Here is a 49,764-nt window from a genome sequence, read left to right on the forward strand (position 1 = left end):
CAGAACTGCCGCAGCGCCAGGCCGGTGCCGACATTGCCGATCTGTTGCCGTTCAACTTTACTGCTGTTTAACAGCCGCTTGCCCGTCGATTAGGGCAACGTCAAGGTGCGGTAGAAATCGCGCTTACGTTATAGACATCCGCGTAAATCTCAAATATTTTCTCCGGCGGCACAGAGATTGTGACTCGACTTTCCACTTGCATTTCGGTTACTCCTTTGTAGTCTATAAATTATGTAACGCACTCTACGAGTGCAGCATCACATCGATATCCTGAGTCGCCATGGCTTGACCTTTCTGTGCCTAACGTCGTGGTGTGCGAATGGCCGCCCGGGAATTAGTATTGAACTGTGCCGTATCCGGCCAGTCCGCTCATCCTCGAAAGACTCGATATGCCGGTTATTTGTAAGCGATCCAGTAACCCCCATTGAGCAGTCCGCTAGCGCGATGCAACGTGCAGCGGAACATGCGCGAGGCAATTGACGATATTCATGGCAGCTAGCAACACGTACTTGTCGCTCTCCTCGGGCCGCACCTTGGCTAGCCACTGCGTCAGCTCGGCTGTCACACAGGCAAGCAAATGTGGCTCTGGGTAGCTGGCGATGAATTTGGCCTGCGACTGGCTCGCGAGTGCCGGTCCCAGACCGTTGGCGAAGTTGACTGTCCCGCTTAAGCGCGCGGCTTGCTTATCCAGTTCGTCCTCTGTGATGCGCGGCCATTGGATACCGGACTCTCGCATCGCCAAAAAGCAAACGAACAGACGCTCCAGCAGGAATTCCATTTTCTCGAAGGAGACGCCGAATCTCGTCAAGACGAGGAAGGAGCCAAACAGCGTGGGCTGCTGTTGAAACACCTCGTCTGCCAATGCCGTTTTGCGCTCCATGGTCATGGTGCGCAGCGCTTCGATGGCCCGGGCAAGGTGTTGTGCTGTAATGCGTGGCATTGGAGGCTTTCAGGTTACAGCAGTATTCGGTTGACCGCCAACGCGGTAGTGCCACGGCAGCAGTGCCTCGACTTGCTCGACCGTTTTGGCTGCGGGCAGTTCGCGCAGTACGTGGCACAGCCACGCGTAGGGCTCGACGCCATTCGCCTTGGCGGTCTGCATCAGCGATGCAAACCACGGCACTGGCATGGGCGCCAGCCGGCGTGTCGGCGAACAACCAGCCTTTGCGCTCGACGTAATGTACCAGCTTAGGCCAGTACTTGTGCATGTAGCTCAACGCTTCGCCCAGCTTGTTCTTGTCTTTGGGCTGCACCCGTGGCGCCTCCACGAAACGCCGGCGCACATGCGCCCAACAGACGAGATGCTCGACGTATTCGGTGCGCGCCACCGCGTTGCAGGCTTCGTAGCCGTCGGTCATCAGGTAGCCGCGAAAGCCTTCCAGCAGGCGTGACGGCACCTGGGCGCTGCGGCCCGGATCGTGGTCGTACAGGACCACAGGTCGCGTCGGCGGACCGCCCGTCTGCACCCACATGTAACTGTTGCTGGTGGGCGTCTTGCCCGGCTCCTTGAGCACCTGTACCACGGTCTCGTCCATGTGGACGAGGGCACCGTCGAGCAATACGTCGCGTAGCAGATTGTGCAGCGGCTGCAGCACGCCGGCGGCGCCGATCACCCAGCGCGCAAGGACATGCTCGAAGCGGGCCAGCGGCAACCCGTCGAGAACCTTGGCGACCAGCAGCAGGGCCAGGAAATTGACGCTGGCATTGCTCTTTGGCAGAGGCTGTGGCGGCAGCGGCGCCAGCCATTCCGGGGTGGGCAGCAGGCCAAGCTCCATACGCACAGCGCCAATCGTCAGCACGCACGATGGCGCCGTGCCCTGCACCGGCGTGACATTCAGGGTGACGAACTTGCTCTGTGTGTCGGCCGCCGCTGCCATCGACCTGAACTTGGCCCGCCAGTAATACAGCGACGTCACCGACAAATCGTGGGCTCGGGCGTACTCGCTGCTCACCCAGCCATCCCGCTCGATTGCCATCACATGCTCACGCCAAAAATCCATGCCGCCTGCCATATCCACGCCCGATGAAAACGATATGGCAAGGATGCCGCTATTTGAATCACCTGAACAGCTTGGGGTTCATGGACCGCTTACCTTGAAAGGCTTGTCGCTCCAGTGAAATTTTGCGAGTCCCGCCGCCAAACGCCCCTGACGCCTCAAAACTTCAGTTCAGCGATCGCCCGCAGCACCATGTAGGTCGGCGCCGTCACCGTCTTGGTCTGCCACAGCGCCTCGCCGGCATAGCTTGCTCGCTTGAGATCATCCTCATGCAGCAAATTGGACGCGCTCAGGCGCAAGTGCATCTTGGGCGTAAACTTCCACAGCACATAGCCTTCGAGCCCGCGCTTGTTCGATTCGCTCGATGTTTCATAGCCCGACAGGCGCACCGTCCCGTTCCTCGCATAAGCCAGCGTCGCCCCCGCCGACACCGGCACCGAGCTGAAAGTATAGTCGGCCCCGACATTGACCGACAGCGGCGCCTGGTTGCCAATGCGGTTGTCCGGCCCCGGCACCGCGTCGAGCGCCGACCAGGTGCGCGCGAGCGAGGCGCGCACGTCCAGCGCCGGGGCGCCGGCGAGCAACTGCGGCAGCTTGAATTTGGTCTCGAGCGTGATGCCGCGCGCCAGCGCCCGCCCGCTGTTGAACGGGCGCGCCACCCAGCGCTCGCCTTCGCGCACGGTGCGGGTCAAGGTCACATCGTCGATGCGGCGCGTGAACAGGCCCACGCCGACCATGCCATCCTGGCTCAGATAATGTTCGTAGGCCAGGTCGAGCCCCAGCGCGCGCTCGGGCCGCACATCGGGATTGCCGCTGGTATCGGGCCGCGTCACCGTGTTGGCCACCGACATGCGGCGTCCGGCGATCAGGCTCTCGCTCGCCGGCACGCGCCAGGTGCGCGCCAGCCCCAGGCGCACCTGGTCCGACTTGGTGCCGGGCAGGCGCCACACGCTCTGCAGCACCGGACTGAACATGCCCCTGGCAAAATCCACCCGCTGCCCGAGATTGTTGGCACTGTCCAGTTCCACCCGCTCCCAGCGCAGGCCGAGATACACCGCCACGCGCGCCGTGACGTCCCATTCGTCCTGGGCGTACAGCGCATAGCGGCGGCTGTCGACCCGAAAAGCGGTGCCGGCCTGGTCGAGCCGCGAGCGCGCATCGATCACGTCGCTGCGATGGTACTGGTCGCGGTCGCGCTGGAGCTCGACGCCGCTCACAAAAGCGTGCTTGTCGGTATACGCCGTGCGCAGCTTGGCCGAGGCCGTCAGGCTGCGGTTGTGCTGGTCGTTCGCGGTATCCTGGCGGTTGCGCAAGCGCTGCCCGCGGTCGACGAAATCGATGCCGCTCGACGCTTCCGAGCGTCCATAGGTCGCTCCCGCTTTCGCCTCCAGCTTGCTGCTCGCGCCCAGCGTCTTGATCCAGGTCAGGTTGTTGCGGATGGTCAGCGACGAACCCGCGCTGGTGTAGTTCTCGTTGGCGTAGTCGGTCTCCGGTCCGCGCAAAAAATCGGTGCGCCCGAAGCCTGCGCTGTCGTAGCGCAGGCCGGACAGATAGCTTTGCAGCGCCAGCGACTCGTCGGCGCCGAATTTTTTGCTGATGCGCGGTGCCAGGCTCCAGTTCCAGCCGCGATCCTCGTTGAACTGCTTCATCTCGCGCAGGATCGCCCCCTCCTCGCCCGCGCCTTCGGTCCGGGTCAGGTAAGTTTCGTCGCCGCTCAGCTGGCGCGTGGCGGCCGTCACCAGCCAGCTGAGCGTGTCGTCCTGGCCGCTCCAGGTGCTTGACAACTGCGGCTTGGTGCGGTCGTTGTCGTGATAGATACCGGCGCGCAACTGCCGCTGCTGCTTGCCGTTGCTGCGCTTGAGGATGAGGTTGATGGTGCCGGCAATCGCCTGCGTCCCCATCTCGACCGTGGGGACGGCGAGGATCTCGATGCGTTCGACCACATCCGGCGCGAGGTTGTCGAGCATGAAATGGGGCGGGGCCGGCTCGCCGTTGAGCAGGATGCGCACGTAGCCGCTGCCCAGGCCACGCATGCTGACTTCGCCGCCTTTGCGTCCCGGAACGCCATTGACGACAATGCCGGGCTGGCGCCGCAGCACGTCGAGCACGCTACCATCGCCATAGCGCACCAGCTCGGCCGCACCGACAGTCTGGCGGAACGTGCCCGATGCGCGCCGCTCGTCGCCGCGGCTGGCGCCGATCTCGACTTGCGGCAGCGCTGCCGGCACGGCTGACACGGGCGCTGGTGTTGCCGGCGGCGCGGCAGGCGGCGCGTCCTGCGCATGGGCCTGGCCGCACAGCGCCATGGCGGCGATCACGGATGGGCTGAAAAACGGGGACAGCTTGGTCAACGTCATGGCAAGGTCGAATCAAAGAGTGAGCGCGGACCGCGCCGGGATCATCATTCATTTTGCCAACAATGTCAATTTCAAAATTTTGCATGCAATGCAAGTTTGCCAGCCTTGCGGCCGGTGCGCGCGTGGTGGCTGCGGCGCGGTAGAATGCGGCAACAGACACGGCCCTTGCCGCCCCGGCGCGGACCGACGATGTCACTACGCTCCACGCGGAAAGACGAGCGCCATGCACATCAGCCAGCATCCCACCCATACCCTCGACTTGCGCGTGCGCGAGCTGCGCCAGTTGTTCAACTCGCTGGACCCGACGCCGTTCCTGAACAAGGATCTCGACCGCGCCTGCGAGGCCTTCATCGAGAACTGGGCGCTGTCGCTGCCGCACGATTGCCACCTGCACCTGACCATCCATGTCGAGGAGCCGGCGGCGGCCAAGGAAGCCGGCGAGTTGGTGGCCGACGCCATCCACAATTATTATGGCTACAAGATCGGCCTGGTACGCGGCGAACTCGGCCAACTGATGCGCGTGGGCCGGCTCAGCCTGTGCATCGGCCTGCTCTTCGTCGCCGCCTGCCTGCTGCTGGCCGAAGCCATCACCAGCCTGATCCCCGGCCCGACCGCCAAGATCGCCCGCGAAAGCCTGACCATCATCGGCTGGGTGGCGATGTGGCGCCCGGTGCAGATCTTCCTGTACGACTGGTGGCCCTTGAAGGGACGCATCAAGGTCTACGACAACCTCAGATTCGCCCGTGTCAGCGTCGTACCCGCCTGATTGAACAAGCATGTTGCAAATGAGCATCACGACACGGTGCGCACGCAACAAGACTGCCTGCATCGCAGGCAATTTGATCCATAATCGACGCTCCAGTGTCCGGCGGCCGCGACAGCCGTGCGGACGCGCGTCCCGGTGGCCGTGCCACCCACGACTTTCGGGGTGTTATGCCATTTTCCTCTCGCCTGTTGCTGTGCCTCGCTCTCGGCGCCTGCCTGCCGGGCCCGGCCTTGCTCGCCGCGGCGCCAGCGGGCGCGCCGGCCGCCGCCGAACTGGAGGCGATCCGCACCCTGTCGCATAGCTCGACCGTGGACGCCCTGGGACGGCTGGAAGCGTTGCAGGCGCGCACCGGGAAGGAGGCGCCCTACCCGCTGCGGCGCGACCTGCTGCGCACCGAAGTGGCGCTGCGCGAAGACGCCGGCCAGCTGGAGCGCGCGTATGCAGTCGAGCGCCAGGCGCTGCTGCTGGCGATCGACAACAACGATCCGGTGTTCGCGGCGCTGGCCAGGCTGGGTGCGGTGCACCAGTTGCTCGACCAGAACCGCACGCACGAAGCCCAGGATGCGCTGGCGGAAGTCCGGGCCGGCTTGCCGGACCATCCGCCGCGCATGCTGCGCGTTGCCCTGGGCCGCGCCGAGGGCGATACCTTCAATGCCAAAGCCCAGTTCGACAAAGCACTGGCGGCCTATTTGCAGGCGCTCACGCTGGAGCAGGACGACCCGCACGCCGGCGAAAGCCGCGCCAAGCTGCTGGCGCAGATCGCGCGCGTGTACATCAACGTCGACAATCCGGCCAAGGCGATCGAGACCACCCGCCAGGCGCTGCGCGAGCGCGCGGTGCCGGCGCGCACCGTGGGGCGGCTCCAGTTCACCGAGGGCATCGCCCTGCTCAAGCTACAGCGCGACAAGGAAGGCATCGCCGCCTTCAAGCACGCCCTCGACAGCGCCACGCGCGGCGGACTGAGCAGGCTGGAAGCGGAAGTGCGCGGCAACATCGCCGACTATTTCCTGCGCCAGCACGACTACCCGCGCGCCGAACAGGAGGCGCGGCTGGCCCTGGACGCCTCGGAGCGGGTCAAGGACGAGAACATGGTCCTCATGGCCAAAGCCAATCTCGGCTTCGCGCTGATGGGTCAAAAGCGCTTTGCCGACGGGCTTCCCTACGTCGATGCCGTCATCGCCAGCCTGGAGCAGGCCGGCGCCACCACCGACCTGGCCGCCATGCTCGACGAAAAGGGCCGGATGCAGGAACAAGCCGGCCTGTACAAGGAAGCGCTGGCGACGCTGCGCAAGCATCAGGCCGCGCAGCAAAGCGGCGAGCGCGCCGCCCGCGACCGCGCCGTGGCCGCCTTGCAGGAAGAATACGAGGCCGGCCAGCGCACCCGCCAGATCGACCTGCTGCGCCGCGAAAACCAGGTCAAGGACGCCGACCTGCGCAGCCGCCGCCTGCTGCAACTGCTGACCACGGTCGGGGCCTTGCTGATCGTCGCCGCCGGCGCCGTGGTGCTGGTGCTGTACCGGCGCTCGGCCGGCACCAACGTGCGCCTGAACCAGCTCAACACCCAGCTGACTTATCACTCGCAGCACGACGCCCTGACGGGCTTGTACAACCGGCGCTGGTTCCTGGAAAAGATGGCCGCGCGCGGCACCCAAGCGCAGCGCAAGGACGAGCCGCACAGCGTCGACTGCATCATGCTGATGGACATCGACCACTTCAAGCACATCAACGACCGCTGGGGCCACGGCGTGGGCGACGCGGTGCTGGTCGAGGTGGCGCGGCGCCTGTGCGCGGCGGTGCGCGAATCGGACATGGTGATGCGCTGGGGCGGCGAGGAATTCCTGATTTACGCGCCGGGGGCCGACCCGGCGCACGTGGCCGACATCGTCGCCCGCGTGCTGGACGGCACCGGCGCCACGCCGCTCGAGGCCGGCGCGGGCAAGGTTCCGGTGACCCTGACCGCCGGCGTGGTCACCCTGCCCCTGCCCGGCGCCGGGCCAGATGGCGGCGACTGGGAACGCGCCATCCGCCTGGCCGACTGGGCGCTGTACCACGGCAAGGAGAACGGCCGCAACCAGGCGCGCATCGTCACCGGCCTGCTGGCCCCGCTCGAGTCGGTGCTGGCGGCGGCAGGCGGCGCGCAGGCCGGCGCGCCAGGCTTGATCGAGATGAGCTGTTTGCACGGGCCGGCGCAAGGCACGGCGTAGCGGCGGCATCCTGTATCATCGTGGACAATCCGACAACACCACGATGATCAATGACAAGGATAGTGCAGCATGAGCGCAGCAAGTACCCCTGAAGACAAGGCGTGGGAGTTGCTGCGCGCAGCGAACGACCAGCAGCAAGAACAGCGTTTCGAGCAAGCCCTGGCGCTGGCCGGCACGGCGCGCACGACGCTGAGCCGCATCACTGCCGGGCAGGCGAAAAGCGCACATTACCCCGTCTGGGGCAGCTTGTTCGAGGTGGAACTGACGGCGCTGGAAGCGCTCGGCAGGCCGGCTGACATGATTACCGTGGCGACCGAGCTGACCGACAAGTTCCGTTTGCGCGCCGGCACCCTGTTCGACAACGATCTGGTCACGTTTCGCCGCGTGCTGCGCCAGGCGTACGGGATCCGGGCGCGCGATTGCCTGGCGCGCCAGGACACTGCCGGCGCCATCAAACAGATCGAAGCCGCCTTCAAGGTCAAGGCGGGCGCCGGCGACTATCTCGATCCGTTCGAAACCCTGTACGACATCCGCGCCCAGGTGTATTGCCAGGCGGTCGACACCGATCCGAAAAAATACCGCAAGCGCCTGTTCAGCGCCTTGCACACCCTGCAAAAGAAAGAAGTCGAGCATTACAGCACGGTGGCGTCGGCCCGGCCGAAGGCGCTGTTTGCCGACCCTGACTTCGTGGCCTACCAGCAAAACACGCCGCTGCAAAAACTTATGAAAGGCAAAGCTGGCGACACTTGGAAGGACGCCATCAAGCGCTTCGCCAAGGTGGTCAAGCTGCTCAAGTTCGATGACTACCAGGCCAGCTTCAACGAGCTCGCGACCGCGCCGCCGGAAACGGAAGCGGCGCTGCGCCAGCTGGAACTCACGCTTGCCTGCACCATCCCCGCCGCCTTGCGCCAGTTGTACCTGGAACACGGGGCCTTGGAGATGCGCGAAGACGGCATGTGGGGCACCCTGGCCGTGTACGGCAGCGAGCACGCGTCCTGCATGCCGCCGCTGTCGGGCCTGATGGACGGCATCGATTCGCTGTGGGGCGGGCGGCCGGAATTCGACGACAGCTTTTCAGCCGAAGAGCTGGACTATTTGAATGCGCAGTATGTCGTGTTCGGCCATATTCACCATGACGACAATTCGTACACGCATTTGTACTTCAGCAAAGCCGGCGGCTGCGGCGCCGTGTACTACCACCAGGATCTTTGGGATGACGCCTCCCCCTCGTTCGAGGCGCTGCTCACGCCCCCGCACGCCGATGGCGAGCGCTTCGAGATCCTGTTTTCCCGGGCTGTCGACGACGTCATCGGGAGCATGGTCAGCTGGAAAGAAGACAAGGACAACGAGGCGTAAGCCGCCTCGTCCCGGCCCCGTCAGGACACGAAGCGCGACAGCAGCCGGATATACGCACTCTGGTAACCGTTCGAGTTCTCGGTCACCTCCCACGAGTTCAGCGGCCAGGAGTCGTTGAAGTCCACATACGACTTCTGCGGCGGCTGCCCGGTCGGCGGCGTGGGCGACTGCGTGCCGCACAGCGGATGCACCGCGGGGCAACCATTTTCCCAGTGATAGCCCGGGTTGGGGCCGCCCACCAGGAAGCCCGGCGGCGGGCCGTAGGTCGAGTCCTTGACGCTGTCCCACTTGACCGAGCCGTGCGCGAACCAGGTGTGATAGAACTGGTCGACCGAATTGGCGGCGCCGAGCGCGCCCATATTCGACAGATACACCTTGCCGAGCGGATTGACCCCGTGCAGGTAATGAAGATAGTGCGAGGCCGCGTTCAGGTTGGCGGCGGCGCCGCGCGTTCCCAGGCCGTACTGCGCCAGCGCCGCGAAATTATTGCCCTCGTGCGACTTGATGGCATTGCTGCCCCAGGTGTACACCTGCAAATGGGCCAGGTACGGATCGGTCCTGGCGCGCATCGCGCTCCAGTGGTCGGTGCCGTCCATGCCGGTGATGTAGGCCGCGCGCAGGGCGGCGGCGGTGGCCGGCGTTGCGCCGGGCAAGCTGGCGTGGTGCATCAGGGCCTGCTGCAGCGCCGCTTCGAACGGCGACACGTAGTTCCAGTACTCGAACAGATGGGTATTGCGGTACTGCGCATCGACAAAGCTGTTATAGACCGCCTTGCCGGTCAACTGGTACAGATAGATGGCGGCCGCCAGCTTGTGGCCGAGGCGGCCGTAATCGTCGGTTTCCTGCTGCCCTGCGCCCAATCCCTGCGAGTTGTAGGCAGGATCATTGTTTTTGAACAGGACGTTCGGATTGGCGAGCGCCCAGTTCCAGGCGCGCTCGGCGCGAATCTTCAGCCCATTGCCGTAACTGGCCAGGCCGGCGCGCGCGCCGAACACCCTGGCCCCGAGCGCAAAGGCGCCGGCCGACGCCAGCGTGGCCGAGGTATTCGGCGGCCCGTACAGGGTCTGGCCGGTGGCCGCCGACGGTGGGCTGGCGTGCGCCAGGCCGGCAATCGACAGCATGGCGCCGCTCGGCTCCTGCATCTTGATCAGCCAGTCCATGCCCCACTTGATTTCGTCGAGCAGGTCCGGATGCTGGTTGCCCGATTCGGGGATGTTGGCATCCTTGCCCCAGATGCCCGGATGGTCGGCAAAGGCGTGCAGCAGGTCGATCAGGTAGCCGGCGTGCCAGCGCGTGTACTTGTTGAAGTCGCCCGCGTCATACCAGCCGCCCGACACGTCGCGCTCGGTCGAGGCGTCGCCCGGCGCACTGAACAGGCGCGCTTGCCGGTCCTGCAAGGGCCCCAGATGCGACGCCGCGTCGGCCCAGCCGGCGCCGGCCAGCTGGGCGGTCTTGGCGATGCCGGCGCGCTGGTAGTAAAAATAGCGCACGGCGGCGCGCAGCAGCGGCCGGTAGACGTCGGCGCCGATCCGGAACGGCGCCGAACTGGCATTGCCCATCTTGTCGCGGATGAAGTACTGGCCAGGGGCGACAACGGCGCTGAAGTCGACGTGCCAGGCCTGGTCGCCCGAGCTGGCGTCGGTCGCGCCATCATGCCAGGCGACTGGCGCGGCGCGGTAGACCACGGCGTTGCTGACGGCATCGACCACCTCGTACAGCGTGCCCGGCGTGAACGAGTCGGCGGCATCGTAGCCGGCCTGCGGGTTGCGTACCACGGCGACCTTGTCGAAGCCGGGCAGGTAGCCGAACTGGTCGACGACAATCGCAGGCCCCAGGGTCATGCTGGCGCTTTGCGCGGCCTCGACCCGGGCCGACCTGGATGACTGGGTGGCGGCGCCGTCCGCCGGCGGTGCCGCCGCCGCCGCACCGGGCGCCGGCGCCGACGAGGACGAACCGCCGCAGCCGATCAGGCTGATGGGCAACAGGCTGGCGCCGGTCGCCAGCAGGAAGGCACGGCGTTTGTTGGGGTTGTTGGAACTCGGTTTGGTGTCGCCGCTGCGCATGCTTGGCCCTTCTCTGGTTTGCCGGGACAACGACAGACGGCGCCACCCGGGCGGATGGATGAACCCGGCAGGCGGCGGGAGCGCCCGCGTGCTCGCGCACGATGTCTCCTGCGAGGATCGGTCGATCGCGGCCATGATCGCCACGTCAATTTTGTATTTATGACACGATTCTGGTGGTGCCAGCCCCCACTGTCAATGCCTTGCGGATGGGTGATGCTGTTTAGTCCGGCGCGCTAAACACGCCGCTGCGCAGGCGCTTGCGCAGTTGGTATGATGGGGCAATGTACTTCCACCGCATCGCTGCCCTGCTGGCCATGTGCCTCGCGCTGTCAAGCGGGGGCGCGAGCGCCGTCACGCAGGCGGAGGTGGAAGCGGGCGCCGCCAGGCTGTATCGCGTCCGGATAGACGCGCTGGCGCAGGCCGGCATGCTCGACCGCGACGCAGCCTTCGTGGCGCGGGTCGCGCGCATTGCGCAGCGCCTGGGCGAGCAGGCCCGGCGCGACAACCCGGCCGCCCCGGCCTTGTCCTGGGAAATCCACACCAGCAGCGATCCCGACGACAATGCCTCATGCATGGCCGGCGGCAAAATCCTGGTCAGCCAGGCCTATGTCGAGCAATTGGCGCTGAGCGATGCGGAACTGGCGATGGTGCTCAGTCACGAGATGCAGCACGCGATCTTGCTGCACAACCTGAAGGAGTACAAGGAGGCGGTGCGGCGCGATCCGGGCTGGCTGGCGCGTCCGTTTTCCGCGCTTGAAGAGGCGCTCGACCATGACGCGCGCCTGATGGGGCAACTGGCCGCGCTCAACCGGGAGCAGGAAGTCGAGGCCGACCGCGAGGGAATGGCGATGGCCTGGCGCGCCGGCTGGCGGGCCAAGCAGCTGGCCGCCTACTTCCGGAAACTCGAGCAGGCCGCCAGCATGAGCCACATCGGCAGCGCGAGCCACCCGTCAGCGCTACAGCGCTGGCGCGCGGCGCGGCGGCAAGCCGGGGCGCTTGAATGACGCCACGGCATTCGCGCCTCCGGCCATGGCCCAGCGCCTCCTGTCAACGCCGGTCCAGCCCGGCCTGATCGCGCAGCGTCGCCGCCTTGTCGGTGCGCTCCCAGGTAAAGTCCGGCTCGCTACGCCCGAAGTGCCCGTAGGCGGCGGTCTTGGTGTAGATCGGGCGCAACAGATCAAGCATCTTGACGATGCCCTTGGGCCGCAAGTCGAAATTTTCGCGCACCAGTTCGACGATCTTGCGGTCCGGGATCAGGCCCGTGCCTTCGGTGTACACGGTGATATTGATCGGCTTGGCGACGCCGATGGCGTAGCTGATCTGGATCTGGCACTGGCGCGCAATGCCGGCCGCGACGATATTCTTGGCCACATAGCGCGCCGCGTACGCTGCCGAACGATCCACCTTGGACGGATCCTTGCCCGAGAACGCCCCGCCGCCATGCGGGCTGGCGCCGCCATAGGTGTCCACGATGATCTTGCGTCCGGTCAAGCCGCAGTCGCCCTGCGGCCCGCCGATGACGAAGCGTCCGGTCGGATTGACCAGGTAGCGCGTCCCGGCCAGCCAGGCGCGCGGCAGCACCCGTTTGATGATCTCTTCGATCACGGCTTCCTGGATATGCCGGTGCGACACATCCGGTGCGTGCTGGGTCGACAGCACGACCGTATCGACGCCGACCGGCTGCCCGTTTTCGTAGCGCAGGGTGACCTGGGACTTGGCGTCGGGCCGCAGCCAGGGCAAGGTGCCATCCCTGCGCAGGCGCGACTGGCATTCCACCAGCCGGTGCGCATAGTGGATCGCCGCCGGCATCAGCTCCGGCGTCTCGTCGCAGGCATAGCCGAACATCAGGCCCTGGTCGCCGGCCCCCTGGTCGAGATCGATCCCGGCGCCCTCGTCCACGCCCTGCGCGATGTCGGGCGACTGCTTGTCGTAGCAAACCATCACCGCGCAGCCCCGATAATCGATGCCGAACTCGGTATTGTCGTAGCCGATCTGCTTGAGCGTCTGGCGCGCCACCTGGATATAGTCGACGTTGGCGTGCGTGGTGATTTCGCCGGCCAGCACCACCAGGCCGGTATTGCACAGCGTTTCCGCCGCGACCCTGGCCTTGGGGTCCTGCGCCAGGATGGCATCGAGAATGGCATCGGAAATCTGGTCGGCCACTTTGTCCGGGTGCCCTTCCGAGACGGATTCGGAAGTGAAGAGATAGTCGTTAGCCATAGCATCTTTCATAAGTGGAAAATTGGACTGCATCAAAGTGCGCTTGGGCGCGTCTCATTCGGCCTGCCGCAGCGGACCGGTGGCGTGCTCGGGCTGGTGCGGCGCGCCGCCGGGGTGCTGCGACTGCGGCGCGGGCCGGGTGACGACGTTCTTGCCGAGCAGGAGGTCGCCCAGCCGGCTCGATGCGCCGTGCCAGAACCCGGACTGCGCATTCCACTCGCGCGGATTGCGGAAGGTGCCGAACAGCATGTCCCACAGCGGCAGGCTGCCGTAGTTGTAGCGGTGTACGCCTGCCTCGTGGTGCACGGCATGCGCTTCGGGGCGCGAGATGAGGTAGCCGAGCCAGTGCGGCGAACGGATGTTGGCATGGGTGAAGATGGTCGACGCAAACAGGAAGTAGCCGCTCAAAATCGCCGCCTCCATATTGACCCCGACCACGAAGGCCGCCAGGAACGTCGACACCACCGTGTAGCCGATCGTGTCGACCGGATGAAAATAGAACGCCGTCGCCACCTCCAGCCGCTCCGAACTGTGGTGCATTTGATGGAAGCGCCACAGCACCGGCAGCGCATGCTGCAAGCGGTGGCGGCACCAGTCGAGCAGGTTGCTGAACACGATGGCGGCCAGGGCGCCGCCCGCCGTGCCCCAGCTGTCCAGGTCGATCAAGCGGTGCGCGCTCACCCAGTCGCGCCACAGCAGCGGCAAGGTATTGACGATGGCCCCGCCCACCAGGAAGAAGACGAAGCCCTTCAAGCGCCAGTGCGGCACGGGAACCAGTGCGCGCGCGGGGAACATGCGCTCCAGGATCAGAAACACGATATACGTCAGCGGAAACAGCAAGCCAAGAATCTTTTCCATGATGCCCCTTCAGTTCGCTTCAAATGGTGTCCGGGATGGTTGCGCGCCTGGTTCTACGGCGCCGGTGGCGTGGCGATGGATCGCAATCGCTCGACGAATTGGTCGACCATGGCTTCGTCGACGTGGTGCGTGACCACCAGCCGCAGGCAATGCCGGAAGCGCTTCGAGACCGAGATGATCCACCCGCATTCCTCCAGCGCGCGCATGACCTCGACCGCGTTCGGCAAGTCGACGTTGACGATATTGAGCTGCGGCGGCGCGACCAGCCGGTAGCCCTGCCGCACCAGTTTGTCGATCAGGTAATCCATCACGCGATAGTTTTTCCTGGTCACCTCCAGATAGCCGTCGAAGCCCAGCGTTTCCAGCACCGCGTAGGTGGCGGCCGCCGCGGCCCCGCTGCGCGTGCCGATCAGGCTGTGATGGGTCGGCGTGGCATTGAAGAACGATTCCAGATTGATGCTGTCGCGCAGGGCCTGGTCGCGAAAGAAGACCGCGCCGGACGGAATGATCGACATCCCGTATTTGTGCGGATCCATGGCGATCGAACTGACTCCCGCCAGGCTGAAGTCGAACTGCGGCAGGTCGCGTCCGAGCGCGCGCGCGAACGGGATGATGAAGCCGCCCGTGGCCGCATCGACGTGGAAGTACAGCGCGCGACTGTGCGCGATGGCCGCCAGCTCTTCAATCGGGTCGACCGCCCCGAACTCGCTGCTGCCGGCCGTGCCGACCAGGGCGATCGTGCTGGCGTTGATCGCCTCCAGCGCGGCGTCCGGGCGCATCCGGAAGCGCTCGTCCAGCCCGACCACGCGCAGCGTGATACCGAGCATGTCGCAGACCTTGCCGAACGAGTAGTGCACCGTCTCGCCCGCCACGATCTCGGGATGCGCGATGTCCGGCCTGCGCTTGCGCGCGACATACATCGCCAGCAGATTCGCTTCGGTGCCGCCCGACACCAGGCTGCCCGCGCAGTCGGCCTTGCCGAGCAACTCCCCCATCAGCGCCAGCGCCCTCTGCTCGACCTCGCGGCAGCCGCGGAAGATGCGCAGATCGCCCAGATTGCTGTCGAGCGCCGCCTGGCCCGCCCGCAGCGCGGCCTCGTGCGGCACGGTGCAGATCGAATTGAGCACCCGGTTCCACGGCACGTCGCGCGTGCGCAGATTATCGAGCTCGGCCAGCACCTCGGATTGCGCGCGCCCCTGCCTACGCATGCGCACGCTCCGCCGGCGGCGTCCTGGTTTCCAGCAGCGGCCAATACAGCTGCTTGCGGCGCGACCACAGGCCGAACCAGAGCGTGTTGGCGAAGGTCAGGTCGGCATCGCGCAGCTTGCCCATCTGCCCTGGTGCGATCTCGGCCAGCAGGGGCGCGCCGTCCACCTGCTCCGAGGCGGCCAGCACGCCGCTTGGCAGGATGACCGAGGCATGGTGCAGTGCATCCGCATGCGCTGCGCTGGCAAACGCGAGCGCGACGCAGTTCAGTGTGGCCAGGCCCCACAGCGAGGCGATCTTCGAGTCGGCATTGCGGGACGACAGGCGGGCCGGCACGAACACCACTTCGGCCCCCTGCAGGCTCAGGATGCGGGTCGATTCGAGCACCCAGATATCGTCGCCGTTGAGGATGCCGATACGGCCGACATCGGTCTCGATGACGGGGAACAGCGCAGCGTCGCGCGCCTGCCCCCGGTCGAGCGGCGAGCTGTGGGTATGGACCAGCGCGCCGGCGCGGTCGAACAGCCAGGTCAGCTCGTGCCGGCCATCCTCGGACAGCAGCGAGCCGCCCACGATGTAGCAGTGCCGCTCGCGCGCCAATTGCGCCAGGCCATGCTCCACCTCGGCGCGCAGCGCGGCGGAGGGCGGCACGCCGGCGTCGCCAAGGAAGCGCGCCGGCAGCAGGATGACATCGGCGGCGGGACTGTCGGCCACTGCCTGGCGGGTGTGTTCCCAGGCGCGTTCCGGGCTGGGCTGCATGCTGCCGGCGATAATGGAAATCTTCATTCTCACGTTCTCCTTGGGGTTCAGGGCGCGCTGGCGCCGGGGGTGATCTGGCGCATGCGCATGCTGATCTCGGCCGCCAGATCGCGGTTCAGGCCGACGTAATCGTGCTCCAGGGCGCCATACGCCTGCGGCTGGCGCAGGCCCAGCCCCATCCAGGTATCGTCGTGCGCGTTGGCCTGGCGCAGCGCACGGATCTCCTCGCCCGACAGGGTCGCTTCGAGCACGGCGGCGGCATCGGGCGGCGCTTGCGCCAGCAAGCCTTGCGGGGTGGCGATCAGGCTGGTGCCGGCGAACTCCACCGTGATCGAGGTGTTGCCACGCACGCCGGTGATCTTGCCAACCGGCCCGCAGTACACCATGTTGACGGCGCTCAGGTAGGCGGTGGCGCGGAAGGCGTTGATCATGGCGGGCAGATTCTGGCGCAGCGAGCCGCCCGGCAGGAAGATGGTGGTGGCGCCTTTGAGGGCCAGGATGCGGATGGTTTCCGGGATCCAGAAGTCGGAACAGACGGCGATGCCGATCGGGCCGAATTCGGTCTCGTGCACGGCCAGCGTATCGCCCGCCACGCACGATACCGCCTCGTTGGCGAAGGGATGGATCTTGTTGGCCTGACCGATATGGACCCCGTCGCGGTCCAGCAGGACCGAGGTGTTGCAATAGCGCCCGTCCGGCATCTGCTCGACCACCGAACCGCACACCAGGTGCACCCGGTGCTTCCTGGCCATGGCCGAGAGTTGCTCGAACACGGGGCTGGTCAGGGTGGTGTCGGTGACGCCGCGCAAATGCGCCTGGCCCGGCATGTACCAGGCGGGCCCCAGGAAAAATTCGGCCAGGCACAGGAAATCGAGGCTGCGCTGCCGGCAAGCCTGGTCGATCATGCCGAGCACGTGTTGCAGGTTGTCGCGCGGATCGGGCTGCCAGACACTTTGGACGAGGGCGATCTTCATTGCATGGTCTCCTTGGTTGAAAGCGGTAATGCGGGCGCGGGCACGGTGCCGGGCTTGGAGCGGTTGTCGATCCGCTGGTACCACTCCTGGCGGTCGATCGGCACCAGTTCCACCGGCATCCGGCAGTAGGCCTCCAGCGCGGCGTTCAGGCGCGCGCGGGTGCCGTGCCAGTCCGAGCCCGCGGCCGGGATCAGGTGGATGGCGACGTGGCTGGCGTCGCCCTGCACCGAATAGATGGGCTCAATGCCCGCTTCGGCCAGCAGGATCTCGTCCAGTTCGCTGATATGAAAACGCCGCGCGGGGGTGCCGATCAGGTCTTGCACCCGGCCCAGATGGACGATACGGGTATGCGGATTGCCGCAGGCGCAAGGGCTGCTGTCGGTCCTGACCAGGTCGCCGCTGCGGTAGCGCACCAGCGGCATCGCTTCCTGCGCCAGCGTGGTCAGCACCAGTTCGCCGGTCGATCCGGGCGCCAGCACGGCTGCGCTGCCGGGGTCGATCACCTCGAACACGAAACGCTGTTCGGCCAGGTGCAGCTGCCCCTGGGAGCACGGCAGGGCGACCGCCATGGCTTCGGTCATGCCGTAGTGGTTGTACACGCTGGCTCCCCACAAGCGTTCGATATGGGCCTTGCGCGCGGGCGAGAGCGCTTCGCCCATGCACACGATGCGCCGCACGGCCAGGTCGCGCCGCACATCGAGGCCCTGCTCGGCCGCCATCGCGGCCAGCCGCAGGGCGCGGATCGGGGCGCACACCAGGGTCGTGACCTTGTGCGAGCGCAGCAGGGCCAGCAGCCGGGTCCACGGGCACAGCTTGTTGTTGGTGCCGACCGCCAGCACGCTCACGCCGAGCAGTTCGGCAACCCGGTCGATGTCCGCCCCCACGTACGACAGTTCGTAAGGCACGGCCACGGCCATGATGTCGTGCCGGCCGAGCAGTTCGGCCCACGCCAGGGCGACGCAAAAATTGTTGGTCTTCCAGTCGCGCGCCGTCACGAAGCCGGCATTCACGCCGCCCGTGGTGCCCGTGCTTTCGGCATAGCGGGTCAGCCGCTCGGGGGCGACCGCCAGCAGGCCGTAGGGATACTCGGCCCGCAAGTCTTCCTTGCAGGTGAAGCCGAACGAGGCCAGCTCGTCGAGCGAATCGAGCGCGTGCAGGGTCGGCCAGCGCCGGTAGAAGGGACTGGCGGCGGCCGCGTGGGCCACCGACGCGTTCAGGCGCGCCAGGCGCTCGCGCGGCGCTTGCGGCTCCAGCAGGGCCGCGAGCAATTGCTGTGGGCTATCCGCCCCGTTATAGAGATCGCGCATGGGATGGCATCAGTTGAATGACTGCACGGGGGCGGCTTTGACGCCGGTCAGGAACAGGCCCAGCTCGATATCCTCGACTTTCGCGCCGGCCAGCGGCGTCGCCTCCAGCAGGCGCCGCAACTCGGCCGAGGTATAGGCGGCCTTGACCGAATTGGCGAAGCCCTTGCGCATGTTGACGTTGATATTGCCGCGCATGAAAGCGATCGCTTCCTTGCTCAGGTCGCGCCGCAAATCGATGATGCAGAAGCGCCCGCCCGGCCTGAGCACGCGGTGCGTTTCGCGCAGGACGGCGACCGGGTCGACCCATTCGTGCAGGGAACTGTGGGTAAACAGCACGTCGAAGTGATTGTCGGGAAAGGGCATGCGCTGGCAATCGCCCAGCACGTACTCGCTGCGCTCCGACAAGCCGTAGGCGGCCGCGTTGCTGCGCGCCATCTCCAGCATGTCGGGCGAGATATCCAGCGCGGTCAGGCGCGCGCCGGGGTCGGCCAGCGCCACCGCCCTGAGCCACTCCAGGCCGAAATAGCCCGGCCCCGGCCCGATTTCGAGCGCGCTGCCGGCCCGCACCTCGCATTCGAGCAAGAGGTCGATCTTCTCGCTCAGCCAGCCGCTGTCGCGGATATGGCGCTGCATCTCGTCGTACACGCTCGCGATATAGGCGCCCTGCAAGCCATCTTCGGTTTCTGGAACACGTTCATTGAGCATGGGAATCATCCTTTTCAATTTTTTCAAGTTGAACCGCGACATTGCGAAAATTCGATGTCCCCATCTCGCTGGTGGGCGCGGCGCGGCCGGTCAGCATGTTCGCGTTCGAGCGCCGCCAGTTGTCGGCGCCCTCCTCTTCCGGATACCACCACGAGGGCGCGACATACACCACGTCCGCTGCGATGCCGTCGAACAGCTCCGCGCAAAAACGGGCGCTGCCGGTGGCGCTGCGCACCAGCACCCAGTCGCCGGCGGCGATGCCCAGTGCCGCCGCCGCGTGCGGGTGGATCTGCACGCGCGGCAGCGGCTCGCGCTTGCGCAGGCTGTCGAGTTGGCGGTACTCCGAGTTGTAAAAGTTGCGGGAATGCGCGCTGGACATGCGGAAGTGACCTTCCGGCAATGCCTCCCCCGGCCGGTACTGCGGCAAGGCATCGCCTCCCATCCTGGGCAGGCCCGGATGCAGCAGGTTGACCCGGCCGCTGCGGGTGCGGAAGCCCTGGGTCGCGTATTTGCGGTAGTGCGGCGGGTTGGCGATCGGCCCGTGCTGCTTGAAGCTGGTCCAGGTATGCTTGATCCCGGCCAGTTTGTGATCGAGCGCCGTCTCCAGGTCGGGCCAGAAATGCTGTTCCAGTCCGAGGCGCCGGGCCAGCTCCAGGATGATTTCTTCGTCGCTGCGGCATTGGCCAACCTGGGCCAGCTTGCGGCGCGGCGCCAGGTAGGCATTGAATTCGACGATCTGGTCGCGTTCCAGCCAGCTCCCCACCGGCAGCACCAGGTCGGCCAGCTGCGCGGTCGGGGTCATGAACAGGTCGCACGTCATGTGGAACTCCAGCTTACTCAGGGCGCGATGCACGCGCTCGGCGTCGGCGTACACCATCGGCAGGTTGCTGCCGAAATTGAGCAGGGTCTTGACCGCATACGGCTGGGCGTCGAGCATCGCATCCCAGACCGCGTCCGGATGCGCCCAGCCGGCCATCGACAGCACCGGATAGGCGCCCCCGCCCAGGCGCTTGGCTTGCTGTTCCGGGGCCAGTTGCCCGGCCAGCGGAAAACTGCGGCGGCCGTCGACCGGCAGCAGATCCCACAGCACGTCGCCGCCCGGCGCATCCAGGTTGCCGCTCAGGGCGCTGAGCATGCAGATGCTGCGCAGCGTGGAAAACGCGTTTTCGTTCTGCGACAAACCGGTGCCGGCCTCGATGCAGGCGCGCCTGGCCTGTCCGTAGGCGCTGGCCAGGGCCACCACCTGCGCGGCATCGATGCCGGTCAGTTCGGCGACGCGCCGCGGATCGTAGGCGCGCACGTGTTCGGCAAGTTCGTCGAAGCCATCGGTATGCCCGGCCACGAAGGCCGCGTCGTACCAGCCCTCCTTGATCATCACGTGCAGCATGCCGAGCGCCAGCGCGCCATCGCTGCCGGGCCGGACCTGCAGCCACAGATCGGCGCGCCGGGTCTGGTCGTTGGCGCGCGGATCGATCACCACCAGGCGCGCACCGCGCTGCAATGCCTTGGCCAGCTTGACCCCGATCAAGCCGTCCGAATGCGTGTGCAGCTTGTTGCTGCCCCACAGGATGATCACCTCCGGCTCGCCCTCGTAGTCGCAAAAGGTGAAGCCGCCGCAGGTGAGGATGGACGCCATCACGCGCGGGTAGAAGCACACATGGGCCGGTCCCAGCACATTCGGCGTTCCCAGGGTATTGGCAAAGCGGAACACCCATTCCTGGTAGTTGCGGTCCGTACCCTGGCTGAGCACCACCGATTCCGCGCCATGGCGGGCGATCTGCTCGCCGATCCTGTGCGCCGCCATGTCCAGCGCTTCATCCCAGGGCATGGCGATGTGCTTGTCGCCCCGGCGCAGCAGCGGCTCGGTCAGGCGCGCCGGATGGGTGAGCAACTCCAGCGAGGCCTTGCCCTTCGTGCAAAAGAAGCCTTCGCTGGCGGGACTGGCGGGATCGCCCTTCAGGTCGCTGATCACGCCATCGCGCATCTGCACGATGACCCCGCAGCCGCCATGGCACATGCGGCATACGCTGCGCTGCTCGGTGCACTGGCCGCCCACGCCGTCGGGATGGTCGATGATCATGTGGGCTGGTCCTCGAACAGCCGCGCCAGCGCCGCCATCAGCGCATGCTCGCGTTCCGCCGTGGCGGCAAAGCGCGCGGCCACCTCGCGCAACTGCGCCGGCGAGCGCGTCTCGGCGCTGGCGCGCAAGCCTTCGATGCAATCGGCCCAGCCCAGCTCCACCGCGTGCGCATCGGGCAGCAAGGGCGCCAGGCCGTCCAGGCCGAGCAGCTCCTGGCTTTCGCGCAGGAACTGGCGGTACAGGGCGCGGAAATTGGCGCCGCCGGTACCGGCGAATTCCCAGAAGTTGGCAACGCCCATCATGGTCCCTGCCGGATCGGCGAAGCGCGACCACCAGTCGGGCATCTCGCGCGCCAGCGTGCGCAAACCCAGGTGGCCGCGCGCGGGGTCGGCCGGCTCCAGGTAATTGCGGGCGCAGCCGCCGATGGCGGCGGCCAGCGCGGCGCGCAGATCGCGCATGCCCTCGGTCGTGACCACGCTGACCGACAGGCTGTCGGACGATTGCTGGCCTTGCCGCGATGCGCGCGCCTGCGCCAGGTCGGCCAGCGCGATCCGGTGGCTGCCGCCTTGCTGGGCGGTGTCGACCACCCATGCGTGCTGGCCATCGATGGCGTGCAGCGCCACGAAATGGGCGCAGAAATGGCGCTTGGCCGAGAAATACGGCAGGTAGAAAATATCGAGCTTCAAGCCCGCCACCCGCCCTACTTCGAGGATGGCGCGCGCCTGTGCCAAAGCCTGCCCGGCATCGGCCGACTGTTCGATGCGCAACTCCACCCCGGTGTTGGCCGCATAGTGGCGCAGCAGTTCGCCCGAGTCCCCGCGTCCCGACAGCATCGGCATCTCGTGGCGCGCATCGGCCACCGGCCAGGCCACGAAATCGAGGCCCTGGCCAAGCCCGAACACCATCGCTTCGCTGTGCAGGATGCCGGCGTGCGCCAGCATCATGCGCAAGGTGCCCGACTCGCAGTGCACGCCCGGGCGCGCCTGAAAATCCTTCAGGGCCAGCATGCCGTCTTCCACGCCGGCGCTGGCATTCGCCAGCGCGCTCACAGCAGCACCTGGCGATAGCCTTCCAGGTCCAGCATGCCGCTGCCGCTGCCCAGCACCACAATGCACGGCTCGCTGCCCTCCTCGCGCGCGCGCCCGGCGGCGCGGATGGCCGCCGCCATCGCATGCGCCGACTCCGGCGCCACCAGGAAGCCCTCGGTGCGCAGCAGCAAGCGGCCCGCTTCGAACGCTTCATGCTCCTCGATCGCGACGGCGTCGAGCAGGCCTTCCTTTTTCAGCAGGCTGACCAGCGGCGAACTGTTGTGTTGACGCAGCCCTCCCGCGTGCACCGGCAGCGGGATGAAGTCCGGCCCCATCGAATAGGCCAGCACGCGCGGCGTGTAGCCGGCCGGGTCGGACGAGCAGTATTCGTAGGTGCCCTGGGTCAGGCGCGGCGCGGCCGTCGATTCGGCGCCGAGGAAGGAGACCGCGCGCCCTTCGCGCTTGTCGCGCAGGAAGGGCAGCATGAAGCCGCACAGATTGCTGCCGCCGCTGACGCATGCGATCAGTTGATCGGGTCCCTGTTCGCCCGCCAGCGCCAGCTGGGCCCGGGTTTCCTGCCCGAGCAAGGTCTGGTGCAGGTGCACATGATTGACATTGCTGCCCGACAGGTAGGCCGAACCGGGGGTGGCCAGGGCGGCTTCGATCGCTTCGCTGATCGCGGTCCCCATCGTGCCCGGGTGGTCGGGGCGTTGTTCCAGCAAGCGCCGGCCGATGGCGGTGGCGCGCGACGGCGAGGGCGACACTTCCGTCCCCAGCAGGCGCATGTAGTGTTCGCGATAGCGCTTTTGCTCCATCGAGCAGCGCGCCATGAAAATCTTGCACTTCAGGCCGAACATCTGGCTGGCCAGGGCCATGCTCATGCCCCACTGTCCGGCCCCGGTCTCCGAGATCAGGCAATCGCGCCCCTCTTCCCTGGCATAGTAGGCCTGGGCCAGCGCGGTGCCGACCTTGAAGCTGCCCGTCACCAGGGTGTCTTCACGCTTGATGTAGATGCGCGCGCGCGTTTGCAGGGCCGCTTCCAGGGCCAGGGCGCGCCGCAGTGGCGTGGGACGGCCGACTTGCAGCAGGCGCTCGCGCACCGGCCCCGGAATATCGACCCACTGTTCGGCCGGCGCATTCTGGCGCAGCAGTTCCGCCGGCCGGATCTTGGCCATGATCTCGGCCGAGGGCGGCACGTGCACATCCTCGACCGGCGGCAGGGCCTTGGGCAGATCCAATAGAAAGTTGTACCACTGCGCAGGAAGCTGCTCCTCGGTCAACCGGTATTCCAGGCACTGTTTCACGCTCATCACCTTCCCCTTGTCAACTACAAATACCATTGCGCCAGCAGGCGCCAGCTATTCCGTTCTCCATGGGCCGGATACTGGTCCCAGGCACCTCCGCGCACATGCGTCCACTGCAAGGCGAGGTCGGCTTCATCGAGGCGCCAGCGCGCTTCCGACCACAGCAGCGAGCTGCGGTCCTGCGGATCGTGTTTCGCCACCACGCTCAGGTCCAGCCTCGGGCGCAGCGCATCGGGCCAGACCAGCATCGCGAACAGCCCCTTGCGGGTCGGCGGCTCCTGTTCGCGCCGCACGAAATCGCGATACGCCCAATACTGTGCGGGCCGCCGCGCCAGCGCCGCCCACTCTTGCTTGCCGAGCGCGGCCCCGCACCAGTGAAGCTCGGCCGTCAAGGACATCCGGTTGGCGGCGGTGTAGGTCGCGCCCGCCGCCAGGCGGTTGCGCCAGGCCCGCCCACCGCGACCACCCTCGCCGCCCAGCGCGCGCGCGAGCAAGTCGCGCTGCCGCCCGCCCGACCACTCGGCATGCGCGGTGAGGGCGTCGCCGAGCAGGGCCGAGAGATTGATGCCGAGCTGCGGCGCTGCGCCCTCCTCCACCAGCAGCAGCGCCTGCGGCTGGAAATCGGGCGCCAGCCGCACGCTGCCGACCAGCAGCGCGCGCCCGCGGGCGTTGGTGTTGTCGTCATCGTGCCCGGCGCCGATGCGCGGCGCCAGCAGCGCGCTGACCGAGCCGCCGTCCCACACGCGCTGCCCCTGCACCAGATAGGTGCCGCTGCGGCTGCGGCGCAGCGTCTCCGGGTCGACCGAGACGACCGAGCGCACCGCGCGCGCCCGGAAGTAGTCGCTCGGGTTGTAGCCGGCGGCGACGCCCTGGCGCGGATTGACGCGCCCGATGTCGATGGCGCTTTCGGCGCTCGTGGTCCAGCTCAGGTAGGCATCCTTGACGGTGTTGATCGAGCGCCGCTGCGTGCCCCCGATATGCTCGAAGCGGTCGGCCAGCTTGAAGCGCCAGTCGGCGCCGGCCTGGTATTCCCAGCTCGCATCGACCGACAGGCGCGCCGGGCGCCGCGCGCCGGGCTGCGGCGCGCGCAATCCCGCTTCGAGTTCGAGCGAGGCGGCCCATGGCGCACCGCCCTGGCCCGCGTGCGATGCGGCGCAGCACGCCAGCATGGCGGGCGCCAGGGTGCAGGCGCGGCGCATCACGCGTCGCGCTCCAGCCTGAAACGCGGCAGGTAGTCGCGCTGGAACCAGGAATCCGGAATCTCGCGCCCCACGTAGCCGGAAAAATCCATCACCGTGATCCAGCTGGTATCCGTGCCATCGATGATCACCGCTTCGGTCGGCCGCAGCTCGCCGAGCACGCGCTGCGCGCGCCGGTAGAAGACCGACTTGAGCAAATGCCCGCTGCCGCTGTAGTACTCGGCCTTGACCGGATGGCGGCTGGCACTGTCGAGCCAGAGCCGCACCCGGTGGTAGTTGGCCTGCCTGGTATGGGCGGCCAGGTTGAGCAAGGTGCACTGGCGCGCCTGCACATCGCCGTCCTGGATCTGTTCCTCGCCCACCAGTTCGGCGCGGTAGTCGCGCGCCAGGTTGGCGGTCACCACATCGCCGCTGGAAGCGCGCCCGAGCAAGCGCTGCTGCGGCGAGATGCGCACCGCGGCGCGGCTGGACGGGTCGAAGAACCACATGTCGCTGCCATTGACCAGCATCAGCTTGTTGGCGTCGCGCAGCGGGCGCGCGAAGCGCACCAGGTTGCGGTACTGGCCGCTGGCACCATCGATCTTGGCGTAGATGTTCAGGCTGCTCTCATCGGTCTGCCTGCCGGCGCGGTACTCGGTCAGGCGCACATCGACCGCGAACGGCTGGACCGGATTGCGGATCGCGTCGCTCCGCGCCAGCAGGGCATTCGCGTCCGGCGCGCCGGCGCGCGCCGGCGCGCACGCGGCGAGCAACGCCCAGGCCAGCACGGCGCGCCGTTCACACATGGCGCAGCGACTCGACGATGGCCAGGCGCCCGGCGCGGCGCGCCGGCCACCACGCGGCCAGCAGCGAGACCACGAGCAGGGTCAGTACCGCGTTGGCGATGATCTTGTACTCGCCCCACAGGCCGACCGAGATCGTTTGCGGCTCGACCGTGCCGGGCGGCAGCCAGCTCATGCCCGCATGATTGACGGCATAGGCGATCCCCAGCGCCAGCAGCAGCCCGGCCACGGCGCAGGCGGCGCCCAGCAGCAATGCCTCCCACACGAAGACGGCGGCAATCGCGCCGCGCTGCATGCCGATGGCGCGCAGGGTGCCGATTTCGACCGTGCGTTCGGCCACCGCCATGTTGACCGAATTGGCGACCGAGAACAGCACCACGCAACTGAAGAGCAAGGCGACGAAACCGAACAGCGCCCCGAACATGCCCAGGATTTGCCCGTACGAGGGGTTGATCGTGTCGAAGCCGAGCACGGTGAGCTGCTCGCCCTTGAAGTCGCGTGCGAGGATGGCGCCGATCCGTTCGCGCGCCGCTTCCAGGTTGGCGGTGGAGTCCAGCTGCACCACCAGCGAGGTGGCCCGTGGCGCCGCTTCGCCGTACACCAGGCGCTGGGCGCGCGCCAGGTGCAGCTCGATCCAGCCGTCGTCGAGCTCCTTGACGCCCTGGCTTTGCGCCTTGACCACTTTCAGGTCGGCCACATTCGGCGCGCCGCTCTCGCCCGCGGCCAGCAACTGGATCACGGGAGCGCCGGCATCCGGCGCCGCGCGCGGCGCCGGCTGGCTCAGCGCGCCAAGGGCGGCCAGTCCGGCCGGCTGCGCCGCGCCTTCGGCCGCGCGCAGCGCCAGCGGGGGCGGACAGTCGGGTACCGCCAGCGGTCCGCACAGGCGCAGCACGCGCGCCACGCCGGTGCCGATCACGGCGGCGTCGGGCGCCGACCCTTGCAGGGCCAGGTTGCCCGGCTTGATCGGCAGGGCGTAGGCATTCCAGGCGCGCATGCGGTTCTGGTCGTCCACCAGGGTACCGCGCCCGAACACCGTGCGCGACACGTTCGCACCGGCGTTGCCGGCAATGCCGCCCAGCTTGAGCGATGGCGTGATCACCAGCACCTGGGCGCTTAGCTGCGGATCGCGCCGCACCGCATCGATGATGCGCTGGTAGTCGGCCAGTCCGTAGGCGGCCGGGTTGCCGTCGCCATACAGCAGGAAGTCGCGGTGCTGGATTTCCAGGTGCCCGCCATGGCGCACGAAGTTGGTCTGCAAGCCCTGGTCCACCGTTTGCACATACGCGCCCAGCAGCAGCAGCGCGCACACCCCGACCGTCATGGTGAGGAAGGTCGACAGCGAACGGCGCCCGTTGCGCCAGACATTGCGCGCCGCCAAAGCCAGCGCGCTCATGCTTCCACCAGTTGTTTGAGGCCGGCGTCGGATGCGTGCAGGGCGCCGTCGCGCAGATTGATCACCGTGTCGGCCCCGGCGATGAGCGAGGTGTCGTGCGAGGCGAACAGGAACGACACGCCCTGCTCGCGCTGCAGCCTGCGCATCAGCGCGACGATCTGGGCGCCGGTGGCGCGGTCCAGGCTGGCGGTCGGTTCGTCGGCCAGCACCAGGCGCGGGCGCGCCGCCAGGGCGCGCGCGATCGCGACGCGCTGCCGTTCGCCGCCCGACAGTTCGTGCGGCCGCCGCCCCTCCTTGCCGCTCAGCCCGACCGCGTCCAGCAGGAAGGCGACCCGCTCCTTGCGCGCCGCGGCATCCTGTTTGGCCAGTTGCAGCGGATAGGCGATGTTTTCCGCCACCGTCAGGGCCGCCAGCAGGTTGAAGTTCTGGAACACGAAGCCCAGATGCTGGCGCCGGAAGGTGGTCAGCGCCTTTTCCGGCAGCTTGCCGACGTCGGTGCCGGCGATCTCGATGCTGCCGCTGTCGGGCCGGTCCAGGCAGCCGATCAGGTTGAGCAAGCTGGTCTTGCCGGAGCCGGACGGTCCGGTCAGCACGCTGAAGCTGGCGCCGGCGATGCTGAAGCCGACCTTGCGCACGGCCGCCACCGGCACCCGGCCGAGACGGTAGGATTTGCTGACATCGCGCACGATGAGAATAGGCATGGTCATGTGGACTCCGGACCGGAATTGGCCGCGTGCAGGGCGGCGCTGGCGCCATCGAGCAGGGCGACGATGTTCGCTTCGATGGCGGCGCGCGCGGGATAGCTCTCGAACAGGGCGATGCGGTTGCGCACGATGTCGCCGCGGTTCCACATCTCGTACAATTCCTGGCGCATGCCGTAGCGGTCGCTCACCAGTTCGGTGGCCAGGCGGAACAGGCGCGACTTGAACACCACGTCGACATCCTTGCCGCCCATGTAGCGTTCGAGCAGCGGACGCAGCACCGGATTGGCAAGGTCGGCCTCGCTCGGCTGCATCACCAGGCCGGAACCGCACACCACGCGCACGATCTGGGCCACGCGCGCCGACACCTGGGCCGCGAAGGCGTCCAGCGCCAGGGTGACGCCGGGCGCGAGGTGGCCGCCGCTGGTCGGGCGCAGCTCGTTCTGCAGGCCGACGATGGCCAGCCGGACCAATTCCACATACGAGGTCAGCTCGCCCAGCTGGTCGCCGATCTCGCGGAAATCCTTGACCCCGATCGCCTTGGCAGCCAGCCCGGCCACGCCGAGGAAGGTGCGCAGCCGATGGTAGAAGCGGATCTGCCCCACATACAGGGCCCAGGCGCTGATGCGCGCAAAACCGGCCGCCGCCGTCTGGCAATCGCCCAGCAGGAAAATGCGGTGGTTGGGGATGAACACATCGTCGAAGAACAGCATGGCATCCTGCTCGTCGTAGCGCGACGACAGATCGTGGCGGAAGCTGTTGCGGTGCTCGGTCTGCGATTCGCGGCACATCAGGCGCAGGTTCGGGGTGGCGATCGGCAGCGCGAACCAGATCACATACTCGGGCGCGCTGCGCATGAAGAAGGCGGGCGACAGGTAGACCATCACTTCATGGCAGTACGGCGCCAGGGTGGCCAGCTGCTTGGCGCCGCGCACCACCACCCCGTCGGCGCGCCGTTCGACGATGCGCAGGGCATTGTCGGGATGCTCGGCCAGCGAGGCCGAACGGTCGATCTGCGGGTCGCCAATGGCATGGGTGAGCGCGATATCGTGCTCGCGGCAGTACAGGTAGTAGTTTTCGGCGTTGCGCGCGAATTGCGGATCGACCTTGCCCAGCTCGTGGCGGTAATCGTACAGGCCGACCACGACATTGGCGACGAAGTCGGGAATGCGCGGCAACTGGCCGTGGCTGTGCTCCATCCACAGATGGCTGTTGCGGGTTTTCGCCGCGAATTCGGCGGGCGTGGCCGGCGCCAGGTAGGACAGGCTGAGCGGATGGCCGGTCTGCGGCGAGGTCCAGGTCATCTCCTTGTGATGGGCGTCGCTGTGCTGCAGGTCGTACAGGCGCCCCAGCTCGCCCAGCACGCCGGCGAAGGCCGGGTGGGTGCGCACATCGACCCGCTGGCCGTCGTACCAGACTTCGCGCTCGTCGTCGAGGCTGGCAACGAAGGACGCGCCGCTGTGCACGCCCGCAGCCTTGTGCATGTGCAGATTGTGCCGATACGCGCTATTGCCGCCGCCGGCGCGGTTGCCGGCGCGGTTGCCGACGCGGTAATCCGATAAATTGGCTGTCATGTTGTGGTTGCTGATCGCATTGTTTGACATCGGAACTCCTGGCCTGGCCTAAGGACGGCGGGCCGGGTCTTTGCGGCTGAACGGGCAGGTTTCCTTTTCTTGCACATGAGGAAACTGGTCGCGCGTAAAGGCCCCGGTCGCGCGCAGCAGGCGCTGGTCGAGCGACTCGGCGCGCCCGACATGCCGGGACAGCACGCCGCCGCCCGCACCGGGCCCGGCCACCACCCCGCGCGCCCGGTGCAGGCGGTTGAGCGAGGCCAGGGCATTGGCGCCCTCGCGCATGCGCTTGACCGTCAGCAGGCCGTCCGGCACCCCGATCATCGACTTGGTGCCGCCCCCGCCGAGGCAGTTGCGCGGCATGTGCAAGTGTTCATGGCGCCAGGCCTCGATCAGGTCGTACAGCCGGAATGCCGCATTGAGCAGGTTATGCAACTGCCAGTTGTGGGCATTCTCGTGGCGCCCCAGGTCCACATGCTCGACCGCGGCTTCGAGCGAGGCGAAACCGGAACCGCTGAAGTGGGTTTCCAGTTCGCCCCAGAGCGAGGTGAACAGGTCGCGCAGCATGTGATAGCGGATCGACAGCGAATGCATGCCGCTGGCCGGACCGAGGTTGTCGCGGAAGATATGGTAGTCGTTGGCCGACAGGCAATCGCCCATCACTTGCTGCGACTGCACCATGGCCGGCAGCAGCGCGCCGGCCACCAGCAGCCGTTCGGTGGCCTGCGAATAGCGCCCGGCGCGGATATCGCGCACCGCATGGTCGATATGGTCGTTGGCCTCGCAGCTGAGGATTTCCGGCACCTGGTGCAGGGCGACGAACTCGGTGTAGCAGGTTTCGGCCTGCAATTGCGACTCCATGACGGCCTTGCCCAGCAGGCCGGAGGCGACGAACTGGTCGAAATCGCGCTCGTCGAGCTCGACTTCGACTTCGTTCAGGTTCGCTTCCCAGTACACCATCTCGTGGGCCGAGGAGCGCGCCAGGTTCAGCAGTGCGTAGTCGAGATCGGTATGGCGGCCCAGGCCGACCGTTTGCGTCATGCCGCGTCCGCCCCGGGCGGCGGCGCGCTCGTCGAAGAAGCGGCTCACTTGCAGCTCCAGCGCGTCGGTCGCCGTCAGGAACTCGGCCATGGCGGGCGACTCGGCGATGCCGATCTTGCGCGTCGCCGCCGTATCGCGGCACATCAGATGGATCTGCTTGGGCACGTCGCCCAGGCGCCGCATGATCAGGTGAAAGCCATGCACCCAGCGCATCACTTCGGTCGCGCGCTGCAAGTCATCCTCCTGCAGGGCCCGGGTGGCGCGGTTGCTCAGGCGCACCAGGTTCAGCAGGGCGATCTCGGCCGCCTGGAACAGCGCATGCAGCGCGGAATTGCGCGTGCCGGCCACCACGTCGCTGACCTGGCGCGCCTGCGACAGGGTGGCTAGATTGTGCAGCACATCGTAGCTCTCGGCGATCGCGCCGAGGGCATTCGCCTGCGCGGCGCCGTTGGCAAAACTGGTATTCGTTTCCATCATCGCTACTCTCCCGGTTCCACATCGTCATCGCGCCCGCCTGGCGCCACTTCATCGCTACCCGCGTCGCTACCGCGCCGTTCATCAGCCCGGCGCCGGGCCATCGTCCCCGATCGCCGCGCACGGACACGAATCCATGGCGTCGGTCACATCGTCGAGCTCCTGCTGCGTTTCCGGCTGGCGCGAGACGTAATAGGTCTCGCTGGCATTGTCGAGCGCAAAATTGTTCGGTGCCATGTCCTTGCAAACCATGCAGTCGATACAGGAATCGTCGACATAGAATTTGCCGGCGGCGTTCATTGCGGTACGTAGTTCAATCGTGGCCATGTCGCTCTCTCCATCGGGGTGTCACGTCAGTTGAGATAGATACTTTGCATCGTCGGCTTGACGGCGTTGCGCACCGCCTGGTCGACTTTGTCCTTGTCCATCAGCAAAAAATTGACTTCCAGGCCGTGCCGGGCGGCGAAGCGGGCTGCGACGCGCGCGCGCACCTCTTCTCCGTAGTTGTTCTCGGTCAGGCCGATATGGAGTTTCTCGTCAACCACCTTGACCCCGAAGTGGTACGGTGCGCTGGTCAGCTCGCTCAGCACATCCTGTTCCAGCGCCAGCATGCTCATACTGCGGCCCTGGACCACGATGTGGTCGGCCACCCGGCCCATGTGGCGCATGGTGTGGAAGGGCGAACCGCAGGCGCACGGCGCTTGCTCGATATGCACCAGGTCGCCGGTGCGGTAGCGGATCAGGGGCAAGGCGCGCGAACTGAGCGTCGTCACCACCAGCTCGCCGGCGACGCCGGGCGCGCACGGGGCGCCGCTGGCCGGATCGATCAGTTCGAAGCAGGAGCGGTTTTCGATCAGGTGCAGTTGATTGGCGCTGCAAAACATGCCCAGGGTATTGGTCTCGGTCATGCCGAACATGGCGAAGGTGTCCGCTCCCCAGGTGTCGCGCAGGATGACTTGCTTGGCGGGCGAAGAGCCCTCGCCCGCGCACAGCAGCTTGCTTACCTTCAGGTCGCGGCGCGGATCGATGCCCAGTTGCTGCGCCACTTCGGACAGGTGCAGCGCGCGCGTGCCGGAGCAGATCAGCGCCGTCACGCCGGCGTCGCGCAGGATGCGCACCATGCGTTCGGGCGGGCAGAACTGCGGCGATGCGCCCAGCGCAACCACGGTGCAGCCGACCAGTTCGAGCGCGCGGTCCAGGTCCTGGCCCACGCCGGCCAGTTCGTACGGCACGGCGACCGCGACCACGTCGTGCGGCGTCAAGACCTGCTGCAGCATGTGCGCCACGGTGCAGTTATTGGTGAACCAGTCCTCGGCGGTGAAGAAGGCCGCGATCGAGGTGCCGCTGCTGGTGCCCGAGCTTTCGCCGAAGCGCACCAGCGCATCCTGGCTCACCGCCAGCATGCCGAAGGGGTAGGCTTCGTGCAAATGCTGACGCGTGGTGAACGGCAAGGCGGTGAAGTCGCCCGCCTGGCCGGAGCGCAGGAAGGCCGGCGCGCCGTTCGCCAGATGGGTGCGGTAGAACGGCGACGCGTCGGCCGCGTGGGCGACCGCCGCCAGCAGGGCCTCGCCCTGCCACTGGCGAAAGGGCGCGCTCTCCATCTTGAACAGCGCGGCGACCTGGGCCGCGATGCGCTCGCGCATGCGCAGCGTGTCGAGGATGCGGGCCGCGCCCTGGCCCGGCGTGTTCTCGAGCGGCTGGTTCATCGCTGCGCTCCTTCATCCGATGTGGCCTTGTCGATGGCCTCGCGCGCCAGCGCCTCGAGCGCCGTGAACTGGGCCTGCTCGCGCGCGGAGATCTCGGCCAGCAGCGTGCCGGCGCTGGCCAGGGCGTCCTTGCTGCCGCTCTTGCCTGCGCGCTCGATCAAGTGCGCCACCTCGGTCCAGAGGTCGGCGATGGCATCGAACTCCTTGGCCGCGGGGGCCAGCTCCTTGACGCCGGTCAGTTTGCCGCCCTGCTTGAGAAAGCGCGCGTAGATTCTGCGGAACATGCCCCCGCCCGTACCGGCGCGCTCCATCAGCATGGCGATGATCGGCAGCGCTTCGCCGGGATGGTCGATCTCGTCGAGCCAGCCCGTGATTTTTTCGCTGGTCGTCAGGATCCCCTTGTAGCCCATGTTCTTGATGGGCGGATTGAGGTAGGTATGCGCATTCGCGGCCAGCGCGATGAAGAAGGCGGTCGGCAGCCTGGCCGCCAGGTTCTCGCGCAGTTCGGCCAGCCAGGGGCCATCGGCCACCGTCACCGACAGGCTTTTCGAGCTCATCGGCCCCTTGGCGGAGCGCGCTTCCGTCAGGCTGTCGAAACTGGTGTAGCCGCCACCCTGGGCATCCTCGGTGTCGACCAGCCAGGCGCCCTGCTCGTCGGCCTTGTACATGGTGGCGTAGTGGGCGTGGAAATGCACCGCTTTTTCGCGGAAGTACTCCAGATAGTAGTGATCGAGCTTGAGTCCGACCAGCTTGCCTTCTTCGAGCGCGCCGAGCGCATTGTTCATGGCGCGCGAGTCCGAAGACGACTCGCGCACATCGAACTTCACGCCGAGCACGGCGGACAGGTTTTCGGCCAGCAGATCCGGCTTGACCCGCCCCCCGATGAAGGGATAGGGCATGCCGCTCGATTGCCAGTGGATGTAGGACAGGCCCATGCCCAGCCCGAACACCATGTCTTCGGACAGCGCCACGCCTTGCTGCCCCAGCAGGTTGACCAGCATGGTCGATTCGCAATGCACGCCCGAGAAGGGCTTGAACTTGACTTCAGACATGAACGTTCTCCCGTGCCGCCCCATGGCTATGGACCAGCTCAATGACAAAGTTGTTGTGGTTGTTGCGCAAGTGTCCGTAGCAGTGGCCGAGCTCATCGCCTTCGGTGAACGCGATCAGTTCCACTTGCGGGCTGGAGCGCACCAGCGCTTGCAGGGTCGGCAGCACTTGCTCGCGATCGTTGACGGCCAGCGCGGCGTGCGACATCAGGCGCGCGCGCTGGACCGGGGTGCGTTCCAGCCACGGGCCGAAGGCACGGCAGCAGAACATCTCGATCACGAAGCCGTCCGCCCGTTCCAGCGATACCCACCAGCCCGGCGTGCCGTATTGCTTGGGTGCGATGTAGGACGGGCCGTGTTCGACGCCGCGCACCACGCCCGCGCCGGCCAGCTGGTCGAGGAAGGCGAACCAGGCGAACACGTCCTGGTCGTTCTCGTAATCGCCCAGATAGATGGCGGCGTGGTGCACCCGGTTCAGGCCGCCGAGATGCTCGCTGCCGGCAGCCTCGCCCAGGAACTCGGTCAGCAGCGCGGCGCTGTCGCTGTCGCGCACCGAATCGGCCAGGCCGCTGACCGCATCCCAGGTGTGCTCGAATTGTGCGGGCGCGGGGAAATGCAGCGCACCAGCCTGGGCCAAGGTGGCGCTGGTGCGGGCAGGCAAGCCATCGCGCGCCGCGCAAGGCCGGGCCGCCGCGGGCGCCTCGCCGTTGCGTTGCTGCCGGTACTGGGCCAGGTAGCGTCCCGTATGGCTGGCCGCGCATTCGAGCAAGCCATCGATGCTGCCGCTGTAGAGCACGTTGCCGCCCTGCTCCCCGCCCTCGGGACCGACATCGATGACGTGATCGGCCAGCCAGATCATGTCCATATTGTGTTCGATCATCAGCACCGTATGTCCCTGGGCCAGCAAGCCGTCGACCATGCGCGTCAGGTGCTCCAGGTCGGCCATGTGCAGGCCGCGCGTCGGTTCGTCGAAGATGTACAGGGTGTGCCCGGCCTTCTTGGCGGCCAGTTCGGCGACCAGGTTGATGCGCTGCGCTTCGCCTCCGGACAGGCTGGTGGTCGACTGTCCCAGGGTCAGATAGGCGATGCCGAATTCCTTCAGCAGGCCGAGCGCCTTGCGGATGCGCTCGCACTGGGGCTGCTCGTGCCCGGCGAAAAAGCCGAGCGCCTCATCGGCCGACAGGGCCAGCAGTTCATGGATATTCTTGTCTTCCCAGCGGATCGCCAGCACGTCCTCATGAAATTGCATGCCATGGCATTCCGGGCATGCCACGTAGTCGCTCTTGAGGAAGTGCATGTCGACTTCGACCTCGCCCTGGCCCTTGCAGGTTTCGCAGCGCCCGCCCGCGACATTGGTGCTGAAGTGCGCGCGCCCGAGGTCGGCGGCCGCCGCGTGCGGATGGGCTGCGAACAGGTCGCGGATATCGTCGCTGATGCCGACATAGGTCGCGATGGTGCTGCGGGTGGAGCGGCCGATCGGCTTTTGCTCGACGTTGACGACACTGTCGAAGCGCCCGCCCGTCTTGCCCGCGCCCTTGGCGCCCTTGGCGCCCTTGGCGGCCTTGGGTGCTTTGGACTCGGCGGCCGGCGCCTGGTCCATGGCGCGCACGGCCTGCTCGTAGATACTGCGCACCAGGCTGCTTTTGCCGGCGCCCGACACGCCCGTCACGCAGGTGAGCGCGTTGAACGGGAAGCGCGCGCTGGCGGCCTTCAGGTTGTTGCGGTTGCTGGGCGCGACAGCAAACCATGGCGCGCCGGACAGGTCGCGCCGCGGGCGCTGGCCCGGCGGCTGCGCCAGGCAGCGCGCGGTGAGGCTGGCGGTGCTGGCGCGCATGTCGGCAAAGCTGCCCTCGAACACGAGCTCGCCGCCGTCCTGCCCCGCGCCCGGCCCGATCTCGATCAGCCAGTCGGCGGCGCGGATGATGGTCTCGTCGTGCTCGATGACGATCACGCTGTTGCCCATGTCGCGCAGCTGGGTCAGCACCGACAACAGCTTGCGGGTATCGCGTTCATGCAGCCCGATCGACGGCTCATCGAGGATATACATCACGCCGCTCAGGTCGGACGCCACATGCTGGGCCAGCAGGATGCGCTGCAGCTCGCCGTCGGACAAGGAGGTAACCTTGCGCGCCAGGGTCAGGTAAGGCAGGCCGACATCGCTCAGGTTGCGGCACTGGGTCAGGCACAGGCGCAACACTTCGGCGGCGGCCGGGGACAGCGCCAGGCGCGCGGCCAGCGTCTCCAGGGTCGCGCCCAGCTGGCGCGCCGAGACTTGCTGCAGCTCGGCGATGGTGTAGCCGGCGATCCTGACGGCCAGCGACTCCGGCCGCAGGCGGGCGCCGCCGCAAGCGCTGCAATGCGATTCGCCCAGGTAGGATTCGAGCGCCACGCGGCGGGTGGCGGACGAGGTATTGCGGTACTGCTTGTCGAGGTAGCCGAGGATGCCGTCGAAGCGCATATTGTTCGATACCTTGCCGACCGACACGAAGTAGGTATCGTCGCAGCCGTGCAGCACCATCGCGCGCTGGGCCTCGCTCAAGCTGTCGTAGGGAACGTCGAGCGCGATGCCCTTGTCGGCGCACATGGCCTCGAACACCTTGCGCACATTGGGAATGCTGTAGGTGCCGCCGACCGCATTGTCCCAGATCCAGGTCAGGCTGCGCGCGCGGTCCGGCACCACCTTGTCTTCGCTGAACGCGGTCACCCGTCCCATGCCATTGCATTCGAGGCACATGCCTTCCTTGCGGTTGGCGCTGAAGTGGCTGGGCGTGAGCGGCTCGGCAATGCAGCCGCAGGCGCCGCATTGCAGGCGCGCATCGACCGCGCCAAGGCAGACCGGGCAGGCCGGCGCGCCGCAGCGGGCGAACAGGACCCGCAGCGAACGCTCGATGCCGAGCAGGGTACCGACCGTGGAGCGCGGATTGGACAGGCGCCGGGTCGATTGTTCCAGCGCCACCGGCGCCTGCACCCCGCCGATCCGCTCGACCTGGTAGTCGCTCTCGCCGGCATCCATATTGTTGCTGCCGAGCGCGCCCAGGTAGAGCGCCTTGGCGTACTTGTACAAGGTGTCGAAAATCAGCGAGGACTTGCCGGAGCCGGACACGCCGGTGACGACCACCAGCTGATTTTTCGGGATGCGCAGGCTCACCCCTTTCAGGTTGTGGGTGCGCACGCCCTCCAGGCGGATAGTGTCGTTGGCCATGGCAGCTTGCTTTCTCAGGCGAAGTTGGAAGTGGTGTTGAGGTGGGCGGCCGCAAGCGGCACCCGCGTGGCCAGCGGCCGGATCGAGCGCAGGCCGTCCATGGCCTTGCGTTCGAGCTGGTAAATGCGGTCGATGGCATCGATCAGCGCTTCCAGCTGCTGCTCCAGCGTGGCCTGGCCGCTGTCCGGGCCGACCTCGAGCAGGTTGCGGCCGAGCATGGTCCACAAATGCGCGCTGGAGCTCATGGCCTGGGCGGCGTCGAGCAGGCGTTCGTCGCCGACCAGGTCGCCGAAGGTGTGCAGGAAGCGGCTCCACATGGGCCGGAACAGGCCGCCGCCGGTGCCGAACACCTCGATCGCCCGGCCCAGGCTCTGCAGCTGGCAAGCCAGCGCCGACACGTCGTGCACCCCGCCGTCCGTCCACAATTGCATCTTCACCGTGCCGGTCTTGGTGCGCGACCAGTTGCGCACCCCGGCGGCGAACTGTTTCAGGCCCGGCAGGCCGAGATTGCCGATGCTGGGCTTGAGCACGTCGCGCACGCAATTTTCGACCGCGAAGTAGCCGACCCGGCCCAGGTCGGGCGTGCCGCACACCGACTCGATCACGTGGCACCAGCGCTCCGGATTGATCGGCGGCGAACGCTTGCTGGTGCGCGCCCGGTTCAGTGCATCCTCGCTGATGGTCTGCAATTGCGAAAAGCCGGAGTCGGACACCGTGAACTGGCCGTCGGCATGCCCCACCAGGTTGATGAAATAGCCGCCGAATGGCGCGCCGCCGTGACTGTTCCAGTACGGCAGTTCGCTCAGGTCGACGCGCGCGATGACCGGGCGCTCCAGCTTCATTTGATCGAGCAGAATGGCCGCGCCGCTGCCCTGGAAGCTCCTGGCGCGCACGCCGAGCAGGCGCAGCGCCTGGCCGGAAAAGATCTGCTGGCGGCCGATCACGATATCCGGCCCGTTGTCGCGCCGCTCGAAATAGCCGAAGCCGAAGCCGCCATCGAGGCCGAGCAAGACCTCTTCCGAAAATTCGACGCCGTGCACGGCCAGCACGTTGCGCATGCACGTCGTCTCGCAATTCAAACCGGCCCGGTGCTGATAGGAATGTATGTGCATCTGCTTCCCTTTCTATCCTGTGACTGATCCAGCTTGGGTGAAGGTGCGGCGCATCTCGGCCGGCAGCTTTTCGATGGCATAGCGCAGGGTCGGGCGCTCCATCAGCGACAAGTGCTTGCGCACGAAGGCCAGTACCGGCTGCAATTCGTACTGGCTGGCCACCTTCAGCATCCAGCCGATCCCTTTTTGCACGTAGGGGTCGCCATCGGCCAGCAAGCGCTTGCAGTTGGCGAACATCTGTTCGAGATCGAAATTCTCGCTGCGGCCCACGAACTTGACCAGCGCCACGTTGGACGCCCGGCGGCACCACGGACTGTCGGACTGGCCCCAGGCGTAAATCCGCGCCAGCAGGTGCGGACGGCGCTTGAGGTAGATGTAGAGCGGCTTGATGCACAGGTCGTCGCATTGCGCCCAATTGCTCACGTCGCTCTCCAGCCAGGACTGCAAACGCTCCAGCAGCCGCCCCTCGTCGTCCAGGCCGGGCGCCACTTTCGCCACCAGCGCCGACGCCAGGATGAAATGCTCGTGATACGCCTGTGACTGCGCGAAATGCTCGGCCAGCGCCAGCCAGTCATCAAGCGACAGCGCGGGGTGGCGGGCGAACGCCCGGGCGGCGATTTTCACCACCTCGGTGTTCGAGACGCCGAGCAGGCGCACCGGCTCCGGAAAATAGCGCTGCAGGGAGAGCGCCAGCTGCGCCGACGCGCCCGCCGCCAGCGCGCTTTCCAGCTCGGCGATGATGGCCGCGTGCTTCATGCGGCCGGCGCCTGCTGCGGCATCGGCATGAAGCGCACCTGGGTGGCGATCGGCGCCTTGACCGGCGGCAGGATCAGCGGCTCGACGCCCTGCATCGCATGCCGGTATTCCTTGTGCATGTCGTCGACCCGCTTGATGGTTTCCCGGCTGCGCTGGTACAGATCCTGGCCCTTCAAGCCCCACCACAGATACCAGTTCTTGTTTTGCAAGTAGGTGTCGCGGACGAAGTTGAGGGTGCCCGGGTCTTCCAGCAGCTCCGGCTCGACATAGAAGGTGGGGATGAACATATTGTGGTCTTCTTCGATCAAGCCATTCTTCACGGCGATGCGCTGCAGCTTGGTGTCGCTGAGGATGCGGATGCCCAGGTTGGCGTAGATCTGGTTCGGCTTGAGGTACTTGGTCGGGGCCAGCACCGATTCGCGCAATTCGCGCGAGCCCTCGCCGGGGCCGCCGAGGAACACGCAATGGGTGAATTCAACCTTGCTCTTCTGCAAAAGCTGGTCGACTTCGACCACCTTGGCCATGTCGAAGCCCTTCATCAACTGTTCCAGCGACGCGTCCGAAAACGAATCGGTGCCCAGGTCGACCCGGATGCAGCCGGCCCGTTCCAGCAGGTCGACGAACTCGGGCGTGACCGCATTCGGCGTGAGCTGGCAGTACCAGGGCACGTTCAGCTCGGCGCGCACGATTTCTTCGCACACTTCCATCGCATAGTCGAGCGGATAGTTGAAGGTGGCGTCGACGATCTCGAATTCGCGCACCATCGGATTGGTCAGCATGGCCATGCGGATTTCTTCCACCACCTCGCGCGGGTCCTTGAAGCGGTTGCCGCGCCCTTCCGTCTTCTTGATGATGCAGTACGAGCAGTGCAGCTTGCAGCCGCGCTTGGTTTGCAGGGTTTCGATGGCCGGCTGGTAGTCGCGGGTGAGGTCGGTGGCGGCGGCCACGGTTTCCTCGAAGTAGCGCGGATCGTAGATGCTGCGGTCGGGCGTGAGCAGCTTGACGTTGACCTTGCCCAGGGTCGGATTCTGGTGGAAGTAGCCGGTGTTGGCATCGATGTAGCACAGCCCGGAGATGGTGGTCAGGCTGCCTGTGCCGTTCTGCAGGTAGTCGAGCAATTCGACGATCGCATCCTCGCCCTCGCCGGCGATGCCGAAATCCGGGCGCGCGTACTGGAACATGTCTTTCGGCTCGACCGAAAAGCCGCTGCCGCCCATGACCACGTAGGCGCTCGAGTACTTGCGCACGCACTGCACGATCTTGTGCGTGATCGGGCCGAAGAACACGGGATCGATGAAGGTCAGGTTGTCGAGATTGCGGATGGCGATGCCGACCACGTCGGGCTTGATTTCCTGCAAGGTCGACAGCACCGCCTTGAGCTCGCGCGGCTCCCACAGCAAGTCGAGCATGTGGACCTCGTGGCCGGCCGCCTTGAGGGCCGCGCTGATGTAGGCGACCCCGATCGGGAGCGCGGGCCGCGGCACACGGATCTTGTTGGTTGAGATCAAGAGAATTCGCATGATGGGCCTGGTTAGGAGTTACTGCCGGAAAGCGCCGCGCGGCGATGGATGCCTTGCCAACTGTTCAGATAGACATCGGGCTGGGTATCGCCGATCAGGGAACGGCTTTCCCGGTAGCGCAGCAGGCGCCCGACGTCCAGGTCGATGACCTGGAATTGTTCGTCCTGGTTGAAGCGGAGCAAGGTTTCCCCGCCGTCCACGAAGTCGAACAGCTCGTCTTCGAGAAACAGGGGATCGGCCACGACGCAGCTCTCGCCCATGTAGTTGAAGCCCGCGTACACATTCATGCCGACCCCGGACACGAACACGATGAAGCACTGGTTCTCGATGGCGCGCGTGGTCAAGAGCTGGTTGGTCACGTACGAGAACTGCTCCGGAATCAGGGCCGGGCAAAAGATGATGTCCACCTTTTCCTGATACAGGGCGCGGCAGGTTTCCGGGAAATTCAGGTCGTAGCCGAGGATCAGGCCGATGCGTCCGTGCGGCGTATCGATGCAGGCGAACTGGTCGCCGCAGGCGAGGTACTTGCGCTCCATCTCGAAGCAGTGCACACGCCGGTAGGTGGCGCCGATGGCGCCGTCGGGCCCGATCAGGACGGCGGTGCTGTAGTAGGCCTCGCCGTCCTTTTCGAGCAGGCCGGCGATGATGCTGATGCCGCCCTTGCGCGCCAGCGCCCCCAGGGCCTCGGTGGCGGCGCCCGGGATGGCGACGGCGACGTCGGCCACTTCGAGGATGTTGCCCGAGGTGAGGAAGGCTTCAGGCAGGCACACCAGGTCGACCCCGGCCTCGATGGCCTGGTCGATATAGCGCTCGGCGCGCCGCATATTGCTGTCGCTGCGATTGATCTTGCAGTCCAGCTGTACGATTCCGACTTTCATAGGGCGGTCTCAGTGTGGGCGGTTGTCGTGGGGAACGGGGGCCGCCGGCGGCAGCGCGTCGCGCTCGTCGTCATCGGTGTAGAACCATTCCGGTCCGAAGTACATCAGGGCGAAGCTCGATCCGAACGCCGCCAGGACTTTCTCGAAGCAGGCGACGATGGCTTGCTCCACGGTCTGGGCGCGGTCGTTCACGGGCATTCCTCCAGGTCGTCCAGCACCACCGACGACACCACCAGGCCCAGTTCGTCCTCGTACACGCGCCAGTCGGCCAGCCCGGCCTGGGCCAGCAAGTCCTTGACCTCGCGCGGGCTGTAGGAAGCGCGCAGCGAATCCATGAACTCGTTCGCGCCTTCCTTGACGAATTGCAGCACGAAGGTGATATGCCCTTCTTCCGCATGGCGGTTGGTGTCGAACAGCAGCACCACGCCGCCCGGCTTGCAGATGCGGCTGATCTCCTTGAGGGTCTCGACCGGCTTCTTCCACAGATGCATCGACGAAAACGAGTAGACGATATCGGCGCTGGCGGCGGCAAACGGAAACTTGTGCAGCTTGCACAGCTCGAACTCAATATTGCTCGGTGCGGAACACCAGACGCTCAGGCTCAGGTTTTCTTCCGCCACTTCCAGCAGGGTGACGTTTTCTTCGACGCTCGAGATGATGTGCTCGGGCCGCTTGCCCCCGACGTACAGCGACAGCAGGCCGGTACCGGTTCCCACCTCGAACAGATCGCGGGTGTTCTCATTGCAGTAGCTCAGGATGCGCTTGGCCGGCTTGAGGTAGGCCACCAGCGCGGACTTGCGCATGCCCAGATCGTAGCTGCGGACATCGTCGATCGATGAAAACGGCTTGACCTGCGGGACGCGATTTTCCAAATCAAAGAGGGTTGCATTGATCATGTTGGTGTGCTCCTTGTGGAATCAGGCGGCCTTGATGATGAAAGGAGAAATATTGGCGCCCAGGTGTTGCGGGTAGCGCCGGAATTCCTTCGAATAGAAGGCCTTGGAAATGTTGTCCATGTAGTACCAGCCCTTCGGCCCCACCACTTCCATTGCCTCATCGGTCAGGCGGACCAGGCCCTTCGCTTGCAGGTCGGCGATTTCTTCCGGGAACAGGTGGGCGAAGTCGACCCCGTGCAGTTCGCGAAAGCGCTGGCGGTCCAGGCGCGAGGATTTGATGCCCAGCATCACGGCGCGGCGCAGCGATTCTTCCGCGCTGATCTGCTTGCCCATGGCGATCGGCAGGCGGCCGGCATTCACGGCTTCGATATACAGCTCGATGCTCGGTTCGTTGAAGTACCAGTAATCCTTCAAGTGCCCGGTGGCCGTGGGACCCATCGGGATGATCGGGAATTCCTCGGTCCAGGTGACGCTGCCGTAGGCCGGGCGCTGGCCCGGCAGGGCGAAGCAATCGCCGAAGTAGCCTTCATAGCCATTCTTGGTCAGGAATTCGGCGGCGTAGATGAACATCTCGTCGACCGTTTCGCGCGGCGGCACCGGCGGCAGCTTGCGGCGCTTGGTGCTGATCTGGGCGAACTCCATATAGGTATAGAAAGACACGCTCGACACGCCCAGGTCGACGGCGGTCTGCAGGCTTTGATGCCAGCTTTCCATGGTTTGCCCGTTCAGGCCATGCATCAGGTCGATATTGATGCGCGGCACGCCGATCCGTTGCAGCATCTTGATGGCGTCGATGATCATGGCCGCGTTGCCGGCCCTGCCGAGGTCTTCGAGCTCCTGGTCGATGAAGGTTTGCACGCCCAGGCTGATGCGGTTCACGCCATGTTCGAGCAGCGCGCTGGCCTTCTGTTCCGAGATATCGAGCGGGGTCGATTCGGTGGAAATTTCCAGGCCCGGCTTCATGTCGAACTCGGCCTTCATATGGGTCAGCAGGTCGACCAGTTGCTCGGTGCTGAGGGCGGTCGGGGTGCCGCCGCCGATGTAGCCGACCGTCAACTGATGCTCTTTCACATACGGGCGCGCGGCATAGTTCGACATTTCCTTTTTCAAGGCGTCGACATAGCGCTGGGTGACGCTCTTGTCGGTCTGGTGCTTGATGTAGGGGCAGCTGAAACAGAGCCGGTTGCAAAACGGGATATGGACATAGAAGCCCATCGGCTCTTTGCGAAACACATCCTCTTCGGAAACCGCAACGTGCTTGGTCGGATATTGCCGAACCCATTCGCTGTCCCGCTCTGGATATTCTTTCCAAAACGGCAAATCCCGGTTATTGCTGATCACAGGCCTCTCCTCGTTGTTTGCTACACGACCGTCCACTATTCCGACCGCACTGCTTGCTGCTAGCGGCCGCCCATGCCACGCCCCTGAATCAATTCCTTCATTCCGGGCTCGGCCCACTTGATGTTGCGAAGATGAATTTCGTGTTCGGCCAGCGCGCCGACCGTCCTCGACAGCAGCGCCGCGTCGCCGCTGCGGCAGCGCAGCGCCACCCGCTCGCCCTCGCGCGTCGCATCGAGCACGTAGGGCAGCGCCCGCAGCAGGCTGGCCAGGCGGGTCCACTGGCGTGCCACCAGCGTGCGGTCGGCGAAGTCGAGCGCCAGGGTGTCGCTCGCGGCGCCGTCCGCGCCGCGCTCCCGGTTGCGCCGTTCGAGCCGCACCAGGCGCCCGCCCTCCATCACCCCGACCAGGTCGGCCAGCGCCTCGACTTCGTCCAGCTGATGGGTGGCGATCACCATGCTCATGCCCAGTTGCTGTTTGAGCTCGTTCAGATAGTCCATCACCTCGCTCTGGAACTGCGCATCGAGGCCGGCGCAAGGCTCGTCGGCCAGCAGCAGGTCGGGACCGTGCGCCAGCGCGCACAGGATGTGCAGCTTGCGCCGGTTGCCGCCGGATAAGGCCTCGACATCGTGCTTCAGAAAATCGCTCAGGCCGGCCAGGGCCAGCAGGCGCGGGGCGCTGTCGCGGCGCGCGCGGCGCAGATCGATCTGCTGCAAGACATACTCGCCCACCGTGGTATGCGCCGGCATCTCCTTCGATTGCTGCACCAGCCCCAGATGGCGGGCGGTCTTGTTCCAGTCGGTGCTGGCATGGCCGGCGATGCGCACCGTTCCCGCATCCGGACTTGCCAAGCCGGACAATAGCCGAATCAGCGACGATTTTCCCGAACCGTTGCGGCCGATGATGGCCATGGTCTCGCCGCGGCCCAGGGTAAAGTCGACGCCCGCGATGGCGAAGCGCTGGTTGATCGCCGCGCGCAAGCCGCACACCTCCAGCACAGGCGCCGCGCCCGCTGTCGCAACGGTGCCTGGCGCGCTAGCGGCGCGTGACGCGGTGCTTGAAAACATACAGCGCCCCTCCCATCATGAGTACGGCATACACGAGCGACAGACCGGCGCTGTGCGCGAAACTGGTGGCGGCCGCCCCCGAAATGGCGGAGCGCAGCACATCGACCTGGGCCGAGAGCGGCAGCCACGAGATCAGCGATTGGGCCGAGCCGAAGTTTTCGAGCGGGAAGAACACGCCGCACATATAGGTCAGCGGTATCAGCACCAGGTTGACCACGCTGGCAAACGAGACTTCGTTGGTAAAGCAGGCCACGACGATGCCGAAGCCCCCGAAAAACAGGCAGGCGCTGACAAAGCCGAGCAGCAGGCGCCACGGCAAGCCGACATGGACGCCGAACATCCATGAGGCCAGCAGCAAGACCGCGATGAACTGCAAGGAGCACTTGAGCATCATCCCGATCAGGCGGCCCAGCAGAAAGCCGCCATAGGACAGCGGCGACAACACGATATCCTCCATCGCGCGGCGGTTGTGGTCGACGATGAAGGCGTAGCCGATGGTGTAGGTGCAGCTGAACATGATGCCGACCCCCACGATGCCAGGCAGGGCGAAGGCGAAGTAGCTCGATCCCCCCTGCCCCATGGCTTGCACGTGCGAGGTGCCGAAGCCGAAGGACAGGACCATTGAAACCGAGGTCAGCATGGTGGAAACGACGATCAGGCGATAGCGGAAGAACTGCACCATGTCCCAATAGATCTGGCGATACAGGTCGATCAGCCATAAACGGCACGACATGGCACGGCTTGGCGCGATATCGTTCATGCCTGCAATTCCCCGTGCGCGGGGCGCTGCCAATTGTCGAGATAGTCGGCTTTGTAGGGAAGCTCCTTGCCAATCTTGTTCTTGCGGCGGATCAAGAGGTCGGCATGCACGATTTCCTGCTTCCGGCCTGCGCGGGCGAGCAAATCGAGTTCGCGATTCTGGTCGACTTTCATGACCGTTCCATCCGCGATCAGACTGCCGCCCATATATTCCAGCATGGCGAAACCATTTTCACCGACACAGCTGGAAAATACGAAATAGCAGGCATTATCAGCGGCCCTGGCGCGGCATAGCGATTCAACGGCAAAGCCATAAATATTGAACAGGCTGGCGACACAGATAATGATATCGACATTCTCGGTGAAATACCCCCGCGATGCTTCGGGAAAACGCACATCATAACTGACCAGCAATCCGATCCTGCCATGTTTGCTATCGATCAGCGGGGCCGGCGCGCCGCGCGATATATAATCGCGCTCGCCGTCCCAGATACTATTTCTTCTATACCGTCCGGCAATTGCACCGGATTCATCTATATAGATGGCCGCATCGTAAATATCGTTGCCGTCGCGTTCGAGCAAGCCGAATACCAGAGCAATGCCGAGCGCTGCCGCCAGCGCCCGCAGGGTGGTGACGATAGTGCCGTCGATCGTCTGCGCATCGCGTTTCAAGGAAGGGAAGTTCAAGCCGGTGGCGAATGCGGCGGGCAGGCAGACGATATCGGGAGAGGCCAGTTTGGCTTCGTGGATCAGCTTGACGGCGGCGTCCAGATTCTTATCAGTCTGATTATGAAGTATGCATAGCTGGATCACCGCGACCTTGACGGCCGGCCCGGAAAATATTCCCCGAAGCTTATTCATCACTGCATCCTGGCACGACGTATACGAATACACAATGCATAAGATCCCCGGCAAATTGAATATGCGATCCAGCACATCCGCGACAGGTCTCTCCGTGGTAGCGGGCGCCTGTTTTTGAATGTCTCTTTGTAAATATTAGAACATAAAAATCTTGCCCATTCCAAAAATATTTCGATGGCCAAGTGTTGTAGTAGGGTTTCGAAAAATTCGGGGTGGCGGCACTACAATTTCTCCGGAAGATAATTGACGATTTTTTATGCGAAAAGGGCAATTCATCGTGCCGCCGCATTTGACACGGCGCGCAGCCGTTCCAGGCCAGCGTCTGCCGGGACGGCATGGGGAGTGTGGGTTGGGTGTACGCGCAGGTGTGCCTGCGCCGGCCCAGGGAGCTGTCATGGCGCAAACGGTAACGCTTGCACACCATGAAGCGGGGTTGGCCGGGAGGGACTTCAAGAGCGCCGCGACGGCAGCCACTCTTGAACCATTCACTCCAGCAAGCTGACAAATTCCTCGAATTTGCCGGATGCAGGCAACGGAATGCCGTCGGCGAAATAGTGAAAATGCAGCGTGAACGGATGGTCCAGCGCTTCGCGGATGACGGCACCGAGCCGCTCTTCTTCGGCCGGATGAGGCCGGCGCGAACACACCAGCCTGACGTCGATATCGTGCGCGCTGCGCTGCACCAGCTGGTACTGCACGACCGGCGCCACGTCGCGGAAGCGGTGAAAGCCCACCAGCGGCCAATGGCGCTTGCCATTGATGCTCACCATATTGCGCTCGCGTCCCACGATCCGGCGCAGCGTCGGCAGGCCGCGCCCGCATGGACATGCCGGTCCCGCCTGCGCATAGTCGCCGATATCGTAGCGGATCAGTGGCGTGGCGAAGTTATGGAGGTCGGTCACCACCAGACGTCCGACCATGCCGTCCGCGCACGGCTGTCCGGCGTCATCGAGCAGCTCGATGATGTAGCCTTCCGCCATAAGGTGATACAACTCGCTGTCGGGGCACTGGAGCGCGAGCACGCCCAGCTCCTGACTGCTGTAGCAATCGGCGATGCCGACACCGAGCAGCGCACGGGTGCGCTCGCGCAACGCCGGCGCCAGCGTTTCGCCGATGGTGCGAACCTGGCGCAAGGCGGGCAGCGCGCAGCCGCGCCGTTCGATCTCGTCAAGCAGTGCGCCCAGGTTGGTCGGATAGGTGAGGAAGTAGGCCGGCGCGGTAGCGAGCAGCCAGTCGAGTTGCTGGTCGACCGCGCGGTTGATGGGCATTGCATAGGCCGGGCCGGTACGAAAGAACGTCGATGCCGGCGGCCCCCAGTCGGGTAGCGCCACCGCTTGGCTACCCTGCAAATTGGCGCGCGTGACCGCCAGCGAGGCCGTGAAGTCGCGCCGCTGCCACAGGTGATCGCGCAGGGTGAAAGCCAGCCAGAACATCTGGTTGATCGCCGTGCGCGTGACAGTGACAGGTGTGCCGCTCGAACCCGAGGTGCTGGCCTGGCCGGTAGGCTCATGGTCGCCGGGAATACTGTCCGAGGCGATGCGCGCCAGTTCTCCTTGCAGCGCGCGGCGCGACAGCGGCGCCAGCGCCGCCATCCCCTCCGGCTCGCACAGGGCGTCGATGCTGCGGCCCGAGGCGCGCAGGCGTTCCTGGAAATGCGGCGAGTGGACGCCGGCCCATGCCAGCAACTCGCGTAACTGGCGCCGCTGGCGCACATCGAGTTGCGCCGGCGAGAGCCACTGTGTTTGGTCGAGCTGCTGCGCCAGCGCCAGCACCGATGCCGGTAAACCGGTCGACAGCGGCGGCCAGGCGACCATGCTCACGGCGCTGGCCAGTTCCGGCCAAGGATTCGCTGGGCCTCTCATTTGTGCAGCCGCAGCGCAATGATGGGACAGCACTGCGCCAGTTCGTAGGTTCCGTAAAACACACCAATCTCTTCGAATCCGGCGGGGATGGCGCAGCGCAGCTGGGCCAGCGTGGGAAAGCTGTAAACAGCAACCGAGCCGCGGTAGGCGTCGATGGTGTCGATGTCGGCGCGCGGCCAGCCAGCCCGTTGGGCGAGTGCGTCGCGCTCTGGTGCAAGGCGCCCGACTGCCTCGCCGATTGTGCCGACGGCGATGTCCGGGTCGCCCGCTTGCCCCGCAAGCGCCATCGCCAGGCGCCATTTGAAGGCGTGAAAACTGCCGATCGCGCCGCGCAGGGCGTCGTCGGCAACCTGTTGCGGCGTTTCCGGCCACTCAGGCGCGGCGAAGACACGCAGCGCCAGCGTCGCTTGATTACGCAGACAAGCGTACAACTGGCCGAACAGGCGCGCGTAGCCGCCAGCATAGCGCAACATGGTCAGGCTCCCGTCGCCACTGGCGAAATCGACGCTATCTGGCGCGAGTGGCAGTTCGAGCCAGTCGCCCTGGCGTACCGATTGACCGCTGCCGCGCGGCAGCCAGTGACGCTCGATCATGGCAGCATCGCGCTCGACCGATATGAGGCGCTCGCTGAGTACTGTCAGTTCGGGAGTCACGCCGAGCAGAAGGCCAAGGCCGGGTGCCGGCCCTAGAATAGCGCGCATGATGGCGACGTCCTGCGCGCAGGGCCGCAGCGGGCCGCCGATGCGCGACCACTGCCGGGCATGCGCTTGCCAATGATCCGCGCTTGCTGGTGCCGCCATCGTGTTCCTGTCACGTATCGAGATATGAAAAACGGGTGCCGCCACGAAGGACGGCACACGTCGGCACTTGCGCCAGGCCGGCTCAGAACTGCTTGCGCAGTTTTAGGGAGACGCTCTGGTTGCGGAACCCGCGATGCGCTTCGGCATCGTAACGGCCCGTGATCTCCATGCCGCTGGCCTGCAGCATGGTGATCCCGGCGCCGGCACGCACGAACAATGGTTTTGGATCGATGCCGCGCGTGACGAACGAGGCGCCGCCGCCCGCGAAGCTGGCCACCACCGCACTTTGCTCGGCAAGGAAATCATACCCTACCCCAAGGTTGCCCGAGAACGTCGCCGCCGCCGATGGCGAGTAATTCATCTTGGCGTCGGTGTAGAGGATGAACTGCTTGGCGCGCTGGCTTGCGACATTCAGGTTCAGGGCCCCTGCCCCGGTCTCGGTATAGGCTTTGTTCTTGACCGTGGTGTAGTCGACACGGACCGACGGCGTGACATTGGCCTGCTCGCTCAGGCGAACTACCCTGCCGATACCAGTGCCTGCGTGCAGGCTCACGCCGCGGTAATCACTGTCGGCCACGCGTGTCAGCCCGCCAAAACTGATAGCGCGGTAGCCGTCGGTCTCGTTGGCGCCGGCGTCGATCTGCCAGCTGATATCCGTGTTCGGATCGAGATTGTGGCTACCGTAGGCCATCAGTTGCCACATATCGATATCGGCACGCTGCGCCGTTACGCCCCTGCCCTCCAACTTCGTTTTGGCGTACGTGAAGGCCAGGCCAACGCGGTCGGTGGCGCTGACCGCACCATCGGCTCCGACGATGATGCCGCCGCTGTCGGCCTCATAACCGGCGGCGCCGTCACGGGCACTCTGGCGCGCCCACGACCCGAAAGGCTTGACCCAGGCGTTGCGATCGGTGGCATAGCGGTCGCCTGCGGACAGGCCGCGGTTCGATTCGATCCGGGCTTGCACCACGCGATCGGTCAGGTTCATGGTGCTGGCGACCGAGGCGGCCGTGCCGCCGGTGGCAAGCGGCAAAGTCTGGCTGACGGCGTCCGCCACTTCCTTGGCCGTCGACAGTTTGCCGAGCGCGGTGATCACCTGGCCCGTATCGCCGCCAACGCCGCTGGCGATCAGGGTATCGAGCACGCGCGCCGCGCCACCGCCGGACGCATTGCCGCTGGCAAGAACAGCACCGGTGGCAGTATTCGGTGGAACCGGGGTGGGCGTTGGCACCGGCGTTGGGGTGGGCGTTGGAACGGGGGGTGGTGTCGGCACCGGCGTCGGCGTTGGCACCGGCGTTGGTGTCGGCACCGGCGTCGGCGTTGGCACCGGCGTTGGTGTCGGCACCGGTGTTGGTGTTGGCACCGGTGTAGGAGTCGGAACCGGGGTCGGGGTAGGAACCGGTGTAGGAGTCGGAACCGGGGTAGGAACTGGCGTCGGTGTCGGAACCGGCGTCGGTGTTGGTACTGGCGTCGGCGTCGGCGTTGGAACCGGCGTCGGCGTCGGGGTAGGAACTGGCGTCGGGGTAGGCGTTGGCGTTGGCGTCGGTGTTGGCGTCGGTGTCGGTGTCGGTGTCGGTGTGGGTGTCGGTGTCGGTGTCGGTGTCGGTGTCGGT

At 66.0% G+C, this 49,764-nt stretch carries 41 protein-coding genes and 1 pseudogene; 5 read left to right on the plus strand and 37 right to left on the minus strand.

Going from position 1 to position 49,764, the window contains the following annotated elements; all coding sequences use genetic code 11:
* Positions 1-436: 436 nt before the first annotated feature.
* The 3 genes from F2P45_RS27585 to F2P45_RS27595 form a co-directional block, all read right to left on the minus strand.
* Entirely contained in the window at positions 437-778 is a 342-nt protein-coding gene (locus F2P45_RS27585) for a hypothetical protein (protein ID WP_166881422.1), read from the minus strand.
* Entirely contained in the window at positions 684-2,000 is a 1,317-nt protein-coding gene (tnpA, locus tag F2P45_RS37470) for an IS66 family insertion sequence element accessory protein TnpA (protein ID WP_166881423.1), read from the minus strand. The genes F2P45_RS27585 and tnpA overlap by 95 nt, the downstream gene beginning before the upstream one ends.
* 155 nt (positions 2,001-2,155) lie before the next feature.
* Positions 2,156-4,354 (minus strand): TonB-dependent receptor plug domain-containing protein, encoded by a 2,199-nt coding sequence (locus F2P45_RS27595; protein WP_166881424.1) that lies wholly within the window; start codon positions 4,352-4,354, stop codon positions 2,156-2,158.
* A gap of 223 nt (positions 4,355-4,577) precedes the next feature.
* Between F2P45_RS27595 and F2P45_RS27600 the strand changes: the two genes are divergently transcribed.
* The 3 genes from F2P45_RS27600 (at position 4,578) to F2P45_RS27610 (ending at position 8,680) form a co-directional block, all read left to right on the plus strand.
* On the plus strand, positions 4,578-5,120 hold the full coding sequence (locus F2P45_RS27600) for a hypothetical protein (protein ID WP_166881425.1): 543 nt from the start codon (positions 4,578-4,580) through the stop codon (positions 5,118-5,120).
* Positions 5,121-5,287: 167 nt separating this feature from the next.
* Positions 5,288-7,324 (plus strand): tetratricopeptide repeat-containing diguanylate cyclase, encoded by a 2,037-nt coding sequence (locus F2P45_RS27605; RefSeq protein WP_166881426.1) that lies wholly within the window; start codon positions 5,288-5,290, stop codon positions 7,322-7,324.
* 69 nt (positions 7,325-7,393) lie between these two features.
* Positions 7,394-8,680, plus strand: coding sequence for an SMI1/KNR4 family protein (locus tag F2P45_RS27610; protein ID WP_166881427.1), 1,287 nt, complete (start codon positions 7,394-7,396; stop codon positions 8,678-8,680).
* Positions 8,681-8,700: 20 nt separating this feature from the next.
* On the opposite strand, the gene F2P45_RS27615 is transcribed toward F2P45_RS27610, so the two are convergent.
* Entirely contained in the window at positions 8,701-10,743 is a 2,043-nt protein-coding gene (locus F2P45_RS27615; RefSeq protein WP_166881428.1) for a glycoside hydrolase family 9 protein, read from the minus strand.
* A gap of 281 nt (positions 10,744-11,024) precedes the next feature.
* On the opposite strand from F2P45_RS27615, the gene F2P45_RS27620 reads away from it, so the two are divergent.
* Entirely contained in the window at positions 11,025-11,747 is a 723-nt protein-coding gene (locus F2P45_RS27620; RefSeq protein ID WP_166881429.1) for a M48 family metalloprotease, read from the plus strand.
* A gap of 43 nt (positions 11,748-11,790) precedes the next feature.
* Here F2P45_RS27620 and metK read toward each other — a convergent pair whose 3' ends face one another.
* The 33 genes and pseudogenes from metK to F2P45_RS27785 all read right to left on the minus strand — a co-directional run bounded on the left by metK (position 11,791) and on the right by F2P45_RS27785 (position 49,382).
* On the minus strand, positions 11,791-12,963 hold the full coding sequence (gene metK / locus F2P45_RS27625) for a methionine adenosyltransferase (RefSeq protein WP_166881430.1): 1,173 nt from the start codon (positions 12,961-12,963) through the stop codon (positions 11,791-11,793).
* Positions 12,964-13,017: 54 nt separating this feature from the next.
* Positions 13,018-13,821: a sterol desaturase family protein gene (locus F2P45_RS27630; RefSeq protein WP_166881431.1), complete on the minus strand. Its 804-nt coding sequence runs from the start codon at positions 13,819-13,821 to the stop codon at positions 13,018-13,020.
* Positions 13,822-13,874: 53 nt separating this feature from the next.
* Positions 13,875-15,029 (minus strand): tyrosine decarboxylase MfnA, encoded by a 1,155-nt coding sequence (gene mfnA, locus F2P45_RS27635; protein ID WP_166881432.1) that lies wholly within the window; start codon positions 15,027-15,029, stop codon positions 13,875-13,877.
* Complete coding sequence (locus F2P45_RS27640; RefSeq protein WP_166881433.1) at positions 15,022-15,813, minus strand: carbon-nitrogen hydrolase family protein; 792 nt, start codon at positions 15,811-15,813, stop codon at positions 15,022-15,024. The genes mfnA and F2P45_RS27640 overlap by 8 nt, the downstream gene beginning before the upstream one ends.
* Before the next feature lie 20 nt (positions 15,814-15,833).
* Positions 15,834-16,760: a carbon-nitrogen hydrolase family protein gene (locus F2P45_RS27645; RefSeq protein WP_166881434.1), complete on the minus strand. Its 927-nt coding sequence runs from the start codon at positions 16,758-16,760 to the stop codon at positions 15,834-15,836.
* Positions 16,757-18,067, minus strand: coding sequence for a phenylacetate--CoA ligase family protein (locus F2P45_RS27650; protein ID WP_166881435.1), 1,311 nt, complete (start codon positions 18,065-18,067; stop codon positions 16,757-16,759). The genes F2P45_RS27645 and F2P45_RS27650 overlap by 4 nt, the downstream gene beginning before the upstream one ends.
* Before the next feature lie 9 nt (positions 18,068-18,076).
* Entirely contained in the window at positions 18,077-18,772 is a 696-nt protein-coding gene (locus F2P45_RS27655; RefSeq protein ID WP_223164839.1) for a class I SAM-dependent methyltransferase, read from the minus strand.
* Positions 18,762-20,852, minus strand: coding sequence for a molybdopterin-containing oxidoreductase family protein (locus F2P45_RS27660; protein ID WP_166881437.1), 2,091 nt, complete (start codon positions 20,850-20,852; stop codon positions 18,762-18,764). Before F2P45_RS27660 ends, F2P45_RS27655 begins: the two co-directional genes overlap by 11 nt.
* A complete protein-coding gene (locus F2P45_RS27665) occupies positions 20,849-21,901 on the minus strand; it encodes a BtrH N-terminal domain-containing protein (protein WP_166881438.1) in 1,053 nt (350 codons plus the stop codon). The genes F2P45_RS27660 and F2P45_RS27665 overlap by 4 nt, the downstream gene beginning before the upstream one ends.
* Entirely contained in the window at positions 21,898-23,190 is a 1,293-nt protein-coding gene (locus F2P45_RS27670; RefSeq protein WP_223164840.1) for a TrpB-like pyridoxal phosphate-dependent enzyme, read from the minus strand. Before F2P45_RS27670 ends, F2P45_RS27665 begins: the two co-directional genes overlap by 4 nt.
* 17 nt (positions 23,191-23,207) lie before the next feature.
* Entirely contained in the window at positions 23,208-24,386 is a 1,179-nt protein-coding gene (locus tag F2P45_RS27675) for a hypothetical protein (RefSeq protein ID WP_166881440.1), read from the minus strand.
* Positions 24,383-25,168 (minus strand): outer membrane lipoprotein-sorting protein, encoded by a 786-nt coding sequence (locus tag F2P45_RS27680; RefSeq protein WP_166881441.1) that lies wholly within the window; start codon positions 25,166-25,168, stop codon positions 24,383-24,385. Before F2P45_RS27680 ends, F2P45_RS27675 begins: the two co-directional genes overlap by 4 nt.
* Positions 25,161-26,558: an ABC transporter permease gene (locus F2P45_RS27685; RefSeq protein ID WP_166881442.1), complete on the minus strand. Its 1,398-nt coding sequence runs from the start codon at positions 26,556-26,558 to the stop codon at positions 25,161-25,163. Before F2P45_RS27685 ends, F2P45_RS27680 begins: the two co-directional genes overlap by 8 nt.
* Positions 26,555-27,259 (minus strand): ABC transporter ATP-binding protein, encoded by a 705-nt coding sequence (locus F2P45_RS27690; RefSeq protein ID WP_166881460.1) that lies wholly within the window; start codon positions 27,257-27,259, stop codon positions 26,555-26,557. The genes F2P45_RS27685 and F2P45_RS27690 overlap by 4 nt, the downstream gene beginning before the upstream one ends.
* Positions 27,260-27,261: 2 nt before the next feature.
* Positions 27,262-28,833, minus strand: coding sequence for a 4-hydroxyphenylacetate 3-hydroxylase N-terminal domain-containing protein (locus tag F2P45_RS27695; RefSeq protein ID WP_223164841.1), 1,572 nt, complete (start codon positions 28,831-28,833; stop codon positions 27,262-27,264).
* A 48-nt stretch (positions 28,834-28,881) separates the two neighbouring features.
* The gene (locus F2P45_RS27700; RefSeq protein WP_166881443.1) at positions 28,882-30,348 is read right to left on the minus strand and encodes a hypothetical protein; all 1,467 of its coding nucleotides are present in this window, start codon (positions 30,346-30,348) and stop codon (positions 28,882-28,884) included.
* Between the two features lie 81 nt (positions 30,349-30,429).
* The gene (locus F2P45_RS27705) at positions 30,430-30,672 is read right to left on the minus strand and encodes a ferredoxin (protein WP_166881444.1); all 243 of its coding nucleotides are present in this window, start codon (positions 30,670-30,672) and stop codon (positions 30,430-30,432) included.
* A gap of 26 nt (positions 30,673-30,698) precedes the next feature.
* Positions 30,699-32,051 carry a phenylacetate--CoA ligase family protein gene (locus F2P45_RS27710; protein ID WP_166881445.1) on the minus strand — a complete coding sequence of 451 codons (1,353 nt, stop codon included), beginning with the start codon at positions 32,049-32,051 and terminating at the stop codon, positions 30,699-30,701.
* Complete coding sequence (locus tag F2P45_RS27715; protein WP_166881446.1) at positions 32,048-33,103, minus strand: BtrH N-terminal domain-containing protein; 1,056 nt, start codon at positions 33,101-33,103, stop codon at positions 32,048-32,050. Before F2P45_RS27715 ends, F2P45_RS27710 begins: the two co-directional genes overlap by 4 nt.
* Before the next feature lie 2,386 nt (positions 33,104-35,489).
* Positions 35,490-36,302, minus strand: a pseudogene (locus tag F2P45_RS37475) (hypothetical protein); the annotation flags it as partial.
* 14 nt (positions 36,303-36,316) lie between these two features.
* Complete coding sequence (locus tag F2P45_RS27725; RefSeq protein ID WP_223164842.1) at positions 36,317-37,414, minus strand: DUF4872 domain-containing protein; 1,098 nt, start codon at positions 37,412-37,414, stop codon at positions 36,317-36,319.
* Positions 37,415-37,426: 12 nt separating this feature from the next.
* The gene (locus F2P45_RS27730) at positions 37,427-38,170 is read right to left on the minus strand and encodes a DNA alkylation repair protein (RefSeq protein WP_166881449.1); all 744 of its coding nucleotides are present in this window, start codon (positions 38,168-38,170) and stop codon (positions 37,427-37,429) included.
* On the minus strand, positions 38,167-39,690 hold the full coding sequence (locus F2P45_RS27735) for a B12-binding domain-containing radical SAM protein (RefSeq protein WP_166881450.1): 1,524 nt from the start codon (positions 39,688-39,690) through the stop codon (positions 38,167-38,169). The genes F2P45_RS27730 and F2P45_RS27735 overlap by 4 nt, the downstream gene beginning before the upstream one ends.
* Before the next feature lie 11 nt (positions 39,691-39,701).
* Positions 39,702-40,568: a carbon-nitrogen hydrolase family protein gene (locus tag F2P45_RS27740; protein ID WP_166881451.1), complete on the minus strand. Its 867-nt coding sequence runs from the start codon at positions 40,566-40,568 to the stop codon at positions 39,702-39,704.
* Between the two features lie 9 nt (positions 40,569-40,577).
* Positions 40,578-40,760, minus strand: a complete 183-nt coding sequence (locus F2P45_RS27745; RefSeq protein WP_166881452.1) for a hypothetical protein — start codon at positions 40,758-40,760, stop codon at positions 40,578-40,580.
* Positions 40,757-41,464: a class I SAM-dependent methyltransferase gene (locus F2P45_RS27750; RefSeq protein ID WP_166881453.1), complete on the minus strand. Its 708-nt coding sequence runs from the start codon at positions 41,462-41,464 to the stop codon at positions 40,757-40,759. Before F2P45_RS27750 ends, F2P45_RS27745 begins: the two co-directional genes overlap by 4 nt.
* A gap of 21 nt (positions 41,465-41,485) precedes the next feature.
* Positions 41,486-42,697, minus strand: a complete 1,212-nt coding sequence (locus F2P45_RS27755) for a coproporphyrinogen-III oxidase family protein (RefSeq protein ID WP_223164843.1) — start codon at positions 42,695-42,697, stop codon at positions 41,486-41,488.
* Positions 42,698-42,864: 167 nt separating this feature from the next.
* Positions 42,865-43,869 carry an ABC transporter ATP-binding protein gene (locus tag F2P45_RS27760; RefSeq protein WP_166881455.1) on the minus strand — a complete coding sequence of 335 codons (1,005 nt, stop codon included), beginning with the start codon at positions 43,867-43,869 and terminating at the stop codon, positions 42,865-42,867.
* The gene (locus F2P45_RS27765; RefSeq protein ID WP_223164844.1) at positions 43,838-44,629 is read right to left on the minus strand and encodes an ABC transporter permease; all 792 of its coding nucleotides are present in this window, start codon (positions 44,627-44,629) and stop codon (positions 43,838-43,840) included. Before F2P45_RS27765 ends, F2P45_RS27760 begins: the two co-directional genes overlap by 32 nt.
* A complete protein-coding gene (locus tag F2P45_RS27770) occupies positions 44,626-45,489 on the minus strand; it encodes a carbon-nitrogen hydrolase family protein (protein ID WP_166881456.1) in 864 nt (287 codons plus the stop codon). The genes F2P45_RS27765 and F2P45_RS27770 overlap by 4 nt, the downstream gene beginning before the upstream one ends.
* Positions 45,490-45,974: 485 nt before the next feature.
* Entirely contained in the window at positions 45,975-47,351 is a 1,377-nt protein-coding gene (locus F2P45_RS27775) for a phenylacetate--CoA ligase family protein (protein WP_166881457.1), read from the minus strand.
* Positions 47,348-48,151: a class I SAM-dependent methyltransferase gene (locus tag F2P45_RS27780; RefSeq protein ID WP_166881458.1), complete on the minus strand. Its 804-nt coding sequence runs from the start codon at positions 48,149-48,151 to the stop codon at positions 47,348-47,350. Before F2P45_RS27780 ends, F2P45_RS27775 begins: the two co-directional genes overlap by 4 nt.
* 82 nt (positions 48,152-48,233) lie before the next feature.
* Positions 48,234-49,382: an autotransporter outer membrane beta-barrel domain-containing protein gene (locus F2P45_RS27785; RefSeq protein ID WP_223164845.1), complete on the minus strand. Its 1,149-nt coding sequence runs from the start codon at positions 49,380-49,382 to the stop codon at positions 48,234-48,236.
* Between F2P45_RS27785 and F2P45_RS37320 the strand changes: the two genes are divergently transcribed.
* Positions 49,369-49,764: hypothetical protein (locus F2P45_RS37320; protein WP_223164846.1), on the plus strand; the 396-nt coding region annotated here is incomplete at its 3' end. The genes F2P45_RS27785 and F2P45_RS37320 overlap by 14 nt on opposite strands.

Source organism: Massilia mucilaginosa, assembly GCF_011682145.1.
GTDB lineage: Bacteria > Pseudomonadota > Gammaproteobacteria > Burkholderiales > Burkholderiaceae_D > Telluria_A > Telluria_A mucilaginosa.

Bases quoted from the DNA above. Each gene is read 5' to 3' on its own strand.
- F2P45_RS27725 (WP_223164842.1), bottom strand. From the start codon at position 37,414: ATGCACATACATTCCTATCAGCACCGGGCCGGTTTGAATTGCGAGACG.
- F2P45_RS27650 (WP_166881435.1), bottom strand. From the start codon at position 18,067: ATGCGCGATCTCTATAACGGGGCGGATAGCCCACAGCAATTGCTCGCG.
- F2P45_RS27770 (WP_166881456.1), bottom strand. From the start codon at position 45,489: ATGAATAAGCTTCGGGGAATATTTTCCGGGCCGGCCGTCAAGGTCGCG.
- F2P45_RS27620 (WP_166881429.1), top strand. From the start codon at position 11,025: ATGTACTTCCACCGCATCGCTGCCCTGCTGGCCATGTGCCTCGCGCTG.
- metK (WP_166881430.1), bottom strand. From the start codon at position 12,963: ATGGCTAACGACTATCTCTTCACTTCCGAATCCGTCTCGGAAGGGCAC.
- mfnA (WP_166881432.1), bottom strand. From the start codon at position 15,029: ATGCGTAGGCAGGGGCGCGCGCAATCCGAGGTGCTGGCCGAGCTCGAT.
- F2P45_RS27700 (WP_166881443.1), bottom strand. From the start codon at position 30,348: ATGATGGAAACGAATACCAGTTTTGCCAACGGCGCCGCGCAGGCGAAT.
- F2P45_RS27680 (WP_166881441.1), bottom strand. From the start codon at position 25,168: ATGTGTGAACGGCGCGCCGTGCTGGCCTGGGCGTTGCTCGCCGCGTGC.
- F2P45_RS27735 (WP_166881450.1), bottom strand. From the start codon at position 39,690: ATGCGAATTCTCTTGATCTCAACCAACAAGATCCGTGTGCCGCGGCCC.
- F2P45_RS27765 (WP_223164844.1), bottom strand. From the start codon at position 44,629: ATGAACGATATCGCGCCAAGCCGTGCCATGTCGTGCCGTTTATGGCTG.
- F2P45_RS27695 (WP_223164841.1), bottom strand. From the start codon at position 28,833: ATGACAGCCAATTTATCGGATTACCGCGTCGGCAACCGCGCCGGCAAC.
- tnpA (WP_166881423.1), bottom strand. From the start codon at position 2,000: ATGGATTTTTGGCGTGAGCATGTGATGGCAATCGAGCGGGATGGCTGG.
- F2P45_RS27750 (WP_166881453.1), bottom strand. From the start codon at position 41,464: ATGATCAATGCAACCCTCTTTGATTTGGAAAATCGCGTCCCGCAGGTC.
- F2P45_RS27655 (WP_223164839.1), bottom strand. From the start codon at position 18,772: ATGCTCAATGAACGTGTTCCAGAAACCGAAGATGGCTTGCAGGGCGCC.
- F2P45_RS27710 (WP_166881445.1), bottom strand. From the start codon at position 32,051: ATGAACCAGCCGCTCGAGAACACGCCGGGCCAGGGCGCGGCCCGCATC.
- F2P45_RS27595 (WP_166881424.1), bottom strand. From the start codon at position 4,354: ATGACGTTGACCAAGCTGTCCCCGTTTTTCAGCCCATCCGTGATCGCC.
- F2P45_RS27760 (WP_166881455.1), bottom strand. From the start codon at position 43,869: ATGTTTTCAAGCACCGCGTCACGCGCCGCTAGCGCGCCAGGCACCGTT.
- F2P45_RS27630 (WP_166881431.1), bottom strand. From the start codon at position 13,821: ATGGAAAAGATTCTTGGCTTGCTGTTTCCGCTGACGTATATCGTGTTT.
- F2P45_RS27685 (WP_166881442.1), bottom strand. From the start codon at position 26,558: ATGAGCGCGCTGGCTTTGGCGGCGCGCAATGTCTGGCGCAACGGGCGC.
- F2P45_RS27690 (WP_166881460.1), bottom strand. From the start codon at position 27,259: ATGCCTATTCTCATCGTGCGCGATGTCAGCAAATCCTACCGTCTCGGC.
- F2P45_RS27705 (WP_166881444.1), bottom strand. From the start codon at position 30,672: ATGGCCACGATTGAACTACGTACCGCAATGAACGCCGCCGGCAAATTC.
- F2P45_RS27780 (WP_166881458.1), bottom strand. From the start codon at position 48,151: ATGGCGGCACCAGCAAGCGCGGATCATTGGCAAGCGCATGCCCGGCAG.
- F2P45_RS27585 (WP_166881422.1), bottom strand. From the start codon at position 778: ATGGAATTCCTGCTGGAGCGTCTGTTCGTTTGCTTTTTGGCGATGCGA.
- F2P45_RS27615 (WP_166881428.1), bottom strand. From the start codon at position 10,743: ATGCGCAGCGGCGACACCAAACCGAGTTCCAACAACCCCAACAAACGC.
- F2P45_RS27740 (WP_166881451.1), bottom strand. From the start codon at position 40,568: ATGAAAGTCGGAATCGTACAGCTGGACTGCAAGATCAATCGCAGCGAC.
- F2P45_RS27605 (WP_166881426.1), top strand. From the start codon at position 5,288: ATGCCATTTTCCTCTCGCCTGTTGCTGTGCCTCGCTCTCGGCGCCTGC.
- F2P45_RS27600 (WP_166881425.1), top strand. From the start codon at position 4,578: ATGCACATCAGCCAGCATCCCACCCATACCCTCGACTTGCGCGTGCGC.
- F2P45_RS27610 (WP_166881427.1), top strand. From the start codon at position 7,394: ATGAGCGCAGCAAGTACCCCTGAAGACAAGGCGTGGGAGTTGCTGCGC.
- F2P45_RS27660 (WP_166881437.1), bottom strand. From the start codon at position 20,852: ATGATCATCGACCATCCCGACGGCGTGGGCGGCCAGTGCACCGAGCAG.
- F2P45_RS27730 (WP_166881449.1), bottom strand. From the start codon at position 38,170: ATGAAGCACGCGGCCATCATCGCCGAGCTGGAAAGCGCGCTGGCGGCG.
- F2P45_RS27775 (WP_166881457.1), bottom strand. From the start codon at position 47,351: ATGAGAGGCCCAGCGAATCCTTGGCCGGAACTGGCCAGCGCCGTGAGC.
- F2P45_RS27670 (WP_223164840.1), bottom strand. From the start codon at position 23,190: ATGAGCGTGAAACAGTGCCTGGAATACCGGTTGACCGAGGAGCAGCTT.
- F2P45_RS27715 (WP_166881446.1), bottom strand. From the start codon at position 33,103: ATGTCTGAAGTCAAGTTCAAGCCCTTCTCGGGCGTGCATTGCGAATCG.
- F2P45_RS27640 (WP_166881433.1), bottom strand. From the start codon at position 15,813: ATGAAGATTTCCATTATCGCCGGCAGCATGCAGCCCAGCCCGGAACGC.
- F2P45_RS27645 (WP_166881434.1), bottom strand. From the start codon at position 16,760: ATGAAGATCGCCCTCGTCCAAAGTGTCTGGCAGCCCGATCCGCGCGAC.